The 56,469-nt window shown below is 34.4% G+C and carries 62 protein-coding genes and 1 pseudogene (1 of these 63 only partly in view); 44 read left to right on the top strand and 19 right to left on the bottom strand.

Annotated features, from left to right (window positions below; genetic code table 11):
* The 3 genes from AC5YGG_RS15800 to AC5YGG_RS15790 form a co-directional block, all read left to right on the top strand.
* On the top strand, window positions 1-48 hold the end of the coding sequence (locus AC5YGG_RS15800; RefSeq protein WP_496145420.1) for an SGNH/GDSL hydrolase family protein. Its footprint begins 582 nt before the window's first position; only the last 48 of its 630 coding nucleotides appear in the window; the start codon falls outside the window, past its left edge; its stop codon occupies window positions 46-48.
* Entirely contained in the window at window positions 48-398 is a 351-nt protein-coding gene (locus AC5YGG_RS15795) for a gamma-glutamylcyclotransferase family protein (protein WP_496145419.1), read from the top strand. The genes AC5YGG_RS15800 and AC5YGG_RS15795 overlap by 1 nt, the downstream gene beginning before the upstream one ends.
* A gap of 208 nt (window positions 399-606) precedes the next feature.
* On the top strand, window positions 607-1,065 hold the full coding sequence (locus AC5YGG_RS15790; protein WP_496145418.1) for a GyrI-like domain-containing protein: 459 nt from the start codon (window positions 607-609) through the stop codon (window positions 1,063-1,065).
* Between the two features lie 75 nt (window positions 1,066-1,140).
* Here the strand turns inward: AC5YGG_RS15790 and AC5YGG_RS15785 are convergent, their stop codons facing one another.
* Both AC5YGG_RS15785 and AC5YGG_RS15780 read right to left on the bottom strand, forming a co-directional pair.
* Window positions 1,141-1,602: a lipocalin family protein gene (locus AC5YGG_RS15785; protein WP_496145417.1), complete on the bottom strand. Its 462-nt coding sequence runs from the start codon at window positions 1,600-1,602 to the stop codon at window positions 1,141-1,143.
* An 85-nt stretch (window positions 1,603-1,687) separates the two neighbouring features.
* A complete protein-coding gene (locus AC5YGG_RS15780) occupies window positions 1,688-2,044 on the bottom strand; it encodes a diacylglycerol kinase family protein (protein ID WP_496145416.1) in 357 nt (118 codons plus the stop codon).
* 261 nt (window positions 2,045-2,305) lie between these two features.
* On the opposite strand from AC5YGG_RS15780, the gene dnaN reads away from it, so the two are divergent.
* The 3 genes from dnaN (at window position 2,306) to AC5YGG_RS15765 (ending at window position 7,711) form a co-directional block, all read left to right on the top strand.
* Window positions 2,306-3,436: a DNA polymerase III subunit beta gene (gene dnaN / locus AC5YGG_RS15775; RefSeq protein WP_065393104.1), complete on the top strand. Its 1,131-nt coding sequence runs from the start codon at window positions 2,306-2,308 to the stop codon at window positions 3,434-3,436.
* Between the two features lie 518 nt (window positions 3,437-3,954).
* Window positions 3,955-6,357 carry a phenylalanine--tRNA ligase subunit beta gene (gene pheT / locus AC5YGG_RS15770; protein WP_496145415.1) on the top strand — a complete coding sequence of 801 codons (2,403 nt, stop codon included), beginning with the start codon at window positions 3,955-3,957 and terminating at the stop codon, window positions 6,355-6,357.
* A gap of 943 nt (window positions 6,358-7,300) precedes the next feature.
* Entirely contained in the window at window positions 7,301-7,711 is a 411-nt protein-coding gene (locus AC5YGG_RS15765; protein WP_496145414.1) for an META domain-containing protein, read from the top strand.
* A 48-nt stretch (window positions 7,712-7,759) separates the two neighbouring features.
* Here AC5YGG_RS15765 and AC5YGG_RS15760 read toward each other — a convergent pair whose 3' ends face one another.
* From AC5YGG_RS15760 to AC5YGG_RS15725, 8 genes and pseudogenes are all read right to left on the bottom strand, one after another.
* Window positions 7,760-7,999 carry a DUF8828 family protein gene (locus AC5YGG_RS15760; protein WP_002977986.1) on the bottom strand — a complete coding sequence of 80 codons (240 nt, stop codon included), beginning with the start codon at window positions 7,997-7,999 and terminating at the stop codon, window positions 7,760-7,762.
* Between the two features lie 38 nt (window positions 8,000-8,037).
* Window positions 8,038-9,354 carry a hypothetical protein gene (locus AC5YGG_RS15755; protein ID WP_496145413.1) on the bottom strand — a complete coding sequence of 439 codons (1,317 nt, stop codon included), beginning with the start codon at window positions 9,352-9,354 and terminating at the stop codon, window positions 8,038-8,040.
* Window positions 9,355-9,435: 81 nt separating this feature from the next.
* The gene (locus tag AC5YGG_RS15750; RefSeq protein WP_496145532.1) at window positions 9,436-10,326 is read right to left on the bottom strand and encodes a 3-hydroxybutyryl-CoA dehydrogenase; all 891 of its coding nucleotides are present in this window, start codon (window positions 10,324-10,326) and stop codon (window positions 9,436-9,438) included.
* A gap of 9 nt (window positions 10,327-10,335) precedes the next feature.
* Window positions 10,336-10,746, bottom strand: a complete 411-nt coding sequence (locus AC5YGG_RS15745; RefSeq protein ID WP_496145412.1) for a hypothetical protein — start codon at window positions 10,744-10,746, stop codon at window positions 10,336-10,338.
* Between the two features lie 56 nt (window positions 10,747-10,802).
* Window positions 10,803-11,077, bottom strand: a pseudogene (locus AC5YGG_RS15740) (hypothetical protein); the annotation flags it as partial.
* A gap of 139 nt (window positions 11,078-11,216) precedes the next feature.
* Window positions 11,217-12,947: a cellulase family glycosylhydrolase gene (locus AC5YGG_RS15735; protein WP_496145411.1), complete on the bottom strand. Its 1,731-nt coding sequence runs from the start codon at window positions 12,945-12,947 to the stop codon at window positions 11,217-11,219.
* A gap of 44 nt (window positions 12,948-12,991) precedes the next feature.
* A complete protein-coding gene (locus AC5YGG_RS15730; protein WP_496145410.1) occupies window positions 12,992-13,732 on the bottom strand; it encodes a hypothetical protein in 741 nt (246 codons plus the stop codon).
* A complete protein-coding gene (locus AC5YGG_RS15725) occupies window positions 13,733-14,695 on the bottom strand; it encodes a Gfo/Idh/MocA family protein (protein WP_496145409.1) in 963 nt (320 codons plus the stop codon).
* Window positions 14,696-14,820: 125 nt separating this feature from the next.
* Between AC5YGG_RS15725 and AC5YGG_RS15720 the strand changes: the two genes are divergently transcribed.
* The 4 genes from AC5YGG_RS15720 (at window position 14,821) to AC5YGG_RS15705 (ending at window position 17,412) form a co-directional block, all read left to right on the top strand.
* Entirely contained in the window at window positions 14,821-15,471 is a 651-nt protein-coding gene (locus AC5YGG_RS15720; RefSeq protein ID WP_496145408.1) for a protein-L-isoaspartate(D-aspartate) O-methyltransferase, read from the top strand.
* A 278-nt stretch (window positions 15,472-15,749) separates the two neighbouring features.
* A complete protein-coding gene (locus tag AC5YGG_RS15715) occupies window positions 15,750-16,013 on the top strand; it encodes a prevent-host-death protein (protein ID WP_496145407.1) in 264 nt (87 codons plus the stop codon).
* A gap of 69 nt (window positions 16,014-16,082) precedes the next feature.
* On the top strand, window positions 16,083-17,066 hold the full coding sequence (locus AC5YGG_RS15710; protein ID WP_496145406.1) for a 2-hydroxyacid dehydrogenase: 984 nt from the start codon (window positions 16,083-16,085) through the stop codon (window positions 17,064-17,066).
* A 52-nt stretch (window positions 17,067-17,118) separates the two neighbouring features.
* On the top strand, window positions 17,119-17,412 hold the full coding sequence (locus AC5YGG_RS15705; RefSeq protein ID WP_496145405.1) for a hypothetical protein: 294 nt from the start codon (window positions 17,119-17,121) through the stop codon (window positions 17,410-17,412).
* A 123-nt stretch (window positions 17,413-17,535) separates the two neighbouring features.
* Here the strand turns inward: AC5YGG_RS15705 and AC5YGG_RS15700 are convergent, their stop codons facing one another.
* Window positions 17,536-17,970, bottom strand: coding sequence for an endonuclease domain-containing protein (locus tag AC5YGG_RS15700; RefSeq protein WP_496145404.1), 435 nt, complete (start codon window positions 17,968-17,970; stop codon window positions 17,536-17,538).
* A 173-nt stretch (window positions 17,971-18,143) separates the two neighbouring features.
* On the opposite strand from AC5YGG_RS15700, the gene hutU reads away from it, so the two are divergent.
* From hutU to AC5YGG_RS15685, 3 genes are all read left to right on the top strand, one after another.
* A complete protein-coding gene (gene hutU / locus AC5YGG_RS15695) occupies window positions 18,144-20,129 on the top strand; it encodes a urocanate hydratase (RefSeq protein ID WP_496145403.1) in 1,986 nt (661 codons plus the stop codon).
* A gap of 18 nt (window positions 20,130-20,147) precedes the next feature.
* The gene (locus AC5YGG_RS15690) at window positions 20,148-20,690 is read left to right on the top strand and encodes a Crp/Fnr family transcriptional regulator (RefSeq protein WP_496145402.1); all 543 of its coding nucleotides are present in this window, start codon (window positions 20,148-20,150) and stop codon (window positions 20,688-20,690) included.
* Between the two features lie 409 nt (window positions 20,691-21,099).
* Window positions 21,100-21,861, top strand: coding sequence for an MBL fold metallo-hydrolase (locus tag AC5YGG_RS15685; protein ID WP_496145401.1), 762 nt, complete (start codon window positions 21,100-21,102; stop codon window positions 21,859-21,861).
* Window positions 21,862-22,371: 510 nt separating this feature from the next.
* Here the strand turns inward: AC5YGG_RS15685 and AC5YGG_RS15680 are convergent.
* Window positions 22,372-22,911 carry a hypothetical protein gene (locus AC5YGG_RS15680; protein ID WP_496145400.1) on the bottom strand — a complete coding sequence of 180 codons (540 nt, stop codon included), beginning with the start codon at window positions 22,909-22,911 and terminating at the stop codon, window positions 22,372-22,374.
* Between the two features lie 373 nt (window positions 22,912-23,284).
* Between AC5YGG_RS15680 and AC5YGG_RS15675 the strand changes: the two genes are divergently transcribed.
* Window positions 23,285-23,995 (top strand): DUF6261 family protein, encoded by a 711-nt coding sequence (locus tag AC5YGG_RS15675; protein WP_496145399.1) that lies wholly within the window; start codon window positions 23,285-23,287, stop codon window positions 23,993-23,995.
* Between the two features lie 277 nt (window positions 23,996-24,272).
* Here AC5YGG_RS15675 and AC5YGG_RS15670 read toward each other — a convergent pair whose 3' ends face one another.
* A complete protein-coding gene (locus tag AC5YGG_RS15670) occupies window positions 24,273-24,647 on the bottom strand; it encodes a helix-turn-helix domain-containing protein (protein ID WP_496145398.1) in 375 nt (124 codons plus the stop codon).
* 501 nt (window positions 24,648-25,148) lie between these two features.
* Between AC5YGG_RS15670 and AC5YGG_RS15665 the strand changes: the two genes are divergently transcribed.
* Window positions 25,149-26,069, top strand: a complete 921-nt coding sequence (locus AC5YGG_RS15665; protein WP_496145397.1) for a tetratricopeptide repeat protein — start codon at window positions 25,149-25,151, stop codon at window positions 26,067-26,069.
* A gap of 131 nt (window positions 26,070-26,200) precedes the next feature.
* Here AC5YGG_RS15665 and tpx (AC5YGG_RS15660) read toward each other — a convergent pair whose 3' ends face one another.
* Window positions 26,201-26,701: a thiol peroxidase gene (tpx, locus tag AC5YGG_RS15660; protein WP_496145531.1), complete on the bottom strand. Its 501-nt coding sequence runs from the start codon at window positions 26,699-26,701 to the stop codon at window positions 26,201-26,203.
* A 241-nt stretch (window positions 26,702-26,942) separates the two neighbouring features.
* Between tpx (AC5YGG_RS15660) and AC5YGG_RS15655 the strand changes: the two genes are divergently transcribed.
* From AC5YGG_RS15655 to AC5YGG_RS15645, 3 genes are all read left to right on the top strand, one after another.
* Window positions 26,943-28,568 (top strand): NADP-dependent glyceraldehyde-3-phosphate dehydrogenase, encoded by a 1,626-nt coding sequence (locus AC5YGG_RS15655; protein ID WP_496145396.1) that lies wholly within the window; start codon window positions 26,943-26,945, stop codon window positions 28,566-28,568.
* A gap of 158 nt (window positions 28,569-28,726) precedes the next feature.
* Window positions 28,727-29,236 carry an RNA polymerase sigma factor gene (locus AC5YGG_RS15650; protein ID WP_496145395.1) on the top strand — a complete coding sequence of 170 codons (510 nt, stop codon included), beginning with the start codon at window positions 28,727-28,729 and terminating at the stop codon, window positions 29,234-29,236.
* A gap of 11 nt (window positions 29,237-29,247) precedes the next feature.
* Window positions 29,248-30,063 (top strand): hypothetical protein, encoded by an 816-nt coding sequence (locus AC5YGG_RS15645; RefSeq protein ID WP_496145394.1) that lies wholly within the window; start codon window positions 29,248-29,250, stop codon window positions 30,061-30,063.
* Window positions 30,064-30,454: 391 nt separating this feature from the next.
* Here AC5YGG_RS15645 and AC5YGG_RS15640 read toward each other — a convergent pair whose 3' ends face one another.
* Window positions 30,455-31,987, bottom strand: coding sequence for a S41 family peptidase (locus tag AC5YGG_RS15640; RefSeq protein ID WP_496145393.1), 1,533 nt, complete (start codon window positions 31,985-31,987; stop codon window positions 30,455-30,457).
* A 171-nt stretch (window positions 31,988-32,158) separates the two neighbouring features.
* On the opposite strand from AC5YGG_RS15640, the gene AC5YGG_RS15635 reads away from it, so the two are divergent.
* Window positions 32,159-33,256: an MBL fold metallo-hydrolase gene (locus AC5YGG_RS15635; RefSeq protein ID WP_496145392.1), complete on the top strand. Its 1,098-nt coding sequence runs from the start codon at window positions 32,159-32,161 to the stop codon at window positions 33,254-33,256.
* Here AC5YGG_RS15635 and AC5YGG_RS15630 read toward each other — a convergent pair whose 3' ends face one another.
* Window positions 33,257-33,544 carry a GNAT family N-acetyltransferase gene (locus tag AC5YGG_RS15630; protein ID WP_068943752.1) on the bottom strand — a complete coding sequence of 96 codons (288 nt, stop codon included), beginning with the start codon at window positions 33,542-33,544 and terminating at the stop codon, window positions 33,257-33,259.
* 453 nt (window positions 33,545-33,997) lie between these two features.
* Here AC5YGG_RS15630 and AC5YGG_RS15625 point away from each other — a divergent pair, with 453 nt between their 5' ends.
* The 4 genes from AC5YGG_RS15625 (at window position 33,998) to AC5YGG_RS15610 (ending at window position 37,756) form a co-directional block, all read left to right on the top strand.
* On the top strand, window positions 33,998-34,456 hold the full coding sequence (locus AC5YGG_RS15625; protein ID WP_496145391.1) for a hypothetical protein: 459 nt from the start codon (window positions 33,998-34,000) through the stop codon (window positions 34,454-34,456).
* A gap of 235 nt (window positions 34,457-34,691) precedes the next feature.
* The gene (locus AC5YGG_RS15620) at window positions 34,692-35,597 is read left to right on the top strand and encodes a helix-turn-helix domain-containing protein (protein WP_496145390.1); all 906 of its coding nucleotides are present in this window, start codon (window positions 34,692-34,694) and stop codon (window positions 35,595-35,597) included.
* A gap of 87 nt (window positions 35,598-35,684) precedes the next feature.
* The gene (locus tag AC5YGG_RS15615) at window positions 35,685-36,686 is read left to right on the top strand and encodes an aldo/keto reductase (protein ID WP_496145389.1); all 1,002 of its coding nucleotides are present in this window, start codon (window positions 35,685-35,687) and stop codon (window positions 36,684-36,686) included.
* Window positions 36,687-36,763: 77 nt separating this feature from the next.
* Entirely contained in the window at window positions 36,764-37,756 is a 993-nt protein-coding gene (locus tag AC5YGG_RS15610; RefSeq protein ID WP_496145388.1) for an MBL fold metallo-hydrolase, read from the top strand.
* A gap of 132 nt (window positions 37,757-37,888) precedes the next feature.
* On the opposite strand, the gene AC5YGG_RS15605 is transcribed toward AC5YGG_RS15610, so the two are convergent.
* Together AC5YGG_RS15605 and AC5YGG_RS15600 are read right to left on the bottom strand one after the other, a co-directional pair.
* Window positions 37,889-38,368, bottom strand: coding sequence for a DUF6265 family protein (locus tag AC5YGG_RS15605; protein ID WP_496145387.1), 480 nt, complete (start codon window positions 38,366-38,368; stop codon window positions 37,889-37,891).
* Between the two features lie 121 nt (window positions 38,369-38,489).
* Window positions 38,490-40,706 (bottom strand): NADP-dependent isocitrate dehydrogenase, encoded by a 2,217-nt coding sequence (locus AC5YGG_RS15600; RefSeq protein WP_496145386.1) that lies wholly within the window; start codon window positions 40,704-40,706, stop codon window positions 38,490-38,492.
* A gap of 311 nt (window positions 40,707-41,017) precedes the next feature.
* On the opposite strand from AC5YGG_RS15600, the gene tpx (AC5YGG_RS15595) reads away from it, so the two are divergent.
* The 3 genes from tpx (AC5YGG_RS15595) (at window position 41,018) to AC5YGG_RS15585 (ending at window position 42,455) form a co-directional block, all read left to right on the top strand.
* Window positions 41,018-41,521, top strand: a complete 504-nt coding sequence (tpx, locus tag AC5YGG_RS15595) for a thiol peroxidase (RefSeq protein WP_496145385.1) — start codon at window positions 41,018-41,020, stop codon at window positions 41,519-41,521.
* Between the two features lie 84 nt (window positions 41,522-41,605).
* Complete coding sequence (locus tag AC5YGG_RS15590) at window positions 41,606-41,953, top strand: VOC family protein (protein ID WP_496145384.1); 348 nt, start codon at window positions 41,606-41,608, stop codon at window positions 41,951-41,953.
* A gap of 97 nt (window positions 41,954-42,050) precedes the next feature.
* Window positions 42,051-42,455, top strand: a complete 405-nt coding sequence (locus tag AC5YGG_RS15585; RefSeq protein WP_496145383.1) for a glyoxalase superfamily protein — start codon at window positions 42,051-42,053, stop codon at window positions 42,453-42,455.
* A gap of 13 nt (window positions 42,456-42,468) precedes the next feature.
* Here AC5YGG_RS15585 and AC5YGG_RS15580 read toward each other — a convergent pair whose 3' ends face one another.
* Entirely contained in the window at window positions 42,469-43,050 is a 582-nt protein-coding gene (locus tag AC5YGG_RS15580; RefSeq protein WP_496145382.1) for a peroxiredoxin family protein, read from the bottom strand.
* A 142-nt stretch (window positions 43,051-43,192) separates the two neighbouring features.
* On the opposite strand from AC5YGG_RS15580, the gene AC5YGG_RS15575 reads away from it, so the two are divergent.
* The 18 genes from AC5YGG_RS15575 (at window position 43,193) to AC5YGG_RS15490 (ending at window position 56,400) form a co-directional block, all read left to right on the top strand.
* Window positions 43,193-44,404, top strand: coding sequence for a DUF763 domain-containing protein (locus AC5YGG_RS15575; protein WP_496145381.1), 1,212 nt, complete (start codon window positions 43,193-43,195; stop codon window positions 44,402-44,404).
* A 231-nt stretch (window positions 44,405-44,635) separates the two neighbouring features.
* Window positions 44,636-45,226: a Crp/Fnr family transcriptional regulator gene (locus AC5YGG_RS15570; RefSeq protein ID WP_496145380.1), complete on the top strand. Its 591-nt coding sequence runs from the start codon at window positions 44,636-44,638 to the stop codon at window positions 45,224-45,226.
* A 78-nt stretch (window positions 45,227-45,304) separates the two neighbouring features.
* The gene (locus AC5YGG_RS15565; protein ID WP_496145379.1) at window positions 45,305-45,715 is read left to right on the top strand and encodes a VOC family protein; all 411 of its coding nucleotides are present in this window, start codon (window positions 45,305-45,307) and stop codon (window positions 45,713-45,715) included.
* A 35-nt stretch (window positions 45,716-45,750) separates the two neighbouring features.
* The gene (locus AC5YGG_RS15560; RefSeq protein ID WP_496145378.1) at window positions 45,751-46,212 is read left to right on the top strand and encodes a DinB family protein; all 462 of its coding nucleotides are present in this window, start codon (window positions 45,751-45,753) and stop codon (window positions 46,210-46,212) included.
* A gap of 196 nt (window positions 46,213-46,408) precedes the next feature.
* On the top strand, window positions 46,409-46,933 hold the full coding sequence (locus AC5YGG_RS15555; protein ID WP_496145377.1) for a DinB family protein: 525 nt from the start codon (window positions 46,409-46,411) through the stop codon (window positions 46,931-46,933).
* Between the two features lie 2 nt (window positions 46,934-46,935).
* Window positions 46,936-47,712: an alpha/beta fold hydrolase gene (locus AC5YGG_RS15550; RefSeq protein ID WP_496145376.1), complete on the top strand. Its 777-nt coding sequence runs from the start codon at window positions 46,936-46,938 to the stop codon at window positions 47,710-47,712.
* Between the two features lie 72 nt (window positions 47,713-47,784).
* The gene (locus AC5YGG_RS15545; RefSeq protein ID WP_438562803.1) at window positions 47,785-48,216 is read left to right on the top strand and encodes a VOC family protein; all 432 of its coding nucleotides are present in this window, start codon (window positions 47,785-47,787) and stop codon (window positions 48,214-48,216) included.
* Between the two features lie 79 nt (window positions 48,217-48,295).
* Entirely contained in the window at window positions 48,296-48,709 is a 414-nt protein-coding gene (locus AC5YGG_RS15540) for an SRPBCC family protein (protein WP_496145375.1), read from the top strand.
* Window positions 48,710-48,726: 17 nt separating this feature from the next.
* Window positions 48,727-48,984, top strand: coding sequence for a DNA-directed RNA polymerase subunit alpha C-terminal domain-containing protein (locus AC5YGG_RS15535; RefSeq protein ID WP_496145374.1), 258 nt, complete (start codon window positions 48,727-48,729; stop codon window positions 48,982-48,984).
* Between the two features lie 197 nt (window positions 48,985-49,181).
* Complete coding sequence (locus AC5YGG_RS15530) at window positions 49,182-50,048, top strand: VOC family protein (protein ID WP_496145373.1); 867 nt, start codon at window positions 49,182-49,184, stop codon at window positions 50,046-50,048.
* A gap of 46 nt (window positions 50,049-50,094) precedes the next feature.
* Entirely contained in the window at window positions 50,095-50,928 is an 834-nt protein-coding gene (locus AC5YGG_RS15525; protein ID WP_496145372.1) for an SDR family oxidoreductase, read from the top strand.
* Window positions 50,929-50,972: 44 nt separating this feature from the next.
* Window positions 50,973-51,401 (top strand): SRPBCC family protein, encoded by a 429-nt coding sequence (locus AC5YGG_RS15520; protein ID WP_496145371.1) that lies wholly within the window; start codon window positions 50,973-50,975, stop codon window positions 51,399-51,401.
* 43 nt (window positions 51,402-51,444) lie between these two features.
* Window positions 51,445-51,903: an SRPBCC family protein gene (locus AC5YGG_RS15515; RefSeq protein ID WP_496145370.1), complete on the top strand. Its 459-nt coding sequence runs from the start codon at window positions 51,445-51,447 to the stop codon at window positions 51,901-51,903.
* A 58-nt stretch (window positions 51,904-51,961) separates the two neighbouring features.
* The gene (locus tag AC5YGG_RS15510; RefSeq protein ID WP_496145369.1) at window positions 51,962-52,420 is read left to right on the top strand and encodes a DoxX family protein; all 459 of its coding nucleotides are present in this window, start codon (window positions 51,962-51,964) and stop codon (window positions 52,418-52,420) included.
* Between the two features lie 159 nt (window positions 52,421-52,579).
* On the top strand, window positions 52,580-54,586 hold the full coding sequence (locus AC5YGG_RS15505) for a S9 family peptidase (protein ID WP_496145368.1): 2,007 nt from the start codon (window positions 52,580-52,582) through the stop codon (window positions 54,584-54,586).
* Window positions 54,587-55,153: 567 nt separating this feature from the next.
* Window positions 55,154-55,708, top strand: coding sequence for an RNA polymerase sigma factor (locus tag AC5YGG_RS15500; protein WP_228393925.1), 555 nt, complete (start codon window positions 55,154-55,156; stop codon window positions 55,706-55,708).
* Between the two features lie 11 nt (window positions 55,709-55,719).
* Window positions 55,720-56,052 carry a hypothetical protein gene (locus tag AC5YGG_RS15495; protein WP_496145367.1) on the top strand — a complete coding sequence of 111 codons (333 nt, stop codon included), beginning with the start codon at window positions 55,720-55,722 and terminating at the stop codon, window positions 56,050-56,052.
* A 90-nt stretch (window positions 56,053-56,142) separates the two neighbouring features.
* Window positions 56,143-56,400 (top strand): hypothetical protein, encoded by a 258-nt coding sequence (locus AC5YGG_RS15490; RefSeq protein ID WP_496145366.1) that lies wholly within the window; start codon window positions 56,143-56,145, stop codon window positions 56,398-56,400.
* The last annotated feature ends 69 nt before the right edge of the window (window positions 56,401-56,469 follow it).

Below are 56,469 nucleotides of genomic sequence, written 5' to 3'. Positions count from 1 at the left end.
GGAATGATGGCTGAAGTAGCAATCCCAATTATTGAAAAATATTTATAATGCCCTATTTATTCTCTTACGGAACCTTACAGCAAGAGCAGGTTCAGATTGAAACATTCGGACGCATTTTACAAGGTGAAAAAGATACTTTGAATGGATATCAATTAAGTATGCTCGAAATTACCGATCCCGAAGTTCTAAGGAAAAGCGGACAGAAATACCATCCTGCGCTGGAGTTTTCAGGAAATAACAATGACGAAGTAAAAGGAGTGCTTTTCGAAGTTACAGAAGCTGAAATTTTACAGGCAGACGAGTATGAAGTGGATGATTATAAAAGAATTGAAACTGTTTTCAGATCAGGAAATAAAGGATTTATCTATGTAGCAGCTTCTTCCGGAATAGAATCATAAACATTGTCAGAAACAGGCTTTAGTTCGTTTTACATTGAAAACCTATCCATTGGCTTTAGTCAAACCATAAAATAATCCATTAGTTCATCAGGTATCAGACATTACGGATTATTTACGATCATCAATTATTTTTCAATTCTAAAATTTCTCCTGACAAACAGCTGTCACAATTCCTTTCTATCTTTGACCTACAACAAAGAATCAAGAAATGAATAACGTGAAAATTGAACCTTTTAAGGTGATCGGAATTGCAGTGAGAACAACCAATGAAAACAATCAGGCGGCAGAAGATATTCCGGTATTGTGGGAGAAATTGATGAAAGAAAATATGGTAGAACAAATTCCAAACAAAATAGACAATACCATTTATTCCATTTATATCGATTACGAAAAAGATCATACAAAACCTTATACCACATTGCTTGGATGTAAAGTAGAAAACCTTGATATTATTCCTGAAGGTATGGTTGGGAAATCTTTTGAAGGCGGAAACTACGTAAAATTTAATCCAAAAGGCAACCTTGCAGAAGATCTTGTCATCAATGAATGGATTAAAATCTGGAATATGGATTTAGAAAGAATATTTACCGCTGATTTTGAAATATATGGTGAAAAGACACAGAACCCTGAAGAGGCAGAAGTAGATATTTTGATTGCTTTGAAATAGTTAAGCTACTTTATGTCGTCGAAATAAAAAAGCCTGCTTCTCTTTAGAGTGGCAGGCTTTTCATTTATAGTAATTTTATTTATAAAAAACAGTTTTTACATAATCCTTAATACCATCACTATTGTAGTCTTCATTTGTAGCTACTAAAATAACAAGTTTAGTAGAAGAAAGGTCAAGTACATCAGCTTCATTAGTACCAATAGTAAGTTTCATATGAGCAGGATTGTATTCATAAGGAGTGGTAGCCTCCGTTTTTTTACAAACAGAATCTATATTGTTATAATCTGTCATATAATATTTTCCGTCATTTTTAAATTCATAAGTTCCCTGTTTTTTACAATCATCAGGAACTTTTTCTGCAATAACAGTTTCTTTATTGGTTCCGGAAATCTGATATTCAGTTTGTATTTTCCAAACTCCAACAATATTGGTATTGTTATTATTTCCAGAATTATCAGGCATCGGTAAAGTATCATCACCTACACTACAAGATGAAATAGCCGCTGCAGCAAAGATTCCTACTAATAACTTTTTCATAAGATTAATTTTTGGCGAACTTAATAAAAATTATCAAATTAAATGAATATCTTTTCTATTTTATAGAAAATTTATGAAAAATGAATCAGATAAAAAGATACTTCCAATAAACAAGAATTCCAATTAGTACAGAAGAAATAGCCATTAATACAACTGCTCCGGCAGAAATATCTTTAATGAAACCAATTCTTTTATCATACTCCGGCTGGATAAAATCGCAGATCTTTTCAATAGCAGTATTAAAAATTTCGGCACTTAATACAGCGAAGGAAGTAATAAGAACAATAGCTGTGTCCGTACCGGAAAGCTTTAAGTAAAAAATAAGAAATACATTAATCAAAAAAGCAAAAAGTTCGATCTGAAAATTTCTTTCAGTCTTTATCATCACAAACACTCCCCGAAAAGCATTGAGAAAACTTTTATGAAGTGGAGGTTTTCGCATTTTTTAAATTATTTTTAACAAAGATAGGTTTTGTATTTTGATTGTTCCGGTTAATCTGCTATATTTGAAATATAAGATTAAATATGAGGTAAAGAATTCCCAATCGAATATTTTTGAACGAAAATATAAATGGTTCAGGAAATGTGAACGTAATGTCAAGACTTAAAACAGGTTGACGATGATTGTTCAAAACTCCTCAAGATTATTTTTTTCTTTGTTGTATGTATTTATTATATTTGTAGAAACTTATTTTATAAATCTATGAAATTTATTATTTCAAGTGGTGAACTGCAGAAGGCGTTGCAAACTGTAAGTGGCGTAATATCAAGCTCTCAATCGAGACCTATTTTAGAAAACTATCTTTTTGAATTAGACGGAAATAATGTTACCATTACAGCATCTGACGGTGAGACGACTCTTGTTACTTCATTGGAAGTAAAGTCGGATGACTCAGGTAAATTTGCTGTTCCTGCTAAGATTTTTCAGGATTTTATCAAGACATATGGAGAACAGCCTTTAACATTTGTTGTAAAGGACAATGCGGAAGGAACTGGAAGCCAACTTGAGATTTTAGATGAAAAAGATAATTTCGCAGTAGCATTAGATAACGCTGATGACTACCCTGAGCTACCAGAATTTGATGCTTCACAAAGTGTAATAATGCCGGCAGGTGTTTTATCAGAAGCTTTAACCAATACATTATTTGCTACAAGTAATGACTCTCTTCGTCCGGTAATGACAGGAGTTCTTTTCCAGTTTGGAGAAAATGAAACTAATTTTGTTTCTACAGACTCTCACAGATTGGTAGTTTATAAAAGAACAGACCTGATGAATGCTGAGCCAATGGAGTTCATTATGCCTAAAAAGCCTTTGAATATTTTCAAAAATATCCTGGCAAGTTCTAATGATGAGGTAAGAATCGACTTCAATGAGAACATGGCTAAATTTACTTTTGATAAGCATATCTGGATCTGTAGACTGATCGATGGTAAATATCCAAACTATACAGCGGTAATTCCTAAAGAAAATCCAAATGTATTGACAATCAATAGAAACCTTTTATTAGGAGCTATCAAGAGAGCGTCTATCATGTCTAATAAATCTACCAACCAGGTAAGATTCAAGCTTTCAGGAAATATTCTTCACTTACATGCAGAAGATACTGAATATGCAAACAAAGCAGACATGCAGATTCCTTGTGATTATAACGGAGAAGATATCAATATCGGATTCAGCTCAAAATTCTTAACTGAAATGTTGACAATTCTAGGATCTGATGATATTACTATGAAAATGTCTCAGCCAAACAGACCTGGTATCATTGAACCTCTTGATGGTCTTGAAGAAAACGAAAACATCTTAATGTTATCAATGCCGGTAATCGGATTGTAATATTAAAAACAAATAGGAAAAAGCTGGAGTAATCCGGCTTTTTTTGTTTTCAATCTGAATTTTTAAACCATTAGAAAAATAAGCTTAGGAGGTTGCTTAATCAATAATTTTACCTATTTTCAAAATTGTTCTAGTATTATAATTTAAATGTTAAAATCGCAAGAAGATACATTATAAAACTGTATATATTATTATAAAACCTTGCGTTAAAAGCGATGGTATTCTGCCATTTGTTGCCAATTGATGAAGCTGTCTTTGATTCTGGCTTAAAATCATATGATAAAATTATAGAAGGTGCAGGCTGTAAAGTGATTTATTCAATTCTAAGATAAGAAAAAAAACAAAATTATTTATCTTAAAATGGCTTTGAAATTTCTGTATTTCTTAAAAAAACACGACATTTGTACCGCGAAAAACCGACTCCATTACTGGTCGGGAATTCAAACAAAATTTCAAAAATAGTGCAAGTGAGACCCAAAGTTTCGTTTGACGAATTAAACAAGTAGATAGATAAGCAAATGAAAATATCAAACAACTGGCTGAAGGACTTTGTGACAACGGAATTGAAAACTGAAAGAATCGGTGAATTCCTTACAGATATAGGTCTTGAAGTGGAAGGGATAGATAAATTTGAAAGTGTTAGAGGCAGTCTGGAAGGAATTGTTGTAGGTAAAGTTTTAACCTGTGAAAAACATCCTAATGCCGATAAACTGAAGAAAACAACAGTAGACGTAGGAAACGGAAAAGTGTTGAACATTGTTTGCGGAGCTCCTAACGTAGATGCAGGACAAACTGTCCCTGTAGCAGTTGTTGGTACAAAAATCTATGATAAAACAGGAAACTTTTTTGAAATTAAAGAAGCAAAAATCAGAGGTGAAGTTTCTCAGGGGATGATCTGTGCAGAAGATGAGCTTGGTCTTAGCGATGATCACGGCGGAATTATGGTGCTGGATGAAACTAAATATGAAGTAGGAAAAAACTTTGCTGACTATTTTGAATTGACAAATGATGAGGTTTTTGAAATTGGTTTAACGCCAAACAGAACCGATGCAATGTCTCATTATGGAGTTGCAAGAGATCTGCATGCTTACCTTTCTACAAACCAGTTAAAATCTAAATTCAATAAAGTAGCTTCTGAAGCTTTAAATAATGAAGGTTCTCATGATTTCAAACTTGAAATTGAAGATGCCGAGCTGTGCCCAAGATATATTGGAGCAGTGATTGAAGAGGTAAAGGTTGCAGAATCCCCATCTTGGTTAAAAGACAGATTGAAAGCAATCGGATTAAGCCCAATCAACAATGTAGTAGACATTACAAACTATATCCTTCACGGATACGGACAACCGCTTCACGCATTTGATGCAGACAAAATTGCAGATAAAAAAGTAAAAGTAGGCGTTGCAAAACCGGGTACAAAATTTACCACCCTAGACGGTGTTGAAAGAACATTGAACGGGACCGAAATTATGATCAAAGATGGTCAGGACAATCCAATGTGTATTGCCGGAGTTTTCGGAGGAGCAAACTCAGGAGTTTCTGAAACTACCAAGACTATATTTTTAGAAAGTGCTTACTTTAACCCGATTGCGGTAAGAAAAGGAGCAAAAATTCACAGTTTAAATACTGATGCATCTTTCAGATTTGAAAGAGGTGTTGACCCAAATATTACAAGAACAGCAATTACTCATGCTATTAAAATGATCCAGGAAATAGCAGAAGGGAAATTAGTAGGAGAGTTGTTGGAAGAATATCCAAAGAAAATTGAAGATAACTATGTGATTTTAAGATTCTCTAAAATTGAGCAGATTTTAGGAACAAAAATTCACAGAGAAAAAGTAAAGGAAATCTTAAAAGCTTTAGAAATTCAGGTTTTAAATGAAATTCCTAACGGATTTGAAATTTCTGTTCCTGCGTACAGAGCAGATGTAACAAGAGAAATCGATGTTATCGAAGAGATTTTAAGAATCTACGGTTACAATAAGATTGATGCTCCACAGAAGATTTCTTTCACTCCGGTTAAGCTAAGTGCAAACGATCAGGATGAATTGGAAAACAGCTGGGCAAGAGGTTTACAAAGTCTTGGATTCAATGAAGTAATGAATAACTCATTAACTTCTGTAAAAGATGAAACGGATGCTGTAAAACTATTAAATCCTTTAAGTGGAGACCTTGCATTCATGAGAAAGTCTTTATTAGAGGGGCTTCTTCAGAATACTGTATACAATATCAACAGAAAAAATCAGGATATCAAGTTCTTTGAATTCGGAAAAATCTATCACAAAAAAGATAAGTACGAAGAAAGAAAACAATTGGCTATCATCGTTTCAGGAAGAGATGTTGCTGAAAACTGGTTACAACCTAAATCTGCTGTAAGTTTCTATAACCTAAAAGCATATGTTAAGGTACTATTAGAAAGATTAGCTGTAGATTACAAAGAAGTAGCGTTATCTGACGACAGATTTTCTGATGCATTAGCTTACGAAGCAGAAGGAAAAACGTTAGTAAGAATCGGTAAAGTAGCTCCAGCGCTTTTAAAAGACTTTGATATCGATCAGGATTGTTTCTATGCAGAAATCGAACTTGAATTTGCTCAGGAATTACGTTCTAAAAACGAATTGAAATTTAAAGATATTCCTAAGTTCAACAAGATCAGAAGGGATTTAGCTTTACTGATTGATAAGAATGTTAACTATCAGGATCTATATCAGATTGCAAAGAAGAATAAATCGCCATTCATTAAGAGTATTAATTTATTCGATGTTTATGAAGGCAAAAATCTACCTGAAGGTAAAAAGTCTTATGCAATGAGCTTCGAACTGTTAAACGAAGAAAAAACACTGGAAGAGAAGGAAATTACTGAAGTAATGGATTCTTTAATCAAGTCTTTCCAGAAAGAATTCAATGCAGAATTAAGATCTTAATATAAAAGATTGAAAAATATATAGAAACGGGCTTTTTAAAGCCCGTTTTTTTGTGTTTAGAAAATCTGCGAGCCACTTTAAGTTGGAAAACGCGAAGGCGCAAAAGAATTATGATGCTAATTATTTTTAAGGCGCAAGCGAATCAAAGATTCTCAGCAAGGAGTATGCAGTTTTCAAATAATTTCCAGGTTATTATTAATGTCCTATTTTGTAAAGGAACTAAAAGAATGGGTTTTTAGCGTTATAATATTTCATCTGTGCATTCGTGGCAATTATAAAATAGGTAAGTGCTACAATTTTATCGGCGATAAAATCCTTTGCGCCTTTCTGCTCAATCATTAAAAATAATTTGCGTCTTTGCGTTTTCCAACCTGTTAAAATTATATTTTAAAGTTGAGATTGTTTCACCTTGTTCGTAGTGACAGGGTTGTGATATTTGTGAAGATATTAGTTTTATTTGTGTTTAAAAATTCTAAGTTGGAATACGCGAAGGCGCAAAAGGATTATGATGCTAATTATTTTTAAGGCGCAAGCGAATCAAAGATTCTCCACAAGGAGTAGATTTTCAAATAATTTCCAGATTACTATTAATATACTATCTTGTAAAAAGGTATTGAAAGAATATATTTTTTAGCATTATAATATCTCATCTGTGCATTCGTGGCAATTATAAAAATTGTAAGTGTTATACAATTTTATCGTAGATAAAATCCTTTGCGCCTTTCTGCTCAATCATTAAAAATAATTTGCGTCTTTGCGTTTTCCAACCTGTTAAAATTATATTTCCCAGTTGAAATTGTTTCGTTTTGTTAGCAGGGGTATTTGGGAAAATATAAGTGTTATTCGTATTTATAAAAACAACTGTTAAAGAATAATAAAATTCGTCGCAACCCGTTTAAATAAGATAAAATCCGTAAATTTGGATTAATTCAAAAAGAAAAAAATGAAAAATCTTTTTTTAAGTATATGTACAGCAGCGGTTTTGGCTTCATGCGGAACCATGACAAGCCCATCTGCCTCTAAAGTAGGAAAAGCTCAGCCAGCTCTTACCAACACAAAATGGACGTTAGCTGATAATGTGAAAGGAAAAATCCCTACATTAAATATTGAAGGAGAAAAGATCACAGGAAATGCCGGATGTAATAACTATTTCGGAACAGCTCAGATAGACCCTTCTACTGGTGGTTTTACTGCCGGACAAATGGGATCTACCAAAATGATGTGTAATAACATCGGTGTAGAACAGAACTTTATGGATATGATGGGAAAAGCAAATAAATATGTTATTTCCGGAACCACTTTAGAGCTTTATAAAGACAATCTTTTATTATTGAAATTCAATAAATCAGAATAAAAACAAAAGGAACTCAATTTGAGTTCCTTTTTTATGTTTAGAGTGTTATTAATCTTCCTCTTCTTCGTCGTACTTAGCCAACTCTTCATCGCACCATTTGAATGCTGCCTCTACTACCTTTGTAGCTTCGTCTGCCATAGTTTCCTCGTCATCTCCTTCAAGATCATCTAACCACTCAACTTCCTCTTCCTCAACGTTTAAGATGAATCTTGGGTATTCAGTGTGTACTACGAATAGATCCTCTGGAAACTCCGAATTATCTGCTAATAAAAACTTTGGTAATTTCATTTTTTTAATGTTTTAACTTTAAATCAAAGATAATAAAATTATTGATATTTGTTCTTGTCGATCTTAACTTTTTGTAAAACTTTATAGCTTGTAAGTGTTGTTTTATGTAAAGTATCCTTTGGCTTGAATGTGAGACTTATCTGAGGATTTACCGTGCTTATCAATTCAGCCAATTGTATTTTATCAAGATCTTCTTCTTCTACAATATAAAACTTCAATGGAACTTTGTCCAAGCCTTCTTCCTTTAAATATTTTGTAATGATTTTTCTGTTTTCCAGATAATTCCCTTTTGACAGCCAGGTGAAAAGCATACCGGACATTAAGCTTAGAATACCAATTACATAAGTTTTAGTACTGAACAATTCAAATAATTTTTTAAAATAAACCAGCCAGATCGGAAAGCTGAATGGAGCCAATAACCTGTAATCCATTGGATTTATTGAGTAAAAGTATTGTATAAAATAAGAACACACAATTCCGGAAACACCTATAAAAATATTAAAATAGTCAGTATCTGAAAGTTTCTGTTTTATAAAAAGGAAAATCATGAAAAGAATATTCATTAGTCCAATTCCATAGATTCCATAGTTGATAATTCCTCCCGCAGGATTTGCCATATGGATAAAAGGATTAAAAGTAGTACATAATCCCTGAAACAGTTCTAACAATAGCTCAGGAGTTGTATGAAGTCCCATTTCCAGGAAGTGCTGTACATATTCCTTATTAAAATAATCAATGAATAAAAATTTATATAAAACTATGAAAACCATTCCTATAGCTGCTGAAATGATGAATGATAATCCATATTTTCTTTTCCAGAAGATAAGTCCATACAAACCGGTTCCTCCAATGATGAAAAGAGCGCTATACCTTATATTATAAAGCAAAATTAAAGACAGAGAAAGGTAAAAAACAGCTTTCCAGCCTGATAGCTTTCCATTGATAACCAATGATGCAGCGTATAAAAAGAGAAAAACAAAAGGCAGGATCAATGCCTCACTCATCGTAAAAGCAAAAACAGATAGTATGCTGAATAAACTACATAAAACAATAGATTCTCTGAAATAGAACTTCTTTTTCCAGGCAAATAAAACAATAAAAAGGCAAGCAAGAATACCAATAACCTTACTGCTCCAGAATTCATCAAAACCGAAGTAAGTAAAGAATTTTATAGCGGCAGGGTAGCCTAGAGGAGTTGTTGTATTGTCAATGACAGGTAATCCGTGAGCAAATCTCATATATCGGATAGAATCCGGATTCACCCTTCCTTTTTCATTGAGTAAAAAACGAAAAATGGTCATCACTAAAGTAATGATGACCAATAATATTTGAATGTTTTTTTCTTTAATTTTCATCAAAGTTATAGTTATTAAGTATCAATAAAGGTTGAGAACCCAAATTTAGGACTTATAACCCACAACTCATAATCTGGCGAATTATTTCAAAAACATTTTTGATACTTTTTCAGCTTTTTTGCTTTCAGAATAGTCGTAGAAACCTTCTCCTGATTTTACTCCCAGTTTTCCTGCTGTTACCATATTTACCAATAGTGGGTTTGGAGCATACTTAGGATTTTTGAAACCATCGTACATTACATTCAGAATAGCAAGACATACATCAAGACCAATGAAATCTGCTAATTGAAGTGGTCCCATCGGATGAGCCATACCTAATTTCATTACCGTATCAATTTCCTCTACTCCTGCAACTCCATTGTAAAGCGTTTCGATAGATTCGTTGATCATTGGCATTAAAATTCTGTTTGCCACAAAACCAGGGTAATCGTTCACTTCTACAGGAACTTTACCTAAAGTTTTACTCATTTCGTAAATAGAATCAAAAGTTTCCTTAGAAGTAGAATATCCTTTGATGATTTCTACCAGCTTCATGATGGGAACCGGGTTCATAAAGTGCATTCCGATTACCTTATCAGCTCTTTTTGTAGCCGCAGCAATTTTAGTGATGGAGATAGAAGAAGTATTGGTTGCCAGAATACATTCGGCAGGTGCCAATTCGTCCATTTGACCAAAGATCTTTAATTTAAGATCAAGATTTTCAGTCGCAGCTTCTACAATCAGATCAGCAGCTCCTACAGCATCATTAAGCGCGGTGAAAGTTGTGATATTTCCTAATGTTTCAGCTTTTTGTTCCTCCGTAAGATTTCCTTTTGCAATGATTCTGTCAAGGTTCGTAGTAATGGTTTTCAATCCTTTGTCCAAAGCTTCCTGAGATACATCTACAAGATTTACTTTGAAACCGCTTTGTGCGAAAGTGTGCGCAATACCATTTCCCATGGTTCCAGCTCCGATAACTACAATGTTTTTGATCATTTTCCTTTATTTTTTATAGATAGTTAAATTTTTTGCGTTGACAAGATCCTGATGATGAGCAATATCCGCAGAATCAAAATATACCATTCCGTTACTTTCCTGTTTCCTGTTATTATTTTGATTGGAAACAGCAGCATTCAGTCCTCGTATCAATCGGCTTTTTTGATTGATCGAAAGAAAGTCCGTACCTACATATACCGTAAATTCGCCCTCTTTTCCCAACCCTTTTTGCATTAGAATTTCCAAACTTCTAATTTGATTTTTCCTTTTAAACTCTTTCAGATAGCTGATAACTGGTTTTTCAGAGGCAGGACCACAACAGACACTTCCATAGCTGATCTTTAAATAGTTTTGATTCTTCTGCGAAAAGAAGAGTGTGAAGCAAAATAAAGCCCCAGCTGATAGTACTTTTTTCATATTGACAAATACAAAGAACCGATACAATTCTTGGCGCTAAAATTAAGCTTAATATTTTATTTATTAAAATTATCCCACACTGTCTTCGAAATATCTGAGATTATTTTGCAGTTTACGGCTTTTGATTCCTAGGAATTACTTATAAATACAGCAATTGCGCAATGTTTTCTGTAGGTAATGTGATGATTATAGTTAGAGTATTGTCATTACTATCGGAATATTTCATTTTGGGAGCGACAGAAATGTTTTTTCATTAGCTGTTCAACAATTTTATTTGTCCCGTTTTAGTTGCCAGCATAGTCTTAGTTAGATAATTCATTAATTTTTTTGTTTCATCGCCAAAGTCTGACAAGTAAAAAACTCTCTTTTGATAACCAGAAGAGAGTTGTAATTTCACTATTTAAAATCTTATCAGAAGAAAAATTAGTACGTGCTATTGATCAGTAGCTAAATAACTTCCTGTTTTTCCATTATTTTACTTCAAAATAATTCAGGTTCGCACCATCATTTTCAAAGACAATTCTGATTTTATTTTCTCCTTTCTGAAGATTAATACTTTTAGCAGAAACGGTTTTCCAATTTTCATTTCCTCCTGTAGAAGGAAGAGAAACTGTTGCTAAGTTTTTCCCTGAAGCTGTTTCAATTCTTATTTTTGAATCTTTAGGTGAAGAATATCGGAAGTCAAAACTATAACCTTTCGTTGCCTTTGCAGTAAATGTATATTGAAGCCATTCTCCGGATTCTGTTTTTCCCACATAATATTGATTCGTTATCTTATCATTACATTTATAAATATCAACCCCGTCATTTCTCATTTGCTGTCCGGAGTTCCACTCTGATCTTTTTGCCGGATCACTTACCCAAAGATTGATGAAATCCTTATCCTGATACGCAGAACCTATTCTTCCGAGATCATACTCTGTTGCAAAAATCTTTCCTGGAATAGTATGATTTTTAAAAGGTTTTGTAGAACTATCAGTAACCTGTCTGAACATGGCATCGATAACATCATTTTTAACTTCCACATTATTAAATTTATAATGATCAGCAATTTGCATCAAAGCTTTAGTGGCGTATTCTTTCGATGGTTTTTCGCCTCCATTTTTCCAATATTCCAGCAGCTTTTCATATTCAGGTGTGGTTTTCACATTCGCAATTCCTGCAATATTATCAATCTTTTTCATAGGCCAGAATGCATAGCCAATATTATGCTGATCCAAAAGCTGTATCAGTTCCGTAAACCAGACATTTGAGTTTTCCCCTGTTTCACCCAGCCAGATCGGCATATTATATTTTTCTCTGAGATCTAAGACCGCTTTTATCGTTGGCTCGTCATTATAATTCCAGTATTTATGAAAACTGAAAGCCATATTGTTATCCCAGATAGGAATTAATCCATTATAATTATTACCCCAGCCGTTTCCTTCAATAAAAATAATGTGCTTTTGATCTACTTCCCTGATCGCTGTAGTAATATCCTTCTGTAATTTCCAAAGAGGAGCATTAGACATTTCATCAGTTCCATTTGGATTTTTCCCTGTAAAATTGATATTAGGCTCATTGATGAGGTCATAGCCACCAATCCGTGGGCTGTCTTTATAACGTTCTGCCAGTTTTTTCCATAACGCGATAGTTTTTTTCTGATTCTCTTCGTTCTCCCAAAGAGACGGTTTAGATTTATCATTATCAGAAATATTAACATCATTTCCCTGACCTCCCGGTGCAGCATGCAGATCAAGGATCAAGTATATCTTATTATCAGCACACCACTGAAGAAGATCATCAGTCATTTGAAAACCCTCTTCCAGCCAGGTATTTTTACCCTTCACAGGTTCTTTTTCAATAGGAAGTGTGTAGAGATTATAATGCATTGGAAGTCTTATAGAATTGAAACCTGCTTTTGCCAGAAAGTCAATATCCTGTTTTGTAATACCATTTTTTAAATAAGCTTTATAAAAGTTATTCATTCCATCTTCACCTATCAGCTCTGCAATCTTTTCCTTAATTTTATATTGAGGTCCTGCAAAATCTGCAGTTTTCAGCATATAGCCTTCCTGGAGCATCCATCCTCCTAAGCCAAGACCTCTTAACTGAACATTTTCACCTTTATCATTAATGATTTTTTGTCCTGAAGTCTTTAACAATTGCGATGTCCCAAATTGAGACAATAATAAAGCGGATAATAGAATGGCTCTTTTCATAATTATTTTGATTTTTTAATAGTAAAGGGAAGTTTTTTTAGAATTTAATCATAATGAATGGTAACGTCATAATAAGAATCTACATTAAGACCACTTATTTTGCCGGGAATCCATTGCGTATGTAAAACAAAATCTTTCAATTGTTTATTGAATTGTTTTTCAAATATATTGTTTTTTTTGTTCTGAAATACGCTTTCTAATGATAAATCTTTAATATTTCCTTCTTTAGTAAGAATAAAATTTGCAGAAGTATAGGAATAATACTCTTCGTTTTTTCTGATATAATCTTTGGGAGTAGGGTATTTTGAAAAATAATCAGCTTTTATCTTATCAAATTGATTATTTATTGTTGAATTTGGATATCTGGAAGATTCATCACAATATTCATAAGAAAAAACTTCTTCAGGATGGCTTTTTATAAAGTTCTGTTTTGCAATATATTGTAAAGAATCAATAAATGATTTTCCAAACTTCTGTTGAATAAGCCTGTTCATCTCAATCTCCTCACAATTTTCATATTGATCATTGGGAAATCTGACACATAATACAGGAAGTTTCTTAACCTTTATATGTTGTTTTTCAAGCAACCTAATGAACTCGTCTTCACCAAGACTATTAATATAATCCATACCGGAGAAGATGGTCCATGTATAATTCTTGTAATCAAACTGGTTTTGCGCTTGTTTTTTATTGAATTCACAATCTATCTCGTAACCATTCTTCTTCTGATTACAAGATAGAATCGTGATGACTGCTGGGAATAATATGGCAGTCTTTATATTCATTTAGCTGATAAGCTTCATAATTTCTAAAGCTACTTTCAGTGCTTCAGTTCCGTCTTCAAGAGAAACTTCTACATTTTTATCACCTGTAATTGCGTCAGCGAAAGAGTTTAATTCATCAAGAATTGCATTATTAGGCTGAATATTCGGGTATTCAAACAGAATCTGATTCTTCTCACCCTCAGCATTTTCAATAATCATATCAAATGGAGTAGGGCTTTCAGGGGCATCTTTCATTCTGATAACTTCCGCTTTCTTTTCTAGGAAATCTACAGAGATATAAGCATCTTTCTGGAAGAACCTGCTTTTTCTCATCGCTTTCATAGATATTCTGGAAGTGGTAAGGTTTGCAACACATCCGTTTTCAAATTCAATTCTTGCATTGGCAATATCCGGTGTTTTACTTACTACGCAAACTCCACTTGCATGAATGTTTTTCACTTTAGACTTGGCAATACTTAATAGAATATCAAGATCGTGGATCATAAGGTCCAATACCACAGAAACATCAGTTCCACGAGGATTAAACTCCGCCAGCCTGTGAATCTCAATAAACATCGGATTGTTGATGTATTCTTTTGTCGCAATAAAAGCAGGATTATATCTTTCAACGTGTCCTACCTGAGCTTTAATACCGTTTTCCTGGCACAAACGAAGGATTTCCTGTGCTTGCTCCAATGTTTGAGTAACCGGTTTTTCAATAAAGAAATGCAGCCCCTTTTCAATTGCCTTTAAAGCATAATCATAATGATAAACTGTAGGAGTAACAATATCAAGCATATCGATCTGCTCCAATAATTCATCAAAATTTTCAAAATATTTATAACCGAATTCGGCTTCTAATTTTTTTCCGTTTTCAACATCTTTATCATGGAAACCTACAAACTCATATCTATCTGACTGATTAAGAAGTTTTAAATGTATCTTTCCCAAGTGTCCGGCACCTACCAAACCTGCTTTTAACATAGCTGTATTAAATTTTTGTAAAGATAAGAAAGATGTTAGATTCCTGAAGGCAGAAATTGGCTTTTTGTGGATAATTCTTTTCAGTAATCCCTGAAATCTCAAATCTAATTTCTTACTTTTGTCACATGCAGGATTCGTTTGTACATAAAGGAAAGAGAAAGAATTTAGTAGAATATCTCCGATACAGAATCGGGATTTCGGATGAAAATGTACTTTCGGCAATGAATGAAATTCCGAGACACCTTTTCATTGAAAGTATTTTTGAAGATTTTGCCTATGAAGACAGGGCATTTCCCATTCTGGCACATCAAACAATTTCCCATCCCTCAACGGTAGCGGAGCAATCTGAACTGTTACAGGTGAAAGCAGGAGAAAGAGTATTGGAAATCGGAACAGGATGTGGATATCAAACCGCTGTTTTATTGGCAATGAAAGCGCATGTATTCACAGTAGAAAGACAGAAGGATCTGTTTGACTTTTCCAAAAATAAATTAAGAGAACTTGGTTTATATCCGAAATTTCAAAGCTTTGGGGATGGTTTTGCAGGGCTCCCTACTTTTGCTCCTTTCGATAAAATCATTGTAACCTGTGGAGCAGGAACCTTACCTACAGAACTTTTAAAACAATTAAAAGTAGGCGGAAAAATGGTCATTCCATTGGGTCCTACAGATGAGCAGGTTCTTTACAGATTTACAAAAGTAGGTCCTACAGAATTTGAAAAAGAAGAGTTCGGAGCTTATAAGTTCGTTCCAATGCTGGGAAATACAAATCAATAGAAAATAAAACACTGAATAATAGTAATATCCAGATAATGAACTGATCCAAAACACAGTTCCATATTTTTAATCAGAATAAAATATCCCTAGTTTATAATAATATAATATTTAATATTCGTGCATCCGTGGCAAAAAAGCTTAACAGCAGAAATATATTCATTAGTGTAGCATTGGCAAAAATATATTCACATAATTTAATGTTTTTTAATAAATTTTAGTTCTGCTTCGGAATAGAAATTGGACTCTTTCAACCACAAACCACTTAAAATCTTATGATTATGGATACGAACAGATTCAAAGCTTCACACGATTTTAGTAATGTTGAAAAAAACCTGCAAAATAATCCGGGATACCATGCAGAAAGCTATTCCCAGCAGGTGAAAGACTACATTAATGATATGAAAAGTAAGAATCAGGAAGCTACCAAACAGGGATTTATGGCACAGGCGCAGAAGTCGGCAAAAGAAGTATGGGAAGAGATCCAGGATATAGCTTCTGAAGCATGGGAAAAAAACGAAGAACATTCGGGTGAAAAGAAATAGTTTTAATATTAAAGTTAATAACCTTACTTCTTGCAAGTGAGGTTTTTATTTTAAACAAAATATAGTAATATGAAGGTTTTTATCAATAAAAAAATTCCTCAAGTTGGGCTCGAAATACTGAAAGAAGCGGGTTTACAGATCACACTTCCTGAAAATGAAAACTTATCTTATGAAGAATGGCTGACATATTGCCAAAATACAGATACAATTCTAAGTATTGGTGGTGATTTTAAATATGATAAAGTTTTCTTTGATGCTTGCCCGAATATTAAAGCAATTGCGTTGTATTCTGTAGGCTTTGACCATGTAGATATTAAAGAAGCCAATCAAAGGAGCATTCCAGTAGGAAATACCCCGGACGTGCTGAGCAGAGCGACTTCCGATGTTGCTTTTCTGTTAATGCAGTCGGTAGCAAGACTTACAAGTTATAATTTTCAAAAAGTAAAAGATGGAAAATGGGGAGGTTTTGATCCATTACATGCTTTAGGACAGGAGCTTTATGGTAAAACTCTTGGGGTTTTCGGTTTAGGAAGAATCGGGTATCAAATGGCTGAAAAATGTAGAAAAGCTTTTGATATGGAAATCATTTATCATAATCGAAGTCACCATGAAGAAGCAGAAAAAGAGCTTGGAGCGAAGTATGTTTCTTTTGATGAACTGATCAGAAACTCAGATGTACTAAGCGTGCATGCTAATTTTACACCTGAACATAAAGAACTTTTCAACTATTCTGTATTTGAAAAAATGAATTCTAATGCAATTTTTATTAATACAGCGAGAGGAGGTTTTCAAAACGAACAGGATTTATACAAAGCCTTAACCGAAAGAAAAATTTGGGGAGCAGGTCTGGATGTTACCAATCCGGAACCTATGTCAGCAGATAATCCTCTTCTTGGGTTATCCAATGTTTGTGTATTGCCTCATATTGGTTCCGCTACTATTGAAGCCAGAAATGGGATGGCAAAGCTTGCCGCAGAAAATATTGTTGCTTTTTCAAATGGAGATAAAATGCCATATTGTGCCAATCCTGAAGTTTATGCTGATCATCCATAATAAGTTGGAATTATTTTTGTTCTCAATATATAAACCTTAAAACCCAAATATCATGGCACCGGAAAACAATATTAATGAGCAGAACAAAAGGTTGGAGCGCATGGATTATGATCCCAACGAAGATATATTTAAAAGAGAAAAACATATCCCGCTTGATGGAGACGGAAACCCCATCTTTAATGAAGATATTGATGAAGATAAACTGGATAAAGGATTAGATATCCCCGGTGCAGACGAAGATGATGATATGGAAGAAATTGGAGAGGAAGATGAAGAAAACAACTATTGGAGTCTTAGTGATAATGCAGATGACCACGAAGAAGAAAATGATGATGTTTTAACTTAAAACTTGAGTGTCTTATAGAATAATATATAGCCTTACTGATTTTCAGTGAGGCTTTTATTTTCCGTATGATAACGTTGTCTTGTAAGAATAAATTCCCCTCCTCTGGAGAGGTGGATTCAAAAATTATTCAATTTTTGAAGACGGGATGGTTCCATACTGTGTAATAATAAAATTCTCCAGCTTCATCATTACCACTCCCGGATTATTCCTAATATCAAAATCCGTAATCCTAAAAACCAATAATCCTAACGATTCTAAGTATTCCTGTCTGATCCCATCATAAATTTCTTTCTTATCATGACTAGAGCCATCAATTTCAATAATTAACCCCAATGCTTTTACATAGAAATCAACAATGTAATTTCCAATAATTCTGTGCCTGTCAAAATCAATTTTATGAAATGTTTTTGCCCGGACTTTTTTCCAGAAAATGACTTCACCTAATATCCGCGCCTTACGTTTTTCTTTTAGTAATGATTTTAATTGAGGATTGTAAGGTAGGTTTTCTACAAAGTTCTTTTGAATGTGAATTCCATTAATGGATGTTATTGTTTCCAAATATAGCATTAAAAAATACTGTCGATTATATTTTCACAGGATTGATAATCAGTTTTTTCTCCTTTTCTTATTTTGTATTTTTGCTTTTACCCTCTTTTGTTGTCTATTTTTCATATTTTAAATATCTTTAAGACTTCAAACATTGTTTAAAACATAGAACTTTAAATAGCAATATGACATTTCAAGAACAGATACAGCAGGGGATTCCTAATCAGCTGCCACAACCAAAACCATACGAAACCAATATCAATCATGCTCCAAAGCGTAAAGAAATATTAGGAGAAGAAGAGAAAAAGCTGGCATTAAAGAATGCTTTACGTTATTTCGATCCAAAGTTTCATGCAGAGCTGATTCCTGAATTTAAGCAGGAGTTAGAAGATTACGGAAGAATTTATATGTACCGTTTTCGTCCGGATTATGAGATGAAAGCGAGATCTATTGAAGATTATCCTGGTAAATCTGAGCAGGCAAAGGCAATTATGCTGATGATTCAGAATAATCTGGATTATGCAGTTGCTCAACATCCTCATGAATTGATTACTTATGGTGGAAACGGGGCTGTATTCTCTAACTGGGCACAGTATCTGTTGACGATGAAATATCTGTCTGAAATGACCAATGAGCAGACGTTAGTAATGTATTCAGGACATCCGATGGGATTATTCCCTTCTCATAAAGATGCGCCAAGAGTGGTCGTAACAAACGGAATGATGATTCCTAATTACTCTAAACCGGATGATTGGGAGAAATTTAATGCGCTTGGAGTGACTCAATACGGGCAGATGACAGCGGGAAGTTATATGTATATCGGTCCTCAGGGAATTGTTCACGGGACTACCATTACAGCTTTAAACGCTTTCAGAAAAATCAATAAAGATCCAAAAGGAGGGCTTTTCGTTACTTCAGGTTTAGGAGGAATGAGTGGAGCTCAGCCAAAAGCTGGAAATATTGCCGGCTGCGTTACCGTATGTGCGGAAGTGAATCCAAAAATTACCAAAATCCGTCATGATCAGAAGTGGGTAAACGAAATCTATGAAGATCTTGATGCATTGGTAAAAAGAGTAAGAAAAGCACAGAAAAACAAAGAAACTGTTTCCTTGGCTTATCTTGGAAATATTGTTGACGTTTGGGAAAAATTTGACAAGGAAGATTTAAGAATTGATATTGGCTCAGATCAGACTTCGCTTCACAACCCTTGGGCTGGTGGATATTATCCGGTAGGACAAAGCTTTGAAGAATCCAACAAAATGATGGCGGAAGACCCTGAATTATTCAAAGAAAAAGTTCAGGAAACATTGAGAAGACATGCTACAGCAATCAATAAACATACAGAAAAAGGAACATACTTCTTCGATTACGGAAATGCTTTCTTGCTGGAAGCTTCCAGAGCCGGAGCAGATGTAATGGCAGATAATCCTACATTGGGTAGAGAATTCAAATATCCTAGCTATGTTCAGGATATCATGGGACCTATGTGTTTCGATTACGGATTCGGTCCGTTCCGTTGGGTATGTACAAGCGGAAAACCGGAAGATTTACAAAAAACTGATGATATTGCATGTGCAGTATTAGAAGAAATGATCACAAACTCTCCTGAAGAGATCCAGCAGCAGATGAAGGATAATATTCAGTGGATTAAAGGAGCGCAGGAAAATAAATTAGTTGTAGGTTCACAGGCAAGAATTCTTTATGCAGACGCAGAAGGAAGAATGAAAATTGCAGAAGCGTTCAACAAGGCAATTAAAAATGGTGAAATAGGTCCTGTAGTGTTAGGGAGAGATCATCATGATGTTTCCGGTACAGATTCTCCTTACAGAGAAACTTCCAATATCTATGATGGCTCAAGATTCACAGCAGATATGGCAATTCACAACGTTATCGGAGACAGTTTCCGTGGTGCAACGTGGGTTTCTATCCATAATGGTGGTGGAGTAGGCTGGGGAGAAGTAATCAACGGAGGTTTCGGAATGCTATTGGACGGTAGCGAAGATGCCGACAGAAGATTAAAGTCTATGTTGTTCTGGGACGTGAATAACGGAATTTCAAGAAGAAGCTGGGCAAGAAATGAAGGTGCTATTTTTGCTATTAAAAGAGCTATGGAAGCGGAACCCAATCTAAAGGTAACTCTTCCTAATCTTGTAGACGAAAACTTACTATAAACTTAAAAGAATTAAACATTGGCAAGTATCAACAAAAAACTGTTTTCACATCTCCATGTAGAGGATAGTGATCCTGTTTGGGGAAAATTTGCCGAGGTTGAATTTTCAAAGAAAAACATATTTTCGGACAATAAAGCCTATCTCCTTGAAGATGGGCTTGTTCGTAAATATTACATCAACAAAACCTCAGACATCGATACTGAAGTTTGTGCAGAATTTTACTTTCCCGGTGATATTTTTACCGTTGGAAAACATGGTTCCGAAGGTGTTTATGAGTCTATAAACAATGGTCTTGCCTGGGAAATCACCTTAGATGAGGTAAAAGAAATGTTTCTCATCAATCCCCAATGTAGATTTGTACAAAATTACTACCTGAGCAAAAAACTGAGCGCAGCAATGAAACGCGAAATGCTGTTGCTGAAAAATACTCCTCAAGATCTTTACGAATACCTTTTAACCAATAAACCGCATTATATTCAGAATATTCCTCTGAAATATCTTGCTTCTTACATTGGGATTACTCCTATCTCTTTAAGCAGAATCAGAAAAAGGATTACTTAAAGACTGGAAGCTTGAACATGGAAGCGGGGAGTTATCGAGGTTATTATAAACTATCTCACGCTTTAATATGAGATATTCTTTTATAAACGCAAAGTTTCAATTTAAATATATATTATTTTAAGTGAGCTAAGAGTGAATCGATTTTTAATCGATTTGATGAAGCGTGCTGTATCCATCAGCTTAGTCAACGGCTTTGCCGCCATCTTTGCTCCCTTAGATTTTACAGGTTAATGAATAAACTTTGCGTTTAAAAAATATACGTATGATTCATCAATTCAAGAAAACTATCAGAAATTATAGGACGATAATTAACTTCCAGCTTCAAGCTCCCATCTTCCAGCCCAATTAATTATCTTTTGTTTATTGACTGACCCTCCATAAGTCTTTTCCTTTGTCAAAAAAAGAAGTTATGGAAATACAAAAACTAAACTGGGCAGGAATAAAGTTGATCTCGAACAACAAAACCATCTTAATAGATGCTGTAGAAGATTTCTCCTATTATAAACCCGTTTTGGGAGATGCAGTAGAAGAAGTAATTAAATTTTCAGATCTTGTACAGGCAGATTATATCTTGTTTACTCATTTACATTTAGACCATTTCGATAAAGGAGTGATAAAAAAATGTTTGAAAAAAGAAGGTAAACTAATTGTTTATTCAGCGCTTGAGCCTTTTGTAAGAAAGCATCTGGAAGATATTGAAATCATAGTTCTGAATTTAGATGAAACTTTTACAGAAAACGAAATAAGCTTCAAACCTGTATTTGCAATGGATGGAGTAGGTGAAATACAATCTTCATGGATTGTGGAAGATACAACTATCAAGATTTTCCACGGCGGAGACACCATCTGGCACAATCAGTTCTGGAAGATTGGTAAGGAGAATGAAAATATAGATTATGCATTTTTACCCGTAAACGGAGTTGTGGTAAATTTTGAGATCATAGGTCTGGAATACAGTCCGATTCCTGCTTCCCTTGATCTGAAGGAAGCCTTTGCAGCAGCTCATTTACTTCATGCTAAAACGCTTGTTCCTATACATTACGGTTTATTTGCTCATGAGCAATACTATATTCCGCAATTCTTTGATGAAAATGATCTACAAAGAGTATCTGAAGAGATAGGACAAAAATATACAATGCTGAAAGACGGAGCAATATTGGCGAAATCCTAAATGATAATAATTTTGAAAGAAATATATTTAAAATTCAATACAAATGTGCTTTAGCCCATTTTATTCAATCCGTATTATAATGGACATTAGCCAAAACTTACAATAAGTTTGATCCTATTGATGATTGATTATGGTGGATATTTTTTTATTATGCTAAATTGTTGGAAAATCGCAAAGGCGCAAAGGTTTTGAATTTTATGATGTTTTAAGGCGCAAGAAAATCAAAGATTTTCAGCAAGTATTACGCTGAGATTTTTAAGCCACTAATGCACTAATAAATGATTCGTGCATTGGTGGCTAATCTACAAACTGAGTTTTGAATAATAGCATTTAGAATATTCAATAGGAACGGGCTTTAGCCCGTTTTCTTCAGTCCGTATTACAATGGGCTTTAGCCAAAATTTACAATAAGTTTTGCTAAAGCCCGATCCTATTGATGGTTGATTACGGTGGATATTTTTTTATTATGCTAAATTGTTGGAAAATCGCAAAGGTGTAAAGATTTTTTATTTAATAATCTTTGTGATTTTCTTGATTTTTATAATCATCAAATTCTTTCATTAATTGTCCGTTTTCATAAGTGATGATTATATGAAAGTTTTCATCAATTTTAATTGATATAAAATCATCTTCTTTACTATTATCATTTTTGAAATTCCAATAAGCTGAAAAATTAACTTTGCCTGAGGCTATTGCTGTTTCTGTATGCCCATCATATTGTTTATATGGATATTCATAATTTTCAAAGTCACTTTTTGTTTGATAGTATTTTTCATTTATTTCACTTTTAATTTGTTTATATAAATCAATTGTTCTACTCTCTAAGCTAGCTTTTATAAAAACCATTGCCCTACAGAATTTATCTTGGAAGAAATGCATGGCAATAAATGTAGTTTCATATCCAGCAAATTTTATTTTATCAATGATTAGTGAGGTGTGGTTACTGTTTTCCGAATCAATAACTCCATTTCTTTCTTCTATTTTTTCACTGACTTTTTCTTGGCTTTCCCCAAATGAAATATTAAGAAAACCATTAATTTTTAAATTCATATTTTATTTTTAGATGATAATGACAAGAGCTTTAACCAAAATTTACAATAAGTTTTGATAAAGGTATAATGCTCTGTTGTAGCATTCAAATATAGTTTTCCAAATGTAAAAAACTAAGGTTATGAATAGTTACGGTTTCCCATAATTTGAATATGTTTCCCCAGCTTCTCCGGAACTCTAAAACAATAGTAAAACAAACTTACCGAATTCTCGGTTTGTTAAAAACAAGTATGTATGTTACTTCCCGAGATCTTGGAAAGTAACCTGCAAGTTGCGAAAGATCTTTGGAGAAGTTGGGAGGAGTGTTTTAAGTTTGTTTGTCACTAAACAACTTTTTTATATATTTGATTGTTAATTCATTAAAAAAACACGAATGAAAATTGCACTCACTGAACTGAGTACTAGAGATCTTGCGACTTTAGCTCAAAGAATTATTTCTAACGCCCAATCCGGCAAATATCCTGTTATTAAAAATCATCCTCTTGTAGAAGCTTTGGCGTCTTCATATGCAGAATATGATAAGGTGTATACCAAACAGATATACAGCGGAAAAGGAACAGATGTGGCAACAGCAGACCAAGAAAGGGATGTCGCTTACAGAAACCTGAAAGCTTTCTTGAATGGCTACAGAAAGCTAGCATCTGCCAAGAATTACCAAGCCGCAGAAGAACTGTATCTGGTCTTTAAGAGTTTTGGACTGAACTTAGATAGGCTAAGCTACTCTTCCCAGACCGCACAAATGAAAAAACTGATAGAACAATTGGAAGTTCCGGAAAACAAACAGAAGATAACTCTTCTTGACTTAGAAAATGCTCTGGTTGAGATGAAAGATAAACAGGCTGCCTTCGAGAGTGTGTTTGCAGACCAAGCAGTAGCCAATGCAGATCTTCGGCAGATGACAAGCGCAAGTGCTATCCGTAGAGATCTGGAAAAAACCTTGAAATCTTATTTCAACCTGTTAATGGCTATGAAAGATGTATCTGGATGGGAACTTTTTTATAATGATAGCAATGAGCTGGTGAAGGCTGCAAAAAACTCTTCGCTAGCAAGGAAAGATAGCGGTGATTCTGTAGTAAAGAAATAATTTTTTGTTGGAAAATCGCAAAGGCGCAAAGGTTTTGAATTTTATGATGTTTTAAGGCGCAAGAAAATCAAAGATTTTCAGCAAGTATTACGCTGAGATTTTTAAGCCACTAATGCACTAATAAATGATTCGTGCATTGGTGGCTAATCTAAAAACGTTGTACAATTTTATCTTCGATAAAATCTTTGCGCCTTAAGGCAGTCATTTTTTAATATTATTTGCGCCTTTGCGATTCCCAACAACAGCACAAAAAAACTCAGCAAACATGCTGAGTTTATTATTTTTTCTTAAGCTCAATAATTTCTTCCTGCAATCTTTGGTTTTCCTTTCTCAGAAGTTCAATTAATTCTCTCTGACTTTCTAAAAGGAACTCCGGTACATTACAGTAATAATTTCCACTTACTGTTCCAATGTTATTACTATTTGTGTTATTTTCAAAATGATTCACTTGTTTAGCTTCCTCTTCTTCAAAGATTTCCTCTACAGAAACCTCCAGGAAACGGGCAAGCTTTTCCCATTCTTCTTTTCTTATAGATACATCACCACTTTCTTTTCTGCTGTAGTTAGAAACATCTGTAGCAATAAAATCAGCAACTTGCTGTTGTGTGTAGCCTTTTCTTTTTCTTACGTTGCGTAGTTTTTCTTTTTGCATGACCCGTATTTTCTACAAATATGCAAAATATTACGCAAAGAAAAAATGAGGTATTGTCTTTTTGTTGGAAAATCGCAAAGGCGCTAAGATTTTTGAATTTTATGGTGTTTTAAGGCGCAAGAAAATCAAAGATTTTCAGCAAGTATTACGCTGAGATTTTTAAGCCACTAATGCACTAATAAATGATTCGTGCATTGGTGGCTAACCTAAAAACGTTGTACAATTTTATCTTCGATAAAATCTTTGCGCCTTAAGGCAGTCTTTTTTATATCACTTGCGCCTTTGCGATTTCCAACGTAATACACTTATATTCCAAAACAGAGATTGCTTAGCTTGCTTGCAAAGATTTTCAGCAAGTATTACGCTGAGGCTTTTAAGCCACTCATGCACTAATAAATCATCTGTGCGTTAGTAACTAATCTAAAAACAGTATTTTTTACCGGTTATTCTAAAGTTTATTATTTTTGAGGGCATAACAATCACCAAAGCACAATATGTTTGATGAATAAATTTGTTTTTATTTTTACTTTACTGTCAATTACTCAGGTTCGTTTTATCTGTGGTGTTAAAGATGGTCCACCCCCAACTAGCAAAGATTTAGCCTATGAGGATATTATAAGTGAAGTTCCGTATGAGCGTCAATTCTTAAACAAAGAGAAATTGGAAATATATCAGCATACGCAGAGATATGAATACCATAGAACAAAAGATTTGGACTTTCTGTCTAATAGAGGATATATCCTGATCGTTTTAGGAAAATACAATGAGGCAATAAAGCAGCTTAAAGAAATTGAATCTATACAACCCGGCAGATATTCTACCTATTCCAATATGGGAACAGCTTTTGAAATGGCAGGCAATAATACAGAAGCTATTCAATGGATTGAAAAAGCTTTAAAAACAGATCCTAAGGGACATCTATCTTCAGAATGGATTCATATTAATATTCTGAAAACTCATATAAAAGGAGACCGCTATATCTCCTCGATGAATCTTATTGGACAAGATTTTGGAAATGAAGAATCTCCAAAGTCCCGCCTTACTCCAAATGAACTTAAGATTCTCAAAATACAGCTTTATGACCAAGTGAAAGAAAGAATGTCTTTAGTAAAGCCCAAAGACAAAATCATAGCCCGGCTTTTGTTTTATCTGGGAAATGTTACTTTTTTAGAAGGTAAGAAAAAAGATGCAATGGAGGAGTATCAGCTGGCAAAAGAGTATGGGTTTGATGATCCTATTTTGAATAAAAGGCTATATCTGTATCCTTCTGATCTGTTAAGAATAAATGAAAAAGATGCGATTCATGCAGCAGATACCAAAGAATTTCGTGGGATAGTAGTTGGTGTTTCCTTAACGGCACTTTTGCTATCCGCACTCATCATCTTTATTTTCAGAAAAAAAGTTGCTTTAATGATTAAGTAAATCAATGCATGTCTTAGAATACATGAATGTTCATATATTATCATTATCTATGACTAAATATAATTGCCACCAATACACTGTTAATTATTCGTGCATTGGTGGCGATTATTTTATTATTTGATTTTGAAAGCTTAACTTTTTACAGCCTGAATAGCCGCAGCATAGTTTGGCTCCTGAGAAATATCCGGCACCTGTTCTTCATAGATAATATTTCCTGAAGGATCGATAACTACTACAGCTCTGCTAAGAAGACCTTTCATAGAAGACTCTACCATTTCCACTCCATAGTTCCAGCCGAAATCTGAACGAAAATCAGAAAGCATCACCACATTATCTATACCTTCAGCCCCACAAAACCTCTTTTGAGCAAAAGGTAAGTCTTTGGAAATACAAAGAACAACCGTGTTGGGAAGGTTTGCAGCTTCTTCATTGAAATGATGTACAGATGCAGAACAAACCCCAGTATCTACACTTGGGAAAATATTCATTATAACATATCGTCCTTTATAAGCCTCTAACGTTTGGTCATTCATATTAACGTCTGTAAGAGTAAACTTTGGTGCCGGTTTATTAAGGGCTGGTAATTTGGCATAAGTACGTACAGGCTCTCCTTTAAGAAGAACAGTATTGATGGCTTTATTACTTTGAGCAAAACTAAATGCAGATAAGCAGAATAGTGTACTGAAAATTACTTTTGAAAACATTGAAAATTTATTTTTAACAAAATTATTCTTTTTTCGGTTAGCCACATTAATTTTAGTTCAAATAGCTTGTAAATAGAGCAAATCTATTGAATCACTATCCCGAAACTGAATTTTTCCCTCTACCTTTATTATACAAAAATGATAGTTACATTATTAAATAATAAAGCATATGAATTCAGCAAACAACCCTTCATTTCATATTTTTAAAAGCGAAAGCGAAATTCCCGAAGAATACAAAGTTCCAGAAATACATCAAAAAGTTTATCTTCTCAATGGAGAACTGGTAGAGTGGAAGGGAGAAACTCAAAATATTTATTCCCCGGTTTGCATTCCTACAGAAAACGGATTAGAAAGGAAACTGTTAGGCAGTATCCCGAATATTGGTCCTGATGATGCAATGGAAGTTTTGGAAGCTTGTGTAAAGGCTTATGATAACGGACTTGGAGAATGGTCAACAATGTCTGTGGAAGGAAGAATCAAATGTATGCAGAAATTTGTTTATCTGATGATTCAGCAGCGTGATCTTGTCATTAAATTATTGATGTGGGAAATTGGGAAAACACTTGCCGATTCTACAAAGGAATTTGACCGTACGGTAGATTATATCAATCAGACTATAGATGCACTCAAGGATTTGGATAGAGAATCTTCCCGTTTTCAACAAGCAGAAGGAACCATTGCACAGATTAGAAGAGCACCACTTGGAGTTGTATTGAGCATGGGACCATTCAATTATCCGTTGAACGAGATTTTTACAACTTTGATCCCAGCATTGATTATGGGAAATACGATTTTATTTAAACTTCCCAAGCATGGCGTATTGGCACATTATCCATTATTAAATGCTTTCAAAGAGGCATTTCCGAAAGGAACTGTGAATACTTTATACGGTAAAGGGTCAGAGATCATCACCCCCATTATGGAAAGCGGAAAAGTGAATGTTCTGGCATTTATTGGTTCAAGTAAAGTAGCCAACGGATTGAAGAAACTGCACCCGAAAGTAAACCGCTTGAGAGCCATTTTAAGTCTTGATGCAAAAAATGCTGCGATTGTTACAAAAAATGCCAATCTTGATGTTGCCGTAAGTGAATGTATTTTAGGTGCTCTTTCTTTTAATGGTCAGCGTTGTACAGCTTTGAAACTGATTTTTGTTCAGAAAGACATTGCCGAAGAATTTACTACGAAGCTCAGTGAAGCTGTTTCTGCTCTAAAAGCAGGATTACCATGGGAAAAAGACGTTAAAGTAACACCTCTTCCTGAAGTGAATAAACCGCCTTATCTACAGGAATGTATTGAAGACGCTTTAGCAAAAGGAGCCACTGTTCTGAATAAAGACGGTGGGTATACGGAAGAATCCTTTGTGTTCCCGGCTGTGGTATATCCTGTAAACAGTGATATGAAACTATATCATGAAGAACAGTTTGGTCCGGTAATTCCTGTGGTGCCGTTTGAAGATATTGAGGAACCTATAGAATATCAGGTAAATGCCTCTCATGGGATGCAGGTAAGTATTTTCAGTGAAGATGCAGAAGAAGTTGCAAGGCTGATAGATCCGTTTGTGAATCTCGTAAGCCGTGTGAATATTAATTGCCAGGCACAACGCGGTCCGGATGTATTTCCATTTACAGGAAGAAAGGATAGTGCGGAAGGTACACTTTCTGTTTTTGATGCATTGCGTTCATTCTCAATACGATCATTGGTGGCGGCAAAACTTACGGAATCGAACAAAAAATTATTAAATACTATTGTGAGAGATCATGATTCAAACTTTTTAAGCACAGATTATATTTTCTAGTATAAATCTCAAGCTGTATTTAACATAAAATAAAAATCCTTAATTAACTTCGCTGTTCTTTAGGGATTTTTTAATTTAATGGCTTGAATTAGAATTTTTGTGTTATAATAAAGGTGAAATTTTTATAAAGTTTCACACAAAGGATTAGTGTTTGAATCATGCCTGGATCGGAAAAAGAATTTTTAGAGAAAATTGAAAAGCATAAAGGTGTTATTTTCAAGATCTCTAAAATGTATATGGATAATAAAGACGATCAGAATGATCTCTATCAGGAGATTATTTATCAAGCCTGGAAATCGTATGGAGATTTTCAGAGGAGAAGTGATTTCTCTACCTGGCTCTATAGAACTGCGCTAAATACAGCAATTGTTTTCCTGCGAAGTGAAAAAAAACGTAGTTTTATACAGAATCAGAATATTGATGGATTAAATGCCAAGCAAGAGCCTTATAATGATACGGATGATAAAAATATGAAGCTGATGTATGAAGCTATTCATCAACTGAGCCCGATTGATAAAGCTTTGATTTTTTTCTTTCTTGAAGATTTTCCCGGAAAAGAAATAGCCCTCCAACTAGGAATCACGGAGGTAAATGCAAGAGTAAAACTGAAAAGAGCAAAAGAAAAGCTGAAAGACATCATCGCAAGACAAAGGGTAGATTCAAATTAAGAGATAAATACATGGAACTAGATAATTTAAAAGAACTTTGGAATAAAGATACAGGACAGGATCAACCTGAGATTTCCCTGGAAAAACAGCGTGAGATTCATTCCCCGATTCAGATGTTAAAAATTAATATGAAGACTGAGTTTTGGCTTATGCTTATCACATTACCATTACTTTTTACCAGTGTTCCTTTTGCTTCTACAGATTCTAATATCAAAACTATATCTGCATTTGTCACGATTCTTACAGTGGCTTTTATAGTATATTTTTATTCCCGTTTTCTTAAGCTTTATAAATTGCTTCAGAAAAATAGTATTAATACAAATTACGATCTGTTTAATCTGAAAACCCAGCTTCTTATATCGAAAGAAATTTACATTTCATACTATATTTCCTATATTCCGCTTGCCTTCCTTTTATCTCTAATTAAGATTAATTTTCATTTTGATATGGAATATAATCTTGCCATCTTCGGAATCAGTTTTCTGATTACTTTACTGTTGGTTTGCTTTATCATTAAGTATTGGATTTATTACATGTATGGCAGATATATAGATGATGTAATAAATCTGGTAGATGAGCTGAACGGATTGGAGGTGAAGCCTAAGAGCGAAAAGAAAAAAACCTGGTTTGAAAGATCACAAAAGTTTTTCATGAATAAAATGGGCGTTAAAGGAAATATCTTAAATACTGTTATTTGGTTTGTTTCCGTGTATATATTTATCATTTTATTTCTGACCCTTGTTCTTCTCATCATTATTATCATTGGAGCAAAATTAGATTTTATTGATATAGTAAGCTTACAAAGAGCTTTAGATAGAGTAAATTAAGTTAATAAGATTATATTTCCAAAATAGAAAAAGAGCCGGACGAATTTTTGTCCGGTTTTATTGTTTATGATGTAACATTTTCCATTTTTCTCTACTAACTAAGAAAATTATTTCGACTTGTACTATTCTAAGAAATAGTAAAAACTCAAAACACAATGAGGACCTGACAGTATTTCTGTTGGGTTTTTTATTTTTTCAAATATTCTGTAACAATTTTTTAAACGAAAACTAACTCCATAAAGTAACAAGCTATGACCTTAGAAGAGCAAGAGTTTATCCATCCAATAAAAATGTATAAAGGAATTATTTTAAAGACTTCTAAGAAGCGTAATCTTTTATAGTTTCGGCGGGCTGAAAGCCCGCCGAAACTTGTTATGATATAAATAAATGATTAATTCTTTTCCTTTTCCTTAGCGATTTCATCTTTGATCCAATCCAGTTGAGGATCCTTTTTATCAATAATATCCTGCATGCTTTCCTTAATTGATACATCAGGAACAACGCCTTTTTTAGAATCTGAAAATTCAATATTAGGCTGTACCAGCAGCAAACCGATAGGAAATCTGATTTCTGAGTTCGGAAGCTTCTGATAAGAGTAAAATCCGGCAACAGTTCCGTCGTTGGCACCACCTGTTTCCTCACCGATCAAAGTGGCTCTCTTATCATTTTTCAGCTTTGCCGTAATGATGGAAGATGCAGAAAAACTTCCACCGTTGATCAGTACGAATACCTTTCCATTGAAAGCTTCTTTATTAGGTTTCATGAGTTTGTCAGCTTTCATTTTATAAAAAACTTTTCCCTCTTTCTTATAAGTGCTGAATGCCTGAGCAAAGAAATAACTTGGATAGGCAATACTCTTGAAAGCAAATTCCAAGGGGGTGGTTTTCCTGAAGTAATTCGTTCGCAGAGGAATATCTCTTGATGTAACCTGCGATGGTTTTATCAGGGTAAATGGCTTGTCTGCAAGGTAAGAATACAGGTTATTAATCTCATAAAGAGAACCTCCGTAATTGTTACGAACATCTATGATGAGGTAAGATGACTTTGCTTTTTTGATCTTTGAAAAGGTCTTTTTATAAAACTCATCGGAATACTCTCTTGAAAAGCTTTTCACCTTTATATAGGCAATAGTGCTGTCTTTATCCAAAAATCTAAAACTTCGGTTATAGGAGTTGCTGGAAGCTACATAATCATTCAGTTTTCTTTCCTGAGTACGTTTTTTCATTTCCTTATCTTTTTCAAGATCAGTATCAGATTTAGACTCTCTCGTTAAAGTATATATATGTTTTTCACCTTTATAGAGCGTTTCCAGAGTCACCTTGTTTTCCAGTCCGTTTTCTGCTGTATAATAATTAAAGAACAAATCCTTTAAAAAATAAGGCTGGAACGTTGTATTATAACCATCACTGCTGATGAGTCTTCTGTATTTTTTTATATAAGTGGAAACAGGGACATTATTGATCGATAAAATCTCTGTTCCGGGTTGAATATTTTCAATAGAATCATTGTTTTGAATAATATACATCTGATCATCAGAAATATAATATTCAAAACGACTGAACAGTCCTTTTTGCTGTTCTAATTTTTTAATCTCACTTTTAGTAAATTTCTTTCTGGGTATTCTTAATGAAAGATGCCCTTCGCGGATATCAGCAATTACAGGCTGAAATCTAAAATAAAACTGAAGTGGAGTAAGAGGTTCTGTAAGAGTTTGTTTTAAGCTGTCAAGTTTATATTCTAATTTCTGTTTAGGAATGTACCAATACAGTTGAGGGTGCATTTTCTGTAGCTTTGTATAAGCATAATCCACATCCTCTTTAAGCTGTTCCGGGGGAATGTATGAAGCTCGCTGTTCGTTATGTCTTTTGATGGATGCACATGACGAAAGTGTTGCTAAAATAAATATTATCGAATAATTTTTCAATATATCTTTGAGTTTTTAAGCCGCTAAAATAGAAAGTTTAAAGTTAATCATCACTTAAATGAATAATAAATTTTCTGAAATTCATGATAAATTTAGTTAAAAAAAGACACTCAATGAGCACATATTTTCATTTATAGATAAAAGTCTATAAATTTGATGCTTATTTGTTGAATGATGTATTGGATTGTCGCGATTGTCGCTGTATTGATTATATCCTATTTTATAGTGATAAATGGAAAAGCTTTTGGGGGAGTTCCGAAAGGAAAACGATTGGAAAGAATCAGAAGGTCAAAACTTTACAGGAAGAATAAATTTCAGAATATCAGTTACACTCCATCCATTGCGGAGGGATATAATATGACCAAAGTAACTTTTGATTTCTTTTTTGGAAAGAAAGATCCTTTATTGAAACCTCTTAAAGAAATACCTTCAATTTATACAGATTTAAAAAAAATAAATAAAAATCAGGATGTTTTCATTTGGCTGGGGCATTCATCATATTACTTGCAGACTGACGGAGTATCCTTTCTTATTGACCCGGTATTAAGTCTTTATGGTTCTCCTTTCAAGTATTTCAATAAAGCATTTAAAGGCTCAGATATTTTCAAACCGGAAGATATTCCTGATCTGGATTATCTGGTAATTACACATGATCATTTTGACCATTTGGACTATCCCACGGTAAAGTCCATCAAATCCCGAACAGGAATGGCTATTATTCCATTAGGAGTAGGAGTACACCTGGAAAGATGGGGATACCCAGAAAATAAACTGATCGAAGAAGAGTGGGGAACTGAAGTTGAACTTAAAAATAATATAAAACTCACATTTACTCCAGCCAGACACTTTTCCGGAAGAAGAGTAAAGCAGAATGACACCCTTTGGACTTCTTACGTACTTGAAACACCTACAAAGAAAATCTTTTTGGGCGGCGACAGCGGCTATGACTCCCATTTTAAGATGATTGGAGAAAAGTATGGACCTTTCGATTATGCCATTCTCGAAAATGGACAGTATGGTGAAGCATGGCGGTACATTCATGCATTACCGGAAGATGTAATTCAGGCTGCAATAGATGTGAAGGCAGAGCATATCATTCCTGTTCATGCTGCAAAATTTGCCCTTGCCCTTCATCCGTGGAATGAGCCTTTACAAAAGATTACAAGTCTTGGTAAAGAAAAAGGGTTACACATCCTTACTCCGATGATTGGAGAAGTAGTAAATTTAAACGGTTCGGATCAAAAGTTTTCTGTTTGGTGGGAAGAATGATCAGGCATGCCAGATATCCTTATATCTTCTGGGATGGTTTTCAAATTGTTGACGAACGAAATCGCATTCAGGGTCTACAAGCAAATCTTTTTCTTCCGCATAGCGTACCAGCTCATCCAATAATAATTTGGCATATCCTTTCCCTTCACGTTCTTCGTCAAGCTTGGTATAATATACAATAAGAAGTCTTCCATCAACCTCTATGGACATATATCCTGCTTTTTTTTCGTCAATAAATAGCTGCAATTCATCCTGATATGGAGATACCATAAATTTTATATTTTCCATAATGATAAAGATTTGGTTGAATAAAAAATAACTTTGAGAAATATCAAAAGTAATCTCTCCATTAAAATTACAAAATTAATTGATACGATGTAAAGCTTTTTAGGAATCTTAACGAATTTTATAAGGATAGAGTAAAAAGTTAAAATAAAATAGAATTTTATGATGAGAACTGCTGATAAGAAATGATCAATTCAGCCGCTAAGCAATTATAATAGATCTTTGTATTAATATCATATCAATATAAGTGAACTTTAGCCCAGCTTGTTTAATAATCATTAAAAAATTAATACCTTAAAATTTTTAAATTATTAACCCAAAAAGTACTGTAATAACGTAAATTATTTTAAAGATAATCAGGTATTTAGGGTTTTGTTAACAAATATTGGCAATTCTCTATAATAATTGGCACCTTAATTGACTATGTCAATATGTTTAATTTAAAAGAGGAATGAAATGAAAAATTTTTTGCTAACAGCATTTTTGATTGGGACGTTTAGTCTAAGCTATGCCCAATCAGATTATTATAATGATTACAGAAGGAGTATTTCGGATGTTAACTGGCAAAATGTAATCACAGATTTGGTGCTTTCCAGTGTGCAGGCAAAACAAATCTATTTACTAAATGACAGATACCGTGATTATGATACCTGGAACAGAGCCTATGTAGTAGATCCGGGAAGATGGAGAGGCGACAGGTATTCTGAATTGGAAAGAATTCTTGGAAGAGAAAAATATATTGTCTTTAAAAAGAAATATTACAGAGGACAAAATCCTGTGATTGTATACGGAAGAAGTAAGAATGATTATAAAAACTACAAAAAATACCGTAAAGAGCAGGACAAATACTATAAAGAAAGAGCAAAAGAATACAAAAAAGAGCATAAACACCACGGTCATGACCGTTGGGACTAGACCATTATCAACTATATATATCACTATTTAAATGGCTGGCATTAGTGTCGGTCATTTTTATTTAATAATAGTTTTTAAAAAAGATAGATAACTTTTAATGTCACTAAAAGACGACTATATAAATATACATGGATTGATAAAAAAGGAGTTTTTATGTTTCCACCCTTATCTTCTATCTTTTAAGAATCGCAACAGTTTTATATTTTAATTTGTTTGAATTTTATAACTTTGAAGTATGAAAACAAGCGAATCGTTAGAAGGCTTTTACGAAAGGAATGCTCCAGATCATTATTTACAAGGTCTGGGTACAATGGGAATGGGACATTTTAATGTTTTTTCAAGAGAACATTGCGCTCTGCTGTCACCATATAGCAGAAGGGATTATTATAAAATATCACTGATCATCGGAAAGGGAAAACTCCATTATGCTGATAAATGGATTCGTGTAGATCGCCCGGCGTTGTTGTTTTCAAACCCAATAGTTCCTTATTCCTGGGAAGCTGATGATGAAGATCAGAAAGGTTGGTTTTGTCTTTTTACAGAGTCGTTTTTACAGAATGGAAGCCGTTTGGGAAACCTTCAGGATTCCCCTCTTTTCAAAATTGGTGGAACTCCCGTATTCTTTGTGGATGATGAGCAGAAAGAAATTCTTTCTGATTTGTTTACCAAAATGATGACCGAAATTCAATCAGATTATGTTCATAAATATGATATGCTCAGAGCGTATCTCCATCTTATGATTCATGAAACGATGAAAATGCATCCGGCAGAAACTTTTGAACCTTATCAGAATGCTTCACAAAGAGTTGCATCTTTATTCATGGAATTATTGGAAAGGCAATTTCCCATTGACAGCCCGGAAACATTTTTAAAATTAAAAACTCCTAACGACTATGCTCAAAGCCTTTCTATTCATGTGAACTCTTTAAACCGTTCAGTAAAAGAAATTACCGGAAAAACAACCAGTCAGCAGATTACAGGACGAATTATTCAGGAAGCAAATGCTTTACTCACCCATACGGATTGGAATATTGCAGAGATTGCTTATGGGTTGGGTTTTGAAGAACCTGCTTATTTTACGAACTATTTTAAAAAACAAACCGGAGTAACACCCAATGCTTTGAGATCAAGTATTGTTTGAAATTTATAATTCTTAGTTTGAATTCTATACCAAGGGTGATTGCTTCATGTTCTAATTTTGTTCAATAAAATTTTAAAAAATACCATCATGAAATTTAAAAAATTAGGAAATACAGGTGAGCAGCTTTCTGCTATTGGTTTAGGATGTATGGGAATGAGTTTTGCTTACGGTCCCGCAGACGAGCAGGAAAGTATCAATACTTTGCATAAGGCATTGGATCTGGGAGTTAACTTCTGGGATACAGCAGATATGTATGCTAACGGAGAAAATGAAAAACTGATTTCTAAGGTCCTGGTACCCAATAGAGACAAAATTTTTATTGCTACAAAATTCGGATTCCGTTTTAAAGATGGAAAGGCAAGTCATAGTGGCGCTCCCGGAACATATTTTGACGGTTCTCCGGAATGGATCAGACAAGCTGTGGATCTGAGCCTTCAGCGATTGAAAATAGATACCATTGATTTGTATTATGCACACAGAGTAGATCCAAATGTGCCCGTAGAGGAAACGGTAGGAGCAATGGCAGAACTGGTAAAAGCCGGGAAAGTAAAATATCTTGGCTTATCTGAAGCATCAGCAGAGTCCATTAGAAAAGCAAATAAGATCCATCCGATTGCGGCATTACAATCAGAGTATTCTATCCTTACGAAAGATATTGAAACCGAAATTTTACCTACGATCAGGGAATTAGGAATTTCTCTGGTTCCTTATTCACCGTTGGCAAGAGGTCTTTTTGCTAATATCAATGAAGTGCAAAGTCTTGGCGATGATGATTTTAGAAAATCATTACCACGTTATCAGAAAGAATATCTTGAAAATAATACCAAATTGGCAAATGAAATCAATGAATTTGCGGCTTCCAAAGGAGTGAAAGGAACTCAGTTGGCATTAGCATGGGTACTGAACCAGGGAGAAGATATTATTCCAATTCCGGGAACAAAAAGAATAAAATACCTCGAAGAAAATATTGCAGCCGCTACTATTGATCTTTCCCAATCTGATCTGGATACCATTGATGCAATCCTTAAAAAATATCCGAATGTAGGAGAAAGATATACTGAAGGTTCAATGAAATTAGTAAACAACTAAAGACTATACTCAAACTGGGTTTCCGAATGACGGAAACTCAGTTTTTGTTATTAATAAAGCTGAAAACAATATACAGAATGAATAGAAGAGATTTACTAAAAAAGAGTTTATTAGCCGGTGGATTAAGTATGGTTCCTTTTTCCAATGTTTTTGCAGAATCAAAGACAGTTCCGGAAAAATTTGAAGATGATCTGTCCGGATATAAAAAAATGAAATTGGGGGAGTTGGAATTATTTGTTCTGACGGACGGATATATCCATGAAACAGATGTGAATTCATTTGCTCCACGGGCAAATAGTTCAGAATTAAAAGCTATTCTTAAAGATCATTTTAGATCAGAAGATTATATTGATATGGCAATGAATATTTTACTTGTCAAAACAAAAAACAAACTGATCTTATTTGATACCGGGCTGGGTATTTTTTCTGATGAAAAATCCGGATTTTTATTGAAAAGTCTCCAAAAGGCAGGTTTTTCAGCAAAAGATATTACTGATGTTTTTATTTCCCATGCTCATCCGGACCATATTGGCGGAGTAGTAGATAAACAGAATAATTTTGTTTTTCCTAATGCTTCTGTTTTTATCTCAAAAACAGAATATGATTTCTGGATGAATGCCTCTATCAAAGATTTTAACAATAGCGCTTTGAAAGCAAGACCGGAAAGGTTAAATCAGATAATTCCTGCATTACAAAATATATTAAAAACGATTCAACCAAAATTAAAATTCTATGATCTGAACAATGTATTTTATGATCATTTCAGATTTCAGCTCGCACCGGGGCATACTCCAGGATTAATTGTTACTGCCATATCTTCGGGGAATGAAAAGCTTATGTATATTGCAGATCTTATTCATTCAGATGTTCTTCTTTTCCCGCATCCTGAATGGGGATTTTTTGGAGATACAGATCTGGATATTGCAACCACTTCAAGAAAAAAGCTCTTACAGCAGCTCGCTGATAGTAAAACCAGAGCGTTTGCCTGTCATTTGCCATGGCCTGGCTTAGGATTTACAAAGAAAAAAGGAACTGCATTTGAATGGATTCCGGAAAGTTTTATGAATTAAACCATACACTCTTACCGGAGATTGTCTATTCAAAAGCTAATGCAAGTGCATGTTTTTCAGTAACTAATGAACGAATAGAAGAAAAACTCGTTCATTAGTGGCTAAAAACAAAAAAACATTTTTTAAGAAGTTTTATAACTCATTTTTTTCAAACTCAAAAGGAATATTCATTTTCTCATTAGAAATAGTAGCTTTTAATTTTTTGCCCTCTAACGAATAATGAATCCGTTTTGGAAAATCCAATGAATCATTTATACATACAAACCCATTACTTTTCAATTCAGTCATTTTGAATTCTATAGATTGTTTCTCTTCGGGCGTTTTAACGAATAGACTCCATTTTCCATTCGTATGAATCAGTTTCATTGTTTCCTGATTAACTGTATCATTTTTTTGCATGGTAAATCCAATTCCCAAATATTCTGTAGGACTTATTTTTCTCCAGTTTTCAAAAGTTTCTTTTCCTGCTTTTTCATTTGATCTTTTCCATTTTCCGGCTAACCAGTCAAAATTCACAGCCTGTTCCACTGAGGAATTACCTTTTGATTTTTCGCTTTGATTACAGGATGAAACCAATGTTGCAATTAATAAGATAAATAATCGATTTTTCATGGTAATAAAGTTTTATTAGGATAAATATATGAAAATCAATCAAAAAGATAGAATTGTTTTTATAAACACCAAAAGCCCCGCAATCTGCGAGGCTTTTGTATAATTAATAAGTTTCTAAAAATTAGATCCCGTCAATGATTTCATTTAAAACAGTACTTGGTCTCATTGCCGCATACGTTTTATAAGTATCAGTTTTGTAGTAACCTTCAATATTTTGAGGCTTACCTTGAGCACCAATTAATTCAGCGTTGATTACTTCTTCGTTTTCCTGCATTGCAGCTGCCACAGGAGCGAATTGTGCTGCCAATTCAGCATCGGCAGTCTGGTTTGCTAAAGCTTCAGCCCAGTACATTGCTAAATAGAAGTGAGAACCTCTGTTGTCGATCTGTCCTACTTTTCTTGCAGGAGATTTATCAGTAGCTAAGAATTTAGCGTTGGCTTCATCCAATGCATCTGCTAATACCTGAGATTTTGTGTTCCCTTGAGTTTGTGCTAAATGCTCTAAAGAAGCCTGTAATGCCAGGAATTCACCTAAAGAATCCCATCTTAAGTATCCTTCTTCAAGGAATTGTTCTACGTGTTTTGGAGCAGAACCTCCGGCACCTGTTTCAAATAAACCACCACCGTTCATTAATGGAACAATAGAAAGCATTTTTGCAGAAGTACCAAGCTCAAGGATTGGGAAAAGGTCAGTTAAGTAATCTCTCAATACGTTTCCTGAAACAGAAATAGTATCTTTTCCTTCTCTTGCTCTTTTTAAAGTTTCAGTCATTGCATCTTTTACATCAAGGATTCTGATGTCAAGACCTGTTGTATCGTGATCAGCAAGATATTTTTCTACCTTTTTGATGATTTCTCTGTCGTGAGCTCTTCCTTTGTCTAGCCAGAAGATCGCAGGAGTATCAGACAATCTTGATCTGTTTACCGCCAATTTTACCCAGTCCTGGATAGGAGCATCTTTAGTTTGACACATTCTGAAGATGTCACCTTTTTCAACTTTCTGAGAAAGAAGAACGTTTCCAGCTTCATCCTGAACTTCTACAGTTCCGTCAGCAGATAATTGGAAAGTTTTGTCGTGAGAACCATACTCTTCAGCTTTTTGAGCCATTAATCCAACGTTTGGAACAGATCCCATAGTTGTTGGATCTAATTTTCCATGTGCTTTCATATCATCAATTACAGACTGGTAGAATCCAGCGTAAGAACGGTCAGGGATGATACAAACTGTATCTTCTTCGTTTCCGTCTTTGTTCCACATTTTACCTCCGCCTCTTACCAAAGCAGCCATAGAAGCGTCAACGATGATATCAGAAGGAACATGGAAGTTCGTAATTCCTTTATCAGAATTTACCATTGCCACTCTCGGTCCGTCAGCAAGTGCTTTTTCGATGTCAGCTTTAATGTCAGCTTCCTGAGCATTTCCTTTGATTTTTTCGAAAAGATCTGCAAGACCGTTGTTTGGGTTAATATCTAAAGACTTGAAAGTCTCAGCATATTTAGTAAATACCTCTTTGAAGAACGTTTCTACGATTGCCCCGAAAATAATTGGGTCAGAGATTTTCATCATCGTAGCTTTAAGGTGAGCAGAAAGAAGTACATTTTTGTTTTTAGCCTCTTCAATAGCTTCCTGAACGAATGCTTTTAATGCATTAAGATTCATTACAGAAGAATCGATTACTTCACCAGCCTGAAGACCTGCGAAGTCTTTCAATACTGTTTCACCTTCATTTCCTTTGAATACGATTCTGTATTTTGTAGCATTTTCTAAAGTTGTAGAAGTTTCTGTACCGTAGAAATCACCATTATCCATGTGAGCTACGTCAGTTTTGCTGTCAGATGCCCAGTTACCCATTCTGTGAGGGTTTGCTTTAGCATAGTTTTTAACAGCTTTCGGAGCACGTCTGTCAGAATTTCCTTCTCTTAATACAGGGTTTACAGCACTTCCTAAAACTTTTGCATATTTAGCTTTGATGGCTTTTTCATCATCATTCTTAGGTTCAGCAGGATAATTTGGAACTGCAAAACCTTTAGCTTGTAATTCAGCAATGGCAGCATCAAGCTGAGGAACAGAAGCAGAAATATTCGGTAACTTGATGATGTTTGCTTCAGGCTGAGTAGCTAATTCTCCTAGTTCAGCTAAAGCATCGCCAATTTTTTGGTCATCTTTTAAAAATTCAGGGAAGTTTGCTAAAATTCTGCCTGCCAAAGAAATATCCGGAACAGCGATTTCAATATTTGCTGATTTAGTGAAAGCTTTTACAATGGGTAAAAACGAGTGTGTAGCCAGCATTGGAGCTTCATCAGTAAGTGTGTAATAGATTTTTGATTTTTCTGACATTATACTGTTATTTTTTATTTGAAATTTTAAGTCCCACAAATTTACTAAATATGATTGTTTTATTTGAGGTTTTTACATAAAAAAACAGACTATAATTCCTTTAAATTTATATTGAAGGGATCAGACGGCATTCCGTTTTTGGTTAAGTCATCTCAAAACTTATGTAAGTTTTGGGAAGTCATACAAAGACTCTTTGTATTTAAAACAGCATATATAAATATTCATTATTACTTTATGATTAATTTAACCTTACACAGGTAGTGGAAAAAATCTTTTTTGATTACATTTGAAAAACTAAAAAAATAAATATTATGTCAACGACAATCACTTTAAAAGGAAACGAAGTACACACAATAGGAACTTTACCGGCAGTAGGAACTACAGTTAAAGACTTTGCCCTAGTAGATTCCGGATTAAATGTAAAGACATTGGAAACTTTTGAAGGAAAGAAAAAAGTATTTAATATTTTTCCAAGTATTGATACGCCTACTTGTGCAGCATCAAGCAGAAAATTCAATGAAGAAGCTTCAAAATTAGAAAATACAGTAGTAATTAATGTTTCTAAAGACCTTCCATTCGCATTAGGAAGATTCTGTGCAGCAGAAGGATTGAACAGCGTTGAAACACTTTCAGATTTCAGAAGCAGCTTTGGTGATGATTATGAAGTGACGATCACGGATTCTCCTTTGAAAGGTCTGTTAAGCCGTGCAGTAATCGTTACAGACGAAAACAATAAAGTGGTTTACACAGAACAGGTTCCTGAGATTGCAAACGAGCCAAACTATGATGCAGCATTGGCAGCATTAAACAAATAGTAAAAAGAATCTTTATAGAAAGCCTTGTGAAAGTAATTTTTGCAAGGCTTTTTTATCCTTATCATTCTCTAAAACTAAATTCTAATGGTAAAAAGAATCGTAGCCAATATAAAAACCAGCGACCTCTCCAAAAGTAGTATTTTTTATCAGGAAATATTAGAACTGGATGTTCTGATGGATCATGGCTGGATCAAAACATTGGGAAATGAGGAAGAATCAAAAGTTCAGATCAGTTTTGCCATACAGGGAGGAAATGATACTGAAGTTCCCGACTTATCTATCGAAGTAGATCATGTAGATGAAGTATATAAGAAAATGAAGCATGCCGGTTTTGAGATTGTTTATGATATTGCCAATGAAGATTGGGGAGTTCGAAGATTTTTTGTAAAAGATCCATTCGGAAAAGTCATTAATATTTTATCTCATCAATAAATAAAAGGATAGCATTTTATTCAATAGGAGTGGGCTTTAGTCCGTTTCATAAAAATAAACCATCATCTGGCTATAGCTAAAACCTAAAAATAATTCTATGAAAGCAGAACAAGTTATTCCCATCCTTAGAATTTTCGATTATCAGAAAACACTTGAGTTTTATGTCGATTGGTTAGGTTTTAAAATAATTTGTGAACATCGTTTTGAAGAAAACTTTCCGGTTTATATAGAAGTTAAAAAGAAAAATATCATTCTTCACTTAAGTGAGCATCATGGAGATTCCAGCCCCGGAAGCAGTGTTTTCATATGGGGAGAAGGCGTTGCAGAATACCATAAAGAACTTATTGATAAAAACTACAAGTACAATCGTCCCGGTCTTGAAAAAACATTTTATGATGCCGTTTCTTTTACAGTAAATGACCCTTTTGGAAATAAAATTATTTTCAATGAAAAATTTGATCAGGAAAAGCACGGTTCTTTAGAATTCTATTCACATGAATAAATTGTCAGTAAATCTATTTTTGTTGAGTTTTTATACTATCTAGCTTACGAATGAGTTCCTGATCTGTTGCTCCACCGCAGCTGGAATGAATAACTTTACCATTACTGTTTATCAAAATTCTGGCAGGAGTACAGAAAATGTTGTATTTGATTTGTTCCTGTCTTTGCGGGGATTTAGTATTATCAATCTGATCAAACTGAATATTTCCAGCATCCTTTAAAGCCTTTTCATAAACTGTTTTATCATCTTCCAAACCTTCTAATATCCCGATAAAGCCAGTCTGATTCTTATATTCCGTAAAAAGTCTGTTCAGATCATCAGTCATATAGTAACTTACATTAGGATTTCTTTCCAAAGATTTTTTGCTGTAAATAAAAATGAGGAGATTTTTTCCATTGTAATCCTTTGAATTGAACTGATGACCATTCATCATTTTGGCTGAAAAAGGCTGTGGCGTAGAACCTACAAAGAAATCTAGCCTGTTTTTCTTCCATTCTTCCCGTATTTTATCAATATTCTCAACCGTTGTTGTTTCTTTTTTTTCCTTACAGGCAGAAAGTGAGAGTATGGTGAACAATAATAAAAGTCTTTTCATATGAATGATGATGTATTGGTCATTATTAGGCAAAAGTCATAAAAAAAGAATTGATTACCAATTTTAGAGGACTATTTTTATTGATTTGGATCAGCATTCATTTGGAATATTAAACCTAACTTTGTTTCTCCAAAATTGAAAAATGAAACGTTCAGGAACTGCAGATTTACCGCTTCACTATGGCAAAGTACCGCCATGGCTGTATGAACGTATGTCTGTTCTTGGGTTGTCTATCATTGAGGTTATTTTGATGGATTATGGTAAAGATGAAGTACTTCGAAGATTAGCAGATCCGTTTTGGTTCCAGAGTTTTGGGGCTGTGATGGGGATGGATTGGCATTCATCAGGAATTACGACTTCCGTGATGGGGGCATTAAAACGTTCCATTAATCCCAACTCTCAGTCGTTAGGACTTTACATCTGTGGTGGAAAAGGAAAATTTTCACGGGAAACTCCGTCAGAACTCATTCAGATTGCCGAAAAAACCGGATTAAATGGAACGGAGTTGGTAAGAGCCAGTAAACTTTCTGCCAAAGTTGATAATACAGCCATTCAGGATGGGTATCAGTTGTATCTGCACAACTTTATTCTGTCAGATAACGGAAGCTGGAGCGTTATTCAGCAGGGAATGCATGAATCTGATGGTACAGCAAGACGTTATCATTGGCATTCTGAAAATATAAAATCATTTATAGAAGAACCTCACACGGGAATTAATGGAATCTCCAGAGGGAAAATCTTGAATTTAACCGATGCAGAAGCTTCCGGAAACCGAAAAGGAATTCTTGATATTTCTCATACCGATTCTATTGATGTAATGAAAGATTTTTCAAGGCTTATTCTTCCGGCTCATCATGATGTTCAGGCATCTGATGTTGATCTTAAACGCTTAGGAGCATTATTATATGTAACCAAGGAACAGCAGCCACAGAATTTTGAAGACTTGTTGATGCTCGAAGGGGTTGGTCCCAGAACAATGCAGTCTTTAGCATTAGTGAGCGAGGTTATTCATGGTGCACCGTCACGATTTTCTGATCCGGCAAGGTTTTCCTTTGCTCATGGTGGTAAAGATGGTCATCCCTTCCCGGTACCTCTTAATACTTATGACGAAAGTATTACTATTTTGAGAAGAGGAATAGAAAAATCAAAACTTGGAAATTCAGATAAGCTGAATACATTGAATAAACTTCATCAAATCGTTACTAAAGCTGAAAAAGATTTTACTCCGGATTTTGATATTCAGGAAGTGATTGAAGATGAAAGACAAAACTCATGGCGTTTTGGAGGGAAAACAGTATTCGGTGATGCCCAAAAACCAGTTCAGCCAAAGCCCATTCAGCTGTCTTTATTTTAATATTGATAATATACTCAGAAAGACTCAAAAACATACTTTATACAGATTAAAAATGTCCAGACATAGATTTAGGCTCTTTTTTAATTTCGTTTAATTGTTTAAAGCTTTAAAATTATCTTAAATTCAATGTAATATATCTTTTCAATAGAGCAATAAATCATATTGTTTAATAATTATTACTTGTGTTTCGATTAAAAATTTTAATTTTAAAGTCTTAAAAAAATTGACCTGATGACCACCAAATCTTTAGAAATATGCTATGATTTTCCATTTTTTCTTCAGGAAGAACTGGAAGAAATATTTCAGGCACACGAAAAAAAATCTTTTCAAAAAGGAGAATTCATTCTTGAAGAAGGAAAAACAGCCAATGAATATTATATTCTGGATAGCGGCTTGGCAAGATCCTTTGTGAACGACTTTAACGGAAATGAGGTAACCACTCACTTTTTTGTGGAGAATGAAGTGATCATTGAAGTTTTATCCATGTTTCAAAGAATACCCTCTCAGGAAAATATTGTCTGCATCACAGATTGCGAATGCTGGAAGCTAGATTATGACACCTTTCAGGAATTATTCCATAAAATCCCGAATCTCAGAGAATGGGGAAGATCATGGATGTCTAAAGAACTTTTCGATTATAAACAACGATCTGTAGAAATGTTCACTCTTTCTGCTACCAAACGCTACCTTAATCTCCTGGAACAAAAATCAAAAGTAATACAGTTTGCTCCCTTAAAGCAAATTGCGTCCTATCTTGGAGTGACAGATACTTCACTAAGCAGAATTCGGAAAGAATTAGTCTCGCATCCCAATAAAAATTAAATCTTGCCCTATGACAAGTAGATTTTCATCACACCTTGGTAATTTTGGTTAAAAGTTTAACACCAAAAATTACTGAATATGAAAGTCAATCAAATCTATGTCAATTTACCTGTAAAAGACGTACAAAAAACCAGAGCATTCTGGACGACATTAGGTTTTCCTATTAACGAACAGTTCTCAGACGATAAAGCCGTATGTGTAGTGATGAAAGAAGATCATATCTACACCATGTTCCTGAAAGAAGACTTTTTCCAAACCTTTACCAACAGACCTTATGCTAAAGGAGACACTACACAGGTACTTCTTGCTATTGGAGTAGACAGCCGTGAAGAAGTAGACCGGATTATAGATACCGCCCTTGAAAACGGAGGTTCAAAATATAGTGAATCCATGGATCACGGATGGATGTATCAAAGTGCTTTTGCTGATATAGACGGACATCAGTGGGAAGTAATGCATGCTGATATGTCTAAATTACCAACAGAATAATTATCATGATATAAAGACTCTTTAATATCAATATTATGGAAACGATATCAGACAGCATAGAACTGGTAAAACATCAGGTAAACGTTACTTATAAAGTAATTTCTATCAATACAGAAGGAATTACGCATGAAGAATCAATGATTTTTCCAAATGGGGGAGCCAATTGTATGAATTGGGTGTTAGGACACTTAATTTATGTTAGAAATGGTTTGTTGAATCTTCTTGGTGAAGAAGCTGTATGGGACGGAGAAACATTTTCCGCATATAACCGAGGAGCTAATCCTTTGGAAAGGAAAAATGAATTGGTAGATTTTGAAGATCTCAAATCTTATTTAAAGCAAACTCAGGATAAGCTGGATGCTAGGTTGAATACACTTGAAAGCTTCAACCATGAGACTATTAATGATATTGCCACACTCTGTTTCCACGAAAATTACCATTGTGGTCAGTTAGGTTATATCCGCAGACTTCTGGGAAAATCCGGAGGAATAAAATAAACCAGAAAACGGATGGAACAAGGATCTTAACGATTGGGAGTTTAAAGTAAATAAACAACGTTATACAATCATCTTATCATCAATCAATAGTAAAATTCGTGCATTCGTGGCAAAAAAAGCACGCACAATCAGAGACTATAGTGATATAATCTTTGTTTTCCAACACTTACACTCTAATTCCATAAAAAATAAAAACATGGACACCCCAAAATCAACAAAAGTAGAACTCATCATTCCGGCTTACAGAATGCATACCCAAAGCTTTATCAACGTTTTGGATGGCGTTTCGGAACAAGATGCGCTGAAAAGAATTGAAAATAAAACCAATCACATCATTTGGATGGCAGGAAACTTCGTGAATATGCGCTATGGCTTGGGAATGGTGCTCGGATTACAGGATCAGGACCCTAATAACGACCTTTTCTTCCAGGGAAAAACGTTGGACGAAAGTTTCAAATATCCCACGTTGGCAGACCTCAGGAAAAACTTTCATGATATTTCTTCAAAAGTATATCAGAAACTATTGGAAGTAACGGATGAAGAACTGGATGAGATCTTTGAAATCGGAATGAATATTCCTTTTATTAAAGAAACAAAACTCAATTTTGTAGGCATGTGTATTGGGCGTGAAGATTATCTCAGCGGACAAATGGGGCTGATGCGTAGAGTTTTAGACTATCCGGGAATGAAGTATGATGTTGACGAAAATATTAAATATTAATCATGAATCCGGTAGAAAAAGGGTATAAGCATGTAAACGGGATCCAGCTCTATTATGAAATTTACGGATCGGGAAAACCATTGGTATTGATTCATGGTGGAGGTTCTTCTATTCTGTACGATTTCAAGGAAGTGATAGAAAGATTACAACATAAGTTTCAGCTGATTGGAATAGATCTCCAGAACCACGGACGAAGCGAACACCGCGATATCCCCGAAACATTTGAGCAGGATGCCGATGATGTAGCCGCATTATTAGCTGAACTTAATATTCATAAAGCTGCATTTTGGGGCTTCAGCAATGGTGGAAATACCGTGATGCAAATCGCCTGCCGCCACCCCGGAATTGTAGAGAAAATAGTAGTGGCTTCAGCATTTTATAAAAGAAACGGAATGATGGACGGTTTTTTCGAAATGATGCAGGAAGCAACCTTTGAATCCATGCCCGAACCTTTTAAGATTAATTTTTTAAATCTTAATCCGGACTTTTCAAAACTGGAAAATCTTTTTGATAAAGACAGTAAGAGGATGCAGACTTTCGAAGACTGGGAAGATGAGGTGCTGAGCTCTATAGAAGTCCCTACATTATTCATCAGTGGAGATAAAGATGTAATGAAACCGGAGCACACCGTTGAAATGTGGCGGCTGGTAAAAGGATCCGAGCTGATGATCTTACCCGCAACACACGGAATCTATATGATGGCTGATTTTGATGGCAGTCTCAATGAAAATCTGGTCAGCTTTACGGTTAATCAAGTAGAAGCATTTTTAGACCATTAAATCACAGGTTGTATTCAGGTTTTTTGAATTTATCTGTGTTTCAGAAATTAATAACATTTTAAAATAAAAATCATGGCAAAATTAAATCCGTACCTAAACTTTGATGGTACAGCTGAAGAAGCATTCAACTTTTACAAGTCAATTTTTGGAGGTGAATTCGTAGGTGAAGTACACAAAATGGGAAATGCTCCCGGTACAGAAAATCTTTCAGAAGAAGAAAAAAACAGAGTAATGCATATTGCGTTGCCCATTGGAAATGACCTTTTAATGGCATCTGATATCGTTCCCGGATTCGGACAAACCCTTACCGTGGGAAATAACAATTATGTTTCTATTTTCCCGGATTCCAGAGAAGACGCAGACAGACTTTTTAAAGGGCTTTCAGAAGGTGGAAATGTTGAAATGCCAATTGAAGACCAGTTTTGGGGAGACTATTTCGGGTGTTTTCAGGATAAATATGGTGTTCATTGGATGGTGAACTATAATGAAGGTTATGCAAAATAATCTTATATTTAACTAATTATTTAAAAAGGGGTGCTCACTTGTGGGCAGCTCTTTTATTCAATCATAAAAAAATAGAACTATGGATCCAATTAAAATAGACATTACAATTTTAGCTCCGGTAGAGAAAGTATGGAATTATTTCAATGAACCCAGGCATATCACAAAGTGGAATTTTGCACATGAAAGCTGGCATTGTCCTAGTTCTGAAAATGATCTGAAAGTAGGCGGGAAGTTTAAGAACAAAATGGAAGCAAAAGATAAAAGCTTTGCCTTTGATTTTGAAGGAGTGTACGATGAAGTGGTTCCCCATGAAATCATCAAATATCATATGGAAGACGGGCGTAGAGTAGAAGTAATCTTCGACAAAATAGATGAAAACACCACAAAAGTAACCGAAGTTTTCGATCCCGAGAAACAAAATTCCGTGGAAATGCAAAGAGAAGGCTGGTATGCTATTCTCAATAATTTTCATAAGTACGTAGAGAATCATTAAAAATATTTTTTGTAGCCATGATCAATTTAGTTATCATGTCAAAGAGTTTGAATTCCATTTATGCTGTTAACTATGACGCAAATGAAGACTTTCTTTATGGTATCATTGCAGTTCCCGCAAGAAAAGCCCTGAAAAAAGAAAAGATAGATTCTTTGGAAAAATTGTCAGACTATTCCGAAAAGGAAATTCTGCAGCTTCATGGTTTCGGAAAAAACACTGTGATGAAGTTAAAAAATTATATGAAGGAGAATCAGGTGTTTTTTAAAGAAGCATAAGAAATTATCAACCTAAAATTTTTTACTATGTCATTGCAAATAAGATGTATAGATCTTTAAGGGCAAAGACATAAGATTCCCTTTGCTTTAAAAGTGAAATAAAAAATCTAAACATATTGTATAATTTCCCATTACTGCTTATCAATTAATAAGAAAAAAATCAACCAAACTATATCAATCAATTAAAATTTAAACTTATGAATAACGATATTTTCCCATGTCTCTGGTATGACGGAGATGCTAAACAATCAGCAGAATTTTACTGTAAAGTTTTCGGCGGCGAAATTACAGCAGATACTCCTGTGGTGATGAATATAGATTTGTTTGGGCAGAGATTAATGTTGTTGAATGGTGGTCCGCAGTTTAAGAAAAATGCTTCCATTTCCTTTATGGTCATTTGTGATACTGAAGATGAGGTTCAGAAATATTGGGACCAGTTGGTACAGGGAGGAATAGCATTAATGGAACTTGGGGCTTATTCCTGGAGTAAAAAATACGGTTGGGTTCAGGATCAGTATGGCGTTACATGGCAATTGTTTTTAGGCGAAAAAGGGCAAGACCAAAAAGTAGTTCCTACGCTTATGTTTATTCATGAAAATAATGGAAAGGCTAAAGAGGCAATGGAACTTTATACCAAAACTTTCCCCAATTCGGGCATTGGCAATATTTTGAAATACGGAGATGGAAGTGAAGGACATCCTATACCTGAACCGGCAGAAAATGTTCAGCATGCTAGCTTTGTAATTGACAACTACACATTGTTCTGTATGGATAATTCTTACGATCATCAGTTTGACTTTAATGAAGGAATTTCATTAGTGGTAATGACCGATGATCAGGAACAGACAGATCGTTATTGGAATACTCTTACTGCAGATGGAGGAAGAGAAAGTATGTGTGGCTGGTTAAAAGACAAATACGGCTTAAGCTGGCAGATTGTTCCCAAAAAACTTATCCAGCTGATGAACGATCCTAATCAGGAAAAAGCTTATAAAGTAGTCCAGGCTATGATGAAGATGCAGAAAATTATTATTCAGGATTTAGAAGACGCTTATCATTCTTAAACATATTTCGGCTTGCTGTTTGATGTGATGTAGAAAAGGTTTGCATATGAAAACACAGAACAAATCACAATCGAAGTCAAAAGTTCCTAAAGAAGGACTCTTTCCGGAGATTATCCGGGATGACTATCAGGGAAGTCGGAAATTATCAGAAAAAAAAGCTGTAATTTCTGGTGGAGACAGCGGAATTGGACAGGCAGTAGCTGTTCATTTTGCCAGAGAAGGAGCAGATGTTGCCATTATCTACAAAGAAAGTGATGACGATGCCAAAGAAACCCAAAAGCTGGTTGAAAGAGAAGGACAGAAATGTCTTTTAATCAAAGGAGATCTTACCAGAAAAGCATTTCGGGACAGATGCGCAGAAAAAATAAAATCAGAATGGAAGAATATTGATATTCTGGTAAATAATGCAGGGATTCATACTTCAAAGAGCAGTCTGGAAAAAATTACTGACGAACAAATTCAGGAGACATTTAATACCAATATTATTTCGATGATCTCGTTCACCAGAAATTTCCTTCCATTAATACAAAAAGGAGGGCGAATCATTTGTACTACATCAGTTACAGCCTATCGCGGCAGTGATCATCTGATAGATTATGCAGCAACAAAAGGAGCCGTTCTGTCATTTATCCGTTCATTGGCAGATAACCTTGCTGAAAAGCAAATATTAGTCAATGGAATTGCGCCGGGACCTATCTGGACCCCTTTGGTAAAAGAAGCTTTCGAAGATCTGTCAACCTTTGGAAAAGATACCCCGTTAAAAAGAGCAGGGCAGCCATCGGAAGTAGCGCCCGCTTATGTTTTTCTTGCTTCCAAAGATGCAAGTTATATTACAGGAGAAGTAATTCACATTAATGGTGGAGATTTTGTTGGAGGATAGAAACCTTCAGAATTGACCACTTAAATCAAATAATAATAAAGAAAATGGAAAAATTATCATATGAAATTGAAATAAATGCAGAACCTGAAAAAGTATGGAGTGTTCTCTGGTCAGATATTACCTACAGACAATGGACAACAGCTTTTACGGAAGGATCATTTTATGAAGGAACATTGGAAGAAAATAACATCATAAAATTTCTTGATCCCAAAAATAACGGAATGTACAGCAGGGTTGAAAAGATTATACCCAACGAGGAAATAACATTTTTACACCTTGGTGAAATCTACGACGGAATTGAAGTCCCGCAAGATTGGGGAGCAGCTACAGAAGCCTATTTCCTTGAAGAAAATGATAACGGAACTTTACTGACAACAAAAATTCAGACACCCACCGAATTTAAAGAGTTTTTTGAAGAAAAATTTCCTAAAGCAATGATGATTGTGAAGCACCTTTCAGAAAATCAGCTTTAAATAGAGTACAATTTTAACCCAATCAACCTTAAAAATACAGAATATGGAAACCTTATCGTACGAAACAGTAATTGATGCTCCCATGCAGAAAGTCTGGGACATTCTCTGGAGCCCCGAAACATATAGTGAATGGACAAAATATTTCAGCCCCGGATCTACTATGAAATCCGATTGGAAAGTAGGCGGTAAAACTTACTTTGTCAATACAGAAGGAGAAGGAATGGTTTCTACCATTGATAGCTTAGAAGAGCCAAGACAGGTAGTTTTTAAGCACTTGGGAATGGTAGATAAGGATGGAAATGAAGACACTCAAAGCAAAGAGGTTATGGAATGGAGTGGCTGCTTCGAAAAATATTTTCTGATCGATTTTGATGGGAAGACAAAATTACATACAGAAGTACAGGTTGATAAACAATGGCAGGATCACCTTGATACAGGATTTACCAAAGGACTTATTGTAGTGAAGAGCCTTGCGGAAGGAGTTAATTTAAGTTCAGTATAAATTATTCACTGGCTTAATTCCCCAAATTCTGCAACTTATTATTCTTTACTTGAAAAATATGAAATTATTAATCATCGTATTTGCTACATTTATTCTGGCTTTGCTGGGAACCATGGTGTTTCATGGAAAACCTGATTATGTATTTTCAGGAAACCTGGGAATGGCAGTTTTTATCATTTTTACAGGACTCTCACATTTTAAATTTCAGAAAGGAATGAAAATGATGATCCCCGATTTTATTCCTGCTAAAATGTTTTGGGTATATTTCACTGGCTTTTTGGAAATTGCTGCTGGAATAGGCTTAATGATACCTGCTATTCGGGAATTGACAGCTATTTTACTGATTGTTTTTTATGTATTGGTCTTTGCAGCTAATATTAATTCCTCTAAAAAGAATATTAATATTTTTAAGGCAGATTATAGCGGACCGGGAATGCGGTATTTGTACGTTGAGAGAATTCCCATGCAGATTATTTTGATAGCCTGGACATGGTATTTTGGAATATATCTGAATTAAACGATACAGACAGTCTCTAGAGGCTGTCTTTTTTGTAAGTTTTTTTAAAATAAAAATTAATTCTGTAACATTTTATGGGTTTGATTGTCTTATTATAGAAAAGTGTTGTTTAATTTAAAATTGAATAACAACTAAAGTTTTAACCATAAAACATAAGCTATGAATCTAAATTCCAGAATTTTCGGTACAGCTTATATTGTACTTTCCACCATTATGATGAATGCACAGAGTTCTACAGCCAAACTGCCGGGAGATCCTACATTGCCATCTTCCAAAGCCAATCTTGAGAAGCTTGTTTCCTATGATAAAGGAAATTTTAAGTATAAAGTTGAAGACTATTTTGCAAGACCCAAAGCTTCAGTATTTAAAATTTCTCCAGACGGAAAATATCTTTCCTATAAAGAAAAAGACAAAGACAGTAAAAATCATGTGTATGTAAAAGAGCTAAGCACAGGGAAAATTACAAAAGCAATTGTTGAGAAAGATGATCTGATCAAAGGCTATGGCTGGTTGAATAAAAACCGTTTATTCTATACTCAGGACAAAGGAGGAAATGAAAATATTCATTTGTATGCAACAGATGTAGATGGCGGAAATCAAAAAGATCTTACCCCATTTGACGGGATTACTTTGGGAAGCATTATTCCTATAAAGTACACAGATTTTGTGGTGATTACAATGAATAAGAACAATAAGCAGATCTTTGAACCTTATAAAATCAATTTTGTAACAGGCGAAATGACACAGCTTTATGAAAATAAGGATGAGAAAAGCCCTATCGACGGTTATATTTTTGATAAAGATGGTAACTTAAGAGGCTATAATGTTCTTGAAAACGGATTGACAACCAAAACTTATTATAAAGATTTACAAACAGGAAAATTCAACCTTCTTAAATCAACAGATTGGTCTGATACATTCAGTATTATAGATTTTAATTATAATTCAGGAAATAAAGATGAAGCTTATGTTGTGACCAATCTGGATAGCGATAAAGAAAAAATCGTTCTATATGATTTAAAGAAAAATGCAGTAATTAAAGAAATTTATTCCAACCCTGTATATGATGTAAGCTCGATCCGTACGGCTGGTAAAAATAGAAATTATGAGCTGGATTATATCAGCTACAACGGTATAAAAGAAGAAACAGTTCCCGTAAGTAAGTTCTATAAAGAAATAAACGACAAGCTAAAGGCTCAATTCGGAGATAAGGAGTTTGGAATCGTTTCCTCAGATGATAACAATGATAAGCTGCTGGTAGTGGTAGGAAGTGACAAATTATATGGTACTTACTACGAGTATGATACAAAAACTAAGCAGACAAAGCTACTGTATAATCTAATGCCACAGCTTAAAGAAGAAGATATGGCTGAAATGAGACCTATCGAATTCAAAAGCAGAGACGGATTAACAATTCGTGGATATATTACGTTACCAAAAGCAGCTTTGGAGGGTAAAAAAGTACCTTTAATTGTAAACCCTCATGGTGGTCCTCAAGGAGTCAGAGATCATTGGGGATTCAACCCGGAAGCACAATTGTTTGCCAGCCGTGGATATGCAACCCTTCAGGTGAATTTCAGAATTTCAGGAGGTTATGGAAAAGAATTTCAGAAATCTGGTTACAAACAAATCGGAAGAAAAGCAATGGATGATGTGGAAGATGGAGTAAAATACGCCATTAGCCAAGGCTGGATAGATAAAGATAAAATTGCTATTTATGGAGGAAGCCATGGCGGGTATGCTACTTTAATGGGCTTAATCAAAACTCCCGATCTGTATGCGTGTGGAGTAGATTATGTAGGAGTATCCAATATCTTTACTTTCTTCGAATCTTTCCCGGAATATTGGAAACCTTATAAAGAAATGGTAAAACAGATTTGGTATGATCTGGATAATCCTGAAGAAGCTAAGATTGCAAAAGAAGTTTCACCGGTTTTTCAAATTGATAAGATTAAGAAGCCATTATTTGTAGTGCAGGGAGCAAATGATCCGAGAGTGAACATCAATGAGTCTGATCAGATTGTTAAAGCTATGCGTGCAAAAGGTTTTGAAGTGCCTTATATGGTAAAATATGATGAAGGGCACGGCTTTGGAAAAGAACCAAACAGAATTGAACTGTATAAATCTATGTTAGGATTCTTCGCAGAGAATTTTAATAAAAAGTAAACTGACAATTTTATAATTATAAAACGGAAGATATAATGTCTTCCGTTTTTTTTGTCGTCGTGAGCGAAGCGCGAAGCAATTTCAAGTTTGAAAGATAATATTAATAGGTTGGGAAACGCTAAGACGCAAGATGTTTTTACTGGTATATCAAAAGGCGCAAGGATTTTATCTCTGATAAAATTGTATGCTGCTAAATATACTTTTATAATAGCCACGAATTCATGAATTATTTTATTTGTTTTTAAGTCAGTTTTTAAAATGTTTGATAGATGTATTTATGGAATATTATAATTGAGATATTATTTGAAAGTGTATTCCTTGCTGAGATCTTTGATTCTCTTGCGCCTTTAAAACAGCTAGTATAGTAATTCTTTGCGTCTTTGCGTTTTCCAACCCAAAATTTCTTACAGATAATACAAATGAATTTGTTTACAATAATCTATTGGTGAAAAGAATCCCTGATGAATAAAAGAAAAACTAAAGTTTCGGAAAAATATTTTAAATTTATTAAAGTAAAACCAAAAGAACAGTCGTCATAGCAATATGGAGGTTGTCGAAAAAATAACAATGCCACAGAAAGAGAAAGAAAGCATCATCTCGCAGACCGTTTCCAACTACGGAGGAAAGCTGATGTCTTATATTCGTCCAAAAGTGAAAAACACGGAGGATGCGGAAGATATTCTGCAGGAAGTGTGGTATCAGTTTAGTAGCCTTACCAATCTTTCTGAGATTGTGAATGTAGGTGGCTGGTTGTATAGAGTAACGGCGAATAAAATCACGGACCGTTACCGTAAAAAGAAAACAGAAAATCTTGAAGATTTTGTATATGAAGATGAAGACGGAAGTTTTTCCATCAAAGATATTTTATTGATGGATGAAAGTGCCGGTCCTGAAGTAAAGATGTTTCAGGATGAGATCTGGAAAAAACTGTTTGAAGCACTTGATGAACTTCCCGAAAAACAAAGGCTGGTCTATGTAGAAAACGAACTGAACGACAAAACCCTCCAGGAGATCGCCGATGAACAGGGAGAGAACATCAAAACCATCATCAGTAGAAAAAACTATGCTGTGAAGCATTTGAGAAACAGATTGAGAAGATTATACGAAGATTTAAAAAGTTAGAAAAAGAAATTATGAATTATAAACACAAAAAAGGCTGGATTTTTTTATTGTTATGTCCACCATTAATTTTCATAGCCGTTACATGGATTGTCATGTCGCTTTGGAATTGTCTGCTTCCTGAAATCTTAGGAGTTAAATCCATTACATTCTGGCAGGCGATGGGGATATTGATCTTGAGTAAAATTCTTTTTGGTGGATTTCATTTTGGGAAAGGAATGAGAGACTTTAAAGAAAGAAAAATGAGAGAGAAAATGGAAGGTTGGTCACCTGAAGAAAGAGAAAAATTCAAGGAGGTCTGGAGAAATAAATGCTCAGGTGGATTCTTCAATAGAAACAACGAATAATTTTAAAATTGTAAAGAAGTAGTAAAGTAAAATTAAAATTCATTCGTCTATATAAAAAATAAGAAGTAGTAAAATTTAAAATTTTGAAAAATGAAAAATTCAGCATTAAAAGGTGCTCTTGGAGCATTAGCCGTTGTGGGTGTAGCATTAATTGCTAAAAAAGCCATACAAAGAAAAAGATTTATCAAAGGTATTTTTGATGAATATGGAATTAAAGAAAAATCACCTTTCGGATTGGCAGATAAGATCAGAGAAATGAACGATGAAGATTACCAGGAACTGAAAGGAAAATTTAAAAAAGAATTTGCATCAAAATGCTGCAGAAAAGATAATGTCTGCGAAGCATAATTCGTAAAAAACTAAATTGAAATTGTTTAATTCGTTCTCGGGAAGCAAAGCTTCCCGAGAACGAATTTT

This window comes from Chryseobacterium sp. CS2K3 (genome assembly GCF_059515185.1).
The sequence above is the reverse complement of the archived record's forward strand: the minus strand, read 5'-3'. Positions and strand labels throughout refer to the sequence as shown.

Excerpts from the sequence above, each read along its gene's own strand:
- AC5YGG_RS15500 (WP_228393925.1), top strand. The coding sequence starts at position 55,154 with ATGCCACAGAAAGAGAAAGAAAGCATCATCTCGCAGACCGTTTCCAAC.
- AC5YGG_RS15760 (WP_002977986.1), bottom strand. The coding sequence starts at position 7,999 with ATGAAATTACCAAAGTTTTTATTAGCAGATAATTCGGAGTTTCCAGAG.
- AC5YGG_RS15755 (WP_496145413.1), bottom strand. The coding sequence starts at position 9,354 with ATGAAAATTAAAGAAAAAAACATTCAAATATTATTGGTCATCATTACT.
- AC5YGG_RS15615 (WP_496145389.1), top strand. The coding sequence starts at position 35,685 with ATGAAATTTAAAAAATTAGGAAATACAGGTGAGCAGCTTTCTGCTATT.
- AC5YGG_RS15705 (WP_496145405.1), top strand. The coding sequence starts at position 17,119 with ATGGCACCGGAAAACAATATTAATGAGCAGAACAAAAGGTTGGAGCGC.
- hutU (WP_496145403.1), top strand. The coding sequence starts at position 18,144 with ATGACATTTCAAGAACAGATACAGCAGGGGATTCCTAATCAGCTGCCA.
- AC5YGG_RS15525 (WP_496145372.1), top strand. The coding sequence starts at position 50,095 with ATGAAAACACAGAACAAATCACAATCGAAGTCAAAAGTTCCTAAAGAA.
- AC5YGG_RS15570 (WP_496145380.1), top strand. The coding sequence starts at position 44,636 with ATGACCACCAAATCTTTAGAAATATGCTATGATTTTCCATTTTTTCTT.
- AC5YGG_RS15550 (WP_496145376.1), top strand. The coding sequence starts at position 46,936 with ATGAATCCGGTAGAAAAAGGGTATAAGCATGTAAACGGGATCCAGCTC.
- AC5YGG_RS15495 (WP_496145367.1), top strand. The coding sequence starts at position 55,720 with ATGAATTATAAACACAAAAAAGGCTGGATTTTTTTATTGTTATGTCCA.
- tpx (WP_496145385.1), top strand. The coding sequence starts at position 41,018 with ATGTCAACGACAATCACTTTAAAAGGAAACGAAGTACACACAATAGGA.
- AC5YGG_RS15565 (WP_496145379.1), top strand. The coding sequence starts at position 45,305 with ATGAAAGTCAATCAAATCTATGTCAATTTACCTGTAAAAGACGTACAA.
- AC5YGG_RS15515 (WP_496145370.1), top strand. The coding sequence starts at position 51,445 with ATGGAAACCTTATCGTACGAAACAGTAATTGATGCTCCCATGCAGAAA.
- AC5YGG_RS15735 (WP_496145411.1), bottom strand. The coding sequence starts at position 12,947 with ATGAAAAGAGCCATTCTATTATCCGCTTTATTATTGTCTCAATTTGGG.
- AC5YGG_RS15785 (WP_496145417.1), bottom strand. The coding sequence starts at position 1,602 with ATGAAAAAGTTATTAGTAGGAATCTTTGCTGCAGCGGCTATTTCATCT.
- AC5YGG_RS15665 (WP_496145397.1), top strand. The coding sequence starts at position 25,149 with ATGAATAAATTTGTTTTTATTTTTACTTTACTGTCAATTACTCAGGTT.
- AC5YGG_RS15715 (WP_496145407.1), top strand. The coding sequence starts at position 15,750 with ATGGATACGAACAGATTCAAAGCTTCACACGATTTTAGTAATGTTGAA.
- AC5YGG_RS15730 (WP_496145410.1), bottom strand. The coding sequence starts at position 13,732 with ATGAATATAAAGACTGCCATATTATTCCCAGCAGTCATCACGATTCTA.
- AC5YGG_RS15710 (WP_496145406.1), top strand. The coding sequence starts at position 16,083 with ATGAAGGTTTTTATCAATAAAAAAATTCCTCAAGTTGGGCTCGAAATA.
- AC5YGG_RS15530 (WP_496145373.1), top strand. The coding sequence starts at position 49,182 with ATGAATAACGATATTTTCCCATGTCTCTGGTATGACGGAGATGCTAAA.
- AC5YGG_RS15650 (WP_496145395.1), top strand. The coding sequence starts at position 28,727 with ATGCCTGGATCGGAAAAAGAATTTTTAGAGAAAATTGAAAAGCATAAA.
- AC5YGG_RS15635 (WP_496145392.1), top strand. The coding sequence starts at position 32,159 with ATGATGTATTGGATTGTCGCGATTGTCGCTGTATTGATTATATCCTAT.
- AC5YGG_RS15720 (WP_496145408.1), top strand. The coding sequence starts at position 14,821 with ATGCAGGATTCGTTTGTACATAAAGGAAAGAGAAAGAATTTAGTAGAA.
- AC5YGG_RS15555 (WP_496145377.1), top strand. The coding sequence starts at position 46,409 with ATGGACACCCCAAAATCAACAAAAGTAGAACTCATCATTCCGGCTTAC.
- AC5YGG_RS15605 (WP_496145387.1), bottom strand. The coding sequence starts at position 38,368 with ATGAAAAATCGATTATTTATCTTATTAATTGCAACATTGGTTTCATCC.
- AC5YGG_RS15680 (WP_496145400.1), bottom strand. The coding sequence starts at position 22,911 with ATGAATTTAAAAATTAATGGTTTTCTTAATATTTCATTTGGGGAAAGC.
- AC5YGG_RS15580 (WP_496145382.1), bottom strand. The coding sequence starts at position 43,050 with ATGAAAAGACTTTTATTATTGTTCACCATACTCTCACTTTCTGCCTGT.
- AC5YGG_RS15600 (WP_496145386.1), bottom strand. The coding sequence starts at position 40,706 with ATGTCAGAAAAATCAAAAATCTATTACACACTTACTGATGAAGCTCCA.
- pheT (WP_496145415.1), top strand. The coding sequence starts at position 3,955 with ATGAAAATATCAAACAACTGGCTGAAGGACTTTGTGACAACGGAATTG.
- AC5YGG_RS15610 (WP_496145388.1), top strand. The coding sequence starts at position 36,764 with ATGAATAGAAGAGATTTACTAAAAAAGAGTTTATTAGCCGGTGGATTA.
- dnaN (WP_065393104.1), top strand. The coding sequence starts at position 2,306 with ATGAAATTTATTATTTCAAGTGGTGAACTGCAGAAGGCGTTGCAAACT.
- AC5YGG_RS15535 (WP_496145374.1), top strand. The coding sequence starts at position 48,727 with ATGATCAATTTAGTTATCATGTCAAAGAGTTTGAATTCCATTTATGCT.
- AC5YGG_RS15790 (WP_496145418.1), top strand. The coding sequence starts at position 607 with ATGAATAACGTGAAAATTGAACCTTTTAAGGTGATCGGAATTGCAGTG.
- AC5YGG_RS15795 (WP_496145419.1), top strand. The coding sequence starts at position 48 with ATGCCCTATTTATTCTCTTACGGAACCTTACAGCAAGAGCAGGTTCAG.
- AC5YGG_RS15765 (WP_496145414.1), top strand. The coding sequence starts at position 7,301 with ATGAAAAATCTTTTTTTAAGTATATGTACAGCAGCGGTTTTGGCTTCA.
- AC5YGG_RS15645 (WP_496145394.1), top strand. The coding sequence starts at position 29,248 with ATGGAACTAGATAATTTAAAAGAACTTTGGAATAAAGATACAGGACAG.
- AC5YGG_RS15490 (WP_496145366.1), top strand. The coding sequence starts at position 56,143 with ATGAAAAATTCAGCATTAAAAGGTGCTCTTGGAGCATTAGCCGTTGTG.
- AC5YGG_RS15590 (WP_496145384.1), top strand. The coding sequence starts at position 41,606 with ATGGTAAAAAGAATCGTAGCCAATATAAAAACCAGCGACCTCTCCAAA.
- AC5YGG_RS15505 (WP_496145368.1), top strand. The coding sequence starts at position 52,580 with ATGAATCTAAATTCCAGAATTTTCGGTACAGCTTATATTGTACTTTCC.
- AC5YGG_RS15780 (WP_496145416.1), bottom strand. The coding sequence starts at position 2,044 with ATGCGAAAACCTCCACTTCATAAAAGTTTTCTCAATGCTTTTCGGGGA.
- AC5YGG_RS15585 (WP_496145383.1), top strand. The coding sequence starts at position 42,051 with ATGAAAGCAGAACAAGTTATTCCCATCCTTAGAATTTTCGATTATCAG.
- AC5YGG_RS15575 (WP_496145381.1), top strand. The coding sequence starts at position 43,193 with ATGAAACGTTCAGGAACTGCAGATTTACCGCTTCACTATGGCAAAGTA.
- AC5YGG_RS15625 (WP_496145391.1), top strand. The coding sequence starts at position 33,998 with ATGAAAAATTTTTTGCTAACAGCATTTTTGATTGGGACGTTTAGTCTA.
- AC5YGG_RS15670 (WP_496145398.1), bottom strand. The coding sequence starts at position 24,647 with ATGCAAAAAGAAAAACTACGCAACGTAAGAAAAAGAAAAGGCTACACA.
- AC5YGG_RS15620 (WP_496145390.1), top strand. The coding sequence starts at position 34,692 with ATGAAAACAAGCGAATCGTTAGAAGGCTTTTACGAAAGGAATGCTCCA.
- AC5YGG_RS15655 (WP_496145396.1), top strand. The coding sequence starts at position 26,943 with ATGAATTCAGCAAACAACCCTTCATTTCATATTTTTAAAAGCGAAAGC.
- AC5YGG_RS15540 (WP_496145375.1), top strand. The coding sequence starts at position 48,296 with ATGGATCCAATTAAAATAGACATTACAATTTTAGCTCCGGTAGAGAAA.
- AC5YGG_RS15725 (WP_496145409.1), bottom strand. The coding sequence starts at position 14,695 with ATGTTAAAAGCAGGTTTGGTAGGTGCCGGACACTTGGGAAAGATACAT.
- AC5YGG_RS15630 (WP_068943752.1), bottom strand. The coding sequence starts at position 33,544 with ATGGAAAATATAAAATTTATGGTATCTCCATATCAGGATGAATTGCAG.
- AC5YGG_RS15745 (WP_496145412.1), bottom strand. The coding sequence starts at position 10,746 with ATGAAAAAAGTACTATCAGCTGGGGCTTTATTTTGCTTCACACTCTTC.
- AC5YGG_RS15520 (WP_496145371.1), top strand. The coding sequence starts at position 50,973 with ATGGAAAAATTATCATATGAAATTGAAATAAATGCAGAACCTGAAAAA.
- AC5YGG_RS15675 (WP_496145399.1), top strand. The coding sequence starts at position 23,285 with ATGAAAATTGCACTCACTGAACTGAGTACTAGAGATCTTGCGACTTTA.
- AC5YGG_RS15545 (WP_438562803.1), top strand. The coding sequence starts at position 47,785 with ATGGCAAAATTAAATCCGTACCTAAACTTTGATGGTACAGCTGAAGAA.
- AC5YGG_RS15560 (WP_496145378.1), top strand. The coding sequence starts at position 45,751 with ATGGAAACGATATCAGACAGCATAGAACTGGTAAAACATCAGGTAAAC.
- AC5YGG_RS15685 (WP_496145401.1), top strand. The coding sequence starts at position 21,100 with ATGGAAATACAAAAACTAAACTGGGCAGGAATAAAGTTGATCTCGAAC.
- AC5YGG_RS15510 (WP_496145369.1), top strand. The coding sequence starts at position 51,962 with ATGAAATTATTAATCATCGTATTTGCTACATTTATTCTGGCTTTGCTG.